Here is a 57,671-nt window from a genome sequence, read left to right on the forward strand (position 1 = left end):
GCTGCGCGTCACGACCGGCCCGTCCGGCGGCGGCACCTACGGCCGCCCCAGCCGTGCCAACTCGATCGGTGACGGGGCACGTGGCCTGTGGGTCTACCGATACCCCGAGCCGGTGACCGCATGATCACCACCGACCAGCCCGATGAGGAACTGGCACGCCGTGTGCGATCAGCAGCCGCGCAGAGCCGCCGGGTCCGCGCCCTGCTCAAGACCGCGGGCGTCGACCTGACCGGGCTGAAAGCGCGCACGCACGTCGCCCGGTCGGGGCCCGCCGGCGTCGAGTACATGACGACCGTCACCGGGTTCACGAGGCCGATGAACGGCGACGACACCGTGACCGAGCAGGTCGACCAGGTGCGCTCGGCGATCGTGGAGACGCTGAGCGAGTCGTTCACCGACGTGAAGTCGGACTACGGCTGGGTGTCGGTCACGACCAGGCTGATGACGATCGAGGAGGCGCTGGCCTGGGCGCAACGCCGGGAAGACCTCCTGTACGGCAACCGGTACCCGATGTTCGTGTGCTGCCCGGACGAGGCATGGAACGACCCGGAAGACCCGTGGCAGACGCCCGAAGTCCAGTTCCACGGCACCCACCGGTGGTGCCTGACGTGCATGTCCGGATGCCACTGCCTCAACTTCGTGCAGGTGCTCGGCACCGAGGAGCAGGGCCACGACGACCACATGCGCTGCGTGTGGTGCCGGGCCACCGGCCGCGCGCCCTATGAGGCCCGGCTCGCCGGGGCGATGATCGGCGAGGGGATCGACCTGTGACGTGCGGCAAACCGAAAAGCCGAGCCGATCGCGGCCGACCGGCGACAATCGCCCTGTGCCCGTAGCGGAGGAGCCGGCATCCGATCGTGCCCGCCACACCCAGTGGCAGGATGTCGCACGCCAAGCCGCCCGGCACAGCTCCGCCACTGCCGAGCAGGTAGCGCTGCCGATCCTGGTGCCAGCCCGCATGGTGAAGCTCGTCCGCCGGCTGCGCCGCGCCGAACCCGGCTGTCCACCGGTGCGGCTCCTGGCCGACAGGCGTCACAACTACGCAGCCTCTGCACCGGGGCCGTGGACGGACTTTCAGGTTCTGTCTACTTGGGTGAGATCGCGTTGTTGCGTCGGCACAACGTTGGTCTCCGGTGTCTGGGCGAGTCGGTTACCGCTCACGCGAGATCCGACAAGGTCAGGGCTCGCACCGGCCGCAGCGAGGCGGAGTCATGCATCGAGGCACAGCATGCTCATCCTGTGTCGCGCAGACGACCCCGCAGGGCCCGCGCCGCGGCCACGTCGAACAGACCTACGTGCGGCGCCGAACCTGCTGGTACAACAACGTTCTCGGCCAACCGTGCAGCCGCCCACCTGTGAACCGCCTGGACGTCCACCCGTGCTCCGAGCCCAAATCCCCGAGCAGGCGCAAAACCTCCTAACCGAGCTGTGGTGCGCGGGTGATCGCTGCGCCCGTAGCTGGTTGGCCCCCGACTGGATCGTCGACGAGGTTCCGAGAAGGAAGTGGGGCCACCGAGCGCCCGGCCGACCGCCGCAGCGCCTGGTTCTACGCAGTCGCTCGCCAGACCACCGGAGACGCAGTCGCGGAACTGACCACTGCGGCGACGAAGGTGCTGCTGAGCCCGAGTTGCACCTCAACGGCACATAAGCCGGGCACGCGTCCACTGCCCGCCGTACCGAGGAAGAACGCAGACAATTAGGAGGGACTCATGTTGCCCAAGCACTTCAACTGGTTGCGCGACCTGTGCAAGTACATGATCGGTAGCTTGGAGCCCGACGCGCTCGAGGAGTTCAAGAAGTTCTGGAATTCCTGCACGACTGCAGAGCGCGAGTACTACCGCACGGTGGACCTCTCGACCGCACTGCCCTGCCAGGGCAAGAACTGCACAGCCGAACACCTCGTCATGTACTAGGAGTGAGTGACAGCTCCGGGCCGAGCTTGCGCTGACGTCCTCACTGAGCCGCGGCGCGTGCCCTTCCCTCCGGCACAGCAGCCCGCTCACCTCGGCTGGCACGGTCCGCGCCTCCAGGTTGTGCCAGCCGAGGCCTGCCACAACCTCTGTGAGCTTCACCGCGCACACCGCGTAGAACGAGGAACCCGACCACGGCCGCTACGACGCGGCGGAGGCCGACTGCTGCGAACGGCAGGCGCAGTCGGCGCACCAGCAGCCGCAGGAAGCGCTCGCCGCGCTGCCCAGGTCACACGAGCGGCCTGACCCGTTCTGACATCCGGGCCATCGGCGTGGTGTACAGGTGCGTCCGCGATGGCGATCAGGCACTGCGAGAGCGTGGCGGCGCAAGACACAGCACCACAGCCTCTCCATTCTCGCACCGAGCCTGCCCACAACAGGACCCGTGCACAACACCGCATCACATATGAGGAGACCCTCAAGCATGAAACTCACGTCGGCCCGCCGCGAAGGAATGCCAAAGACGATGGACAAGCTCGCGCAGGCAGAACTGTCCATGAAGCAGCTGCGAGAGCAGCGGGCAGATCTGAATGCACATGTCCTCTACTTGTGGGACAAACTCATCCGGACCGACACCGAGCATCCGCTGCACGTCAAGGAAAGCGACCCGCACTGGCACATCAGCACGAGCGTCACGGATCGCCCCGACAGCTCCGCCAAATCGGTCCTCGACGTGCTGTACGCCGCGGATCTTGAGCTGCACTTCGTCTGGCAGGAACTCGAGGATCGGGCAGTCGCGCTGGAGAACGAGCGCGACCTCATGCCAGCACTTGACGACGCTTCAACGGGCGACCTCGACGGTCCCGCACTGCGCACCGCACTGGACCGGGTGAGGCTGAGCGTCAGCGATGCAGCCCGCGCACGGGAGTTGGCCAACAAGGTCTCCCAGCTGTGGAGCGAAGCAAAGATGATCTCAGACTTGGGTCGTGTGCCGGCATCGATGCGGTCCAACATCCGCGTCTCCGAGCAGTTCTGCGACGACCGCCGGCTTCTCGACCGTGCTCACGAAATCATCGTCGCGATCAACCGAATCGGTAAGCAGACCGAGGACGCTGGAGCCGGGGCGGTGGGCATCCGCAACTGCGCCATGACGGACTGTGAGGCTTCCGGGCTGTAAGGCCATAATGCCTTTCCTGCTCGGACACGCGGCCAGGCCCTTGCCGCGATCGGCCACCTGATGATCCAAGCCGTGCCACCGATGTGCGCCTGATCGGTCATGTCACGGCGAACAGGCGGTAGATCACCGAGTCCTTGACGGCCAACGGCACTGAACGTCCGGAGCTAGTCGACCCCGACAACCAGGCCGCGGTTCTACAGCGCACGCACCTAGGGCCGCCCCGACCAGCGCCGTGTGCAAACAGCCGCCCGCGCTGGACAGTCCTCGTACGCCGACATCGACTCGCTCCGTCGCTGGCTCGGCCCTCCCGTGTCGCATCCGCCGGTCGACCCCGTACTCGGCGCGAGCCAGCCGCCAGCCCCCGCTACCAACAACCGACCACGAACAGGGGACACCGCGTTGGACAAGCAGTCTGCCCACCACGCCTCGACTATCGCCGACGCCTTGGAGGCCATCGCGGACGACCTGGAGGCCAAGGCCATGGACAGGCCGAAGCCGTGGCCGCTCGCTGTGGCCGAGACAGTCGAGCTGCTCCGCGACAATGCCGACCAGGCCCGCCGGCACCCCAACACGCCGATCAGCGTCATCAACCGGCTCGACGGGCTGCGCGCAATGCTGGCGAGCACGCGCTTGCTGCGCCTCAACGAGGGCGGCGACCGCAACGCAATCCGGGACCTGATCAGCGAGCTGGACACCTTCACCGCCGGCGAGAACTTCCACGTCGTCCTGATCAGCCACGGCACGCAGCACCACGAAATCGTCGTTCGGGCCCAAGACCGCCACACCGCCGCGCAGCGCGGCCTCGCCCTCGACCGCAGGTACCTGGTGTCCACCGAGGTGCCCGACGCCGAGATCCTCGACCTGTCCTCAACCGCCGCCGAGCCCGAGGTGGAGCGCTCATGATGGCGCCGTGCGTCTGCCGCAGTCGACGCGGAACCAGTGACTGAGGCCGAGATGCGGGTTTATCAGGCCTGATAAACCCGCCCCCTGCCCGCCCTCGACCAGGCGTTTCTGTGTCGGGTCCAGAACGACAAAGGTCGTGCCCGGCTGTGCCCGGCACGACCTTTGGTGTGTCCCTGCGGAAACCCCGGAGGGCTTACCGCCTCCCGTGAGGGGGACGGCCGTCGAAGACCGCAGACACACGTGGCACCGGATTCACACGGGCATCGGTATGGCCCTTGGTCGTCGGTGCGCGTATCAAGGATAGCAGCACACCACCCGTGGGCGGTGCGTGCGCCACTTCCGGCCCTCCAGGGCGAGGCGTATGCCGCGCAGAGCCGGCCGCCGTCGCTGGTTACGACCCCGATCAGTGGCGGCGGCTTTTCCCTTTCGCCGACTGTCTCGTGCCGCGAGTAAAGCAGTGTGCCCCGGCTACGAATTCGCGGGTAACCTTGCGAGACGCTCCGCGCTCACCGAAGCCCCCCCGGCCGCAATTGTATTATGCCGCCTACGACGCCTCAAGAAAAAGATAAAAAATCTTCCGAAAAGCGTGGAAGATTTTTTATCTTTTTCTTGACCCGCCTACGGCGTCACAAGTGCTGGCCTATATCGAGGGGGCGGGAGGGGAATGGGCGGCAGAGTGAAAAACAGATTCGCGGCCAAGTCGCTTTTGCGTGCGCAAAAACAAGGGACAATCCGCTCTGCCCAGAAAGCTGCGCACATCGTAACCGAGCGGTGACCAAACATATTGCAATGCAGCTCCTATTCTTGGTAAGATGAACCAGTAAGAGAAACCGGGAAGTCGAAGCCCGGTGATTCGCATCAAATCGGTAATGGGGTCAACATGCGTAACGCTCTCGCTTTGCTCATGGACATGGACGCGCAGATTTCCAAGGGGAATTACGAAGCGCGGGAAGCAGCTAAGGAAGCTGCCGCCGAATGGCTCGACACCTTCGGCACCGACAGCGCCGAATATCAGCTTCTGATTGACTGTCTCGCCGCTCTTAGCGAGCTGGACAAGTGCAGCGCCCGCAACGCAATTTCCGCCCGATACGGCGACGTCGACGCAAACGCCGTTCTTATCGACGGCATTTTCGATTTCATGACCCAGGTTGCCGAGTGCCCCGAACTCGAATACATCATGCCCGACGACCTCACCACCGGTGAAACCGCCAACGCAGACCACGACCCCATGCCACTGAACACTCCGGACGCAGAGGTAACCCCCGCACAGGGCTACGCCCCCACGCTGAACAACCACGGCCCCGCCCTGCTCATGCTCTCCGAGCCCCAGAACAAAGACCAGGCCGCCAACAACACCGACACCCGGAAGAACCGCACCAGGCCCTACGGACTCACCCAGGCCGAGCGGACGCCCGCAACCGCACGATGGGTCACCCCGTCCGACCTTCGCGACTGGACGCCCAGGGCCGCAATCGAAAAGCCGGAGAAGGAAACAATCCCCGCCAAGGTCAGGACCCCCCAGGAACTCGCCGACCGCGAACCAAACTGGCTGTGCGTCGTGAGCTACTTCGCTTACAGGCTCGGAATCGACGACGACCCGCGTATGACCGAGGGTGACACCGGCGAATACTTCGGTTACTCGTTCGCTGACGAGAACGACGACACGACCGCAGCCAAGCTGATGGCGCTTCCGTGCGTCGCGTGCAACCTTCCCCGAGCCCGTACCCAGACCGTCACCGCCAGCGCCGACAACGGACTGTGCCCCGAATGCGCCTCAGCCCAGCGCGCCGGATTCCCGCACATTCGCGGCTCACGACACGCGAAAGTGACGAAGCGTTGCGAGTGGATCGCGTCCCGCTACCCCAGCACGCTACACGCGAAGCTGACCGCCTTCGCGTCGCAGTCCGGACGCATTGACCGTGACATCATCCTCAAGTGGGCTGAAACCCACTTCGCGAACGAAATTCGCCAGCACGAAGCCGCCCAACTGGCCGCCGCCGACACCCGCCGCGCCGCCGACACCGCCAAGGCGCTACGACTGGCCGACGAGTTCCCGAACGCCATCGTGCCTATCTTCCGGGTGTGGTGGAACACCGAGCCCGGCAGTCGCGCCGTCATCGTGCGCGCCCTCACCGCGTTGTGCGACGCCGGACGGATTCGCAGCACCAACGGCAAGGCCACCCTGCACCCCGCCACGGTCGCCACCACCGCCGACGCCGCCACTGTGGCCGACGAGCGCGCCCGCCTGGTCGAACGATTCCCTGCCATGGCGGACCACATCCTGGCCGCGTGGATGGATGAGGTAGTTGACACCCAGGCCACCACCGGCACCTTTGCCGCCCTGATCGGTCAGATTGTGGCGTTCGCGCGGACCTACCCGCGTGCCGCCAACACCGTGATCACGGCATGGGACCGGCCCACGGCCCACCTTGTCGAGCGCGCGGCCGTCCGCCGCGCCCGTCAGCAGCTGATCAAGTCCGGCGAATTCGTCATGGTTGACGGCGAACTCACCGCCAACTCGGACCGCTGGACTCACAACGAGTCCGGCCACCTCACCCTCACGCCCGCCGAGCAGCTCTCCGCGCACTACGCGACCGCCGCATAGCAACCGGCCAGAGCCGGTGACGCGCACACGTTCCAACGGCGTGCGTCACCGGCCAGCGCCGCGCGCAGCCGGGGTGTGCCGGGCATCGAACCCGGCACACCCCGAGCGAGGGCTGCCGCCCTCGCGCACCCGCCGCCTGCGGCGCATCGGACCGCCTGCGGCGGCGCCCCTCCCCGCGATCTCCCTTGCCAACAGCGGACACCAGCGCCTCACCCACCACGGCAACAGACTATGGACACAACGCCGCCGCCTCACCCTCACGGCCGTCCCCAACGCGCCACGCGCGGCGCGACGTACCCCCGCCGCCGCACAACCACCCGCCGCCCGGGACGGACACACCACAACGCCCCACGCCGAACTCCGACAAGACGAAGAACACAGGGATCTCACACCCCTCAGCCCCAGACGACAAAGGCCCGCCGCGAGCCCGACACCCGCGCCGAACAGAGCTTCCAAGAGCACCGGCCCGCTGTTGGACGCCTCTTTCACCCCGGCCCCCGCCAACCGGTCAAGCGAAACAAGCTCGAACCCACCGACGTCGTCGCCTGATCCCTCACGCACAACCATCCTGACCAACGCCACGTCACCGAGCAGATCCCCGCATGCGCGTTCGAGGCCGACATGGTGTCGCCGTTGGCCACGCCCACAGACTTGCAGCCGACCGATGCAACCGCGCTGAAGAACCGCACCGCGCGGCCGGGGAAGCAGGTGCTCCAGCACACCAGCCCAGCCGCCTGCATCGAGGAGGTCATGGGGCAGGAAAAACCGCGCTCCACGAGCCGGAGACTGGCCTCATGCAGCCTGTCTCGCAATCCTGCACGACCCGACGGCCGACGAACGAGTCACGATCCCCGACCGAACCCAACAATTGCAACAGCTTCCGTTCAACCACGACGTCTTGGCAACCACGACGTCTGGGCCGCGATACCGCAGAGCCAGCAAAGGTTCCTTCCCCTCGACCGAACAGTCACCGCGGAGGTCACCGACGCACCAGGACCACGCGAGCCGACGTCATTCCTCATCCTCCGCATCCGACACTGGCAGGCCAGCCAGACTCGCGACGCTGTCCGTCCTCATCGGCCCTGAATCAGCGGTGCTTGTCGAAACGTCCGCCTCGACCACGACGACCCCGCGCACTGCCGCGACCAGGCCGACGTCGGCACGTCCGGCCACGTCGAAGGTAGGGGCCAGCCGGGCCCGCTCGACCACACCCACACCGACGTTCCAGGAAGCGGGCACGCTTGCACCCGATCATGCGAACGGCCAGCCCCAGTTCGGCAGCCTTGACGCGTCGACGGTCAGTCAGCATCGTTGCCGCCGTTCCTAGCCGGAGCGCGGAGCCGCGCCGGGAACGGCCCCGGACGGCAGGCCGGTCTTCACCTCGGCCAGGTGATCCCGCCGGCCTTCGGCATCGCCGACAACGTCGGTAGCGATCCCAGCAACCCGAACGGCTCGACCACCGGTACTGGAACGCTGTCCAGGACCGCGAAGTCGGGTGCGGCCATCACGCACCCGCCCAGCAGCACCTACTCGCCACCACCGTCGCTACGCAGCCGGACCTCGGTGCCAGCCACGCCGAGCACCCGACGTTCGTCGCCGCCGAAGCTGATCCGGTCGCCGACCCGCAACACCGGTTCGGGCGCGGCCACCACGCGGCCACCGCGCTGACAATCGCCTCAGGGCGCAGCACGACAGCCAGGTCAGCGCACCGCTCCCGCCGCCAGAGCAGGCGGTAGAAGCACCGCCAAGACCGCGATCCGACCAACGACCTGGCCGGCGCCGCCACACCACGCACACCGCGGACACGATGTCGCTCAAGCGGTGCCGCGGATGACCGAAGGCCGCCAGCCAGCGCACGTTGTCCCGCAACCGTTCCAGCGATACGCCCCACGACCTCCAGGCGCCACCCCACCAAGTCCCATCCCATCATCCCGTCCGGCCGGCGCCGAACGCGACCTCGTCGCGGAGCCCGACCCGGTCGAACGCACAGACTCCGAGCACCGAAACCATGCCGCCCGCCCACACGCGCGAAGCAGTCCAGAGCCTGCGACCGAGCCTCGCCTTCCGCGACGCCCACCCACCTCACGATCACCCGCAACACAACCCAACGCACCGTCAACCCCACCGATACGCGCTGAACCACAAGCTCGGCATGGCGCTGACCCGGACCGTGAGCCCGTGCGCGAATCCGTACTCCGCAGGCACATCCGGCCAGCACCCACGCCGCCAACCCCGGCCGCATCGCGCACGCAGGCACCGCAGCAGGCGCGGCCCTCATGACAACGCAACCGCACCAAGCACAAACACCTCGCCCAATCCCGAGAACACCACAGCGTCATCGCCGCGCACGGCCGGCACACAACCCGAACACGAGACGCCCCGTCACGCACCGACCCCGCCCAGACCACTGCGCCCCTAGCCCGCCGACGCCGCCGACCCGTCGCCGTGCAGCGCATCGCCCCGCACGTCATCCGACTCCCTCATGACGACAGCGAACCCCGCCGCCGGCGTCGTCGACATCGGCTCCGAGCCACCCCCGGCGCGCGTCGGCCCGACAGCCGACCCCGCCTCCGAAGACTCAGCCCGCCGGACCAACTGCACCCAGCGCCGCAAGTCCTCCACCCGCTGCCCGGTGAACTCCGCGAGCTGACCTTGCGTGATCCGCAACTCCGCCGCCGCGAGCACCGTCCTGCCCGCGGCCACCTCGGCCTCCAGCACCCGCCCGGTGTGCGCCAACGCCGCCTCGAAGGCCTCCCGCAGCTTGCGCACACGCCCATCCGCCGCCGACGTCCTCAACGCCGCCTCGAACACAGCCCGCAACGCCGCGTCATTGTCCGCGCGACGCTTCACCGCGGCGGCCGCGGCCACACCGACGGCAACAACCGCGTCCTCCCGCTTCTGTTGCTCAGCCTCCGCCTGCCTGCGCAGCCTGGACCGAATCTCGCGTGCCGTTGCCCTCACATCGACCTCCCCGAAGATCGATAGTCGCTCCCCGAACCCGGCCACGCTAGCCCAGCCGCACACTCCCGGGCACAAGCAAACCGCAGCTCACCACTCCACACCCAGCCGCCTGCAGCAAAAGCCACAAACCCTCATCGACGACGTCCCAGCCCGGTCCGGCCACGTCGCTCCCGCCGACGCATCTCCCAACTCCCAGCCCACACCGGCGCGCACAAACCCACGCCCCCGCCCCCAACACCGGACGATCTTCAACCGGACCGACTTCGGCCGGCTGCCCCATGCGCGGGCGCCGGAACAGACCCCGCGGACCAGCCGCGGCCGGACAAGACCAGCCGCCTCGCGCTCGGCCGACGCCAAGCCCTGCCTCGCCCACACGGCCGCCGCCGGCCCCGCCCCGCCACCCGCACTCCACGCTCGCAGCGCGAACACGCCAGCGGACGGCCTGACGGCCGCCTGACTCCCAGTCTCGGCGCGATGCGCCGAGACCCGCACTCGCGCCGCGAGTGCAGGTGGCCGCGATGCGGCCACCACCTCGCCGACGGCGAGGCGAAAGACAACCGACGGCCTGACGGCCGACAGCGCCATGCCCGCTACGCGGGCCTTGTGAGCGGCAAAGCCGCCCACAAGATCAACAACTTTGAGCTAAGGTATCGCTACGCGATACGAAGAACTTGATCTTCGTTCCCTCCCCGCGCGACACGCGAGGGGAGACGTGTGCGCAGGTGGCGTGGATAACGCCCATCGGATCGGATCCGGCTCAAGTCGACTACCGCCTCGGCCTGGCTCACGGCTGCCTGGGCGAGGGCATCAACGACGCGCAGCTCGACTACCACACCGACGCCCGCGAGCGACCGCTCATGTGGGTCGGCAGCGCGCTGGCCGACCTCGGAATCCAAGCCGGAAGCGAACTCACCCCAGACCAGTTCGACAGGGCCCGCGCCCTCGTCAACGGCTGCCACCCACTCACCGGCGAACAGCTCGTCACCCACAAGAAAGCCGTTCCGCGCGACGCGAAAGTCGCGCTCGCTCCGCTGGTCCGCATGATCGAAGGTGTCGCGAGAGAGGCCGACGTCCCGCTCGACGAGGTACTGACCAGCCAACGCGCCCGCACCATGTTCACCCGCGCGCAGAACGCCGTGAAACGCCAAGGCGAAGCCGCCCTGCTACGCGCCGACCACGCCGGACAACTCGCCGACGCCGCAGGCCTGACACCAGACGAAGTGTGGGGTGAGGAGACCTTCACCCACGCCGTCTCCCAGCTGACCAAGACCTTCGTCAACCCCGACGGCTCGCAGTACCAGATCGACAACCGCATCATCGCCGGCAACCTCGCCTACGACGCCACACTCACCCTCGACGGCGACCTCCACTCCATCTACGGCGCGATGCACGACGAAGGCCGCGCCGAACTCGAAACCATCTTCACCGACAAGGCCCTCGAAATCCTCGGTTGCCTCGAGGACATCGCCGCCTACGGCATGCGCGGCCATCACGGCGACGGCCAGACCGCACAGACCATCCGGGGCAACGGCTTCGCGGGCTGGGCGATGTTCCACCGCACCGCCCGGCCCGTCGACGGCGCGCCCTTCGGCGACCCCCACTGGCACGTACACCTGACGCTGGCCAACATGACCCGAGGCGAGGACGGCAAGTGGTCGACCATCGCCTCCGGCGGCCGAGACCTCATGCGCCACGCAGCACTGATCGACCGGCTGCTGCAGGCCTCCGTGCGGGACGTCCTGGTCCGCCGGTACGGGGTGCAGTACCGCTGGGACGACGACACCGGCCGCTGGCGGATCGCCGCAGTTCCCGACGAGGCGATCCGGCTGTTCTCCAAACGCGGCGCCGGCATCGACAAGGCACTGGTCGCCATGGGACTCAGCCCCGACGAGGCCAACGCCGCGGTGCGCCGCGTGGCCGCGTCGATGACCCGCGAGGGCAAGGGCGAGAGCACCACCGCCTCCAACCAGACCCTGGGCGAGCACTGGCGCCGCGAACTGCTCGACGCCCACCTCGACCCCGACCAGATGACTCGCGAGTTCCGCAGCGACCCCGACGATCAGCAGCCCCATGCCATCCCCGCGCCCAGTCTCGACGAACTCGCCCTCAAGCTGCAGGACATCGAGTCCGGGCTCACCGCACACATGCGCCGCTTCTCCACACTCGACGCCATGGTCGCGGTAACCGACCTCCTTCCTCCCGACGGCAGCGTCATGAGCGCCGCAGATCGAGCGGCCAAGGTCGCGCGGCTGACCGACCAACTGCTGCGCCGGCGCGGCTTCGTCAAGCTCCCCACGAAGACGCCCGGCGACGGCCCTGTTCCCACCAACGGCGAGCGCCGCCAACTCGGCGCCAGCCACATGGCCAACACCGAGCTCTACACCACACAAGACGTCGTCGACGCCGAGACCATCATCGTCGCCGCCGCGCGGGCCAGCCATCCCGACCAGACCCACATCCGCGTCCCCGCGGCGACCGCGCAGATGGCCGCCAGCACCGTGGAAGCCACCGGCGGCTTCACGCTCTCCGCCGAGCAACGCCGCGAACTGCTGCGCATCACCACCTCCGGCCGCGCACTCGACACACTGCTCGGCCCGCCCGGATCCGGGAAGACCACGCTCATGGACGCCGTCCGTGTCGCCTACGAATCCGAAGGCCTGGTCATCGCCGGCACCACCACCCAAGGCGTCACCGTCCAGACCCTGCACGCCGAATCCGGCATCCCCAGCCGCACCATCAAACAGTGGCTCTGGCGCATCGACAACGGCACCGGCCTGCACGGCGTCGACGTCCTCGTACTCGACGAAGCAGGCATGATCGACGACCGCGACCGAGCCCGCCTCTACACCGCCGCCGCCCACACCGGCACGAAAATCCTCGAGATCGGCGACCCCAAGCAACTGCGCGGTGTCGGCGTCGGCTCCAGCTTCGCGGTCGTGCACTCCCTCGTCGGCGGAGGCGAACTGCGGGAGAACCGCCGCCAAGCCGACATCGACGAGCGCGCCGCCATCGCGGCATGGCGTCGCGGCGACTACAGCGAAGCCCTCCAATCCTGGGCCGAACGCGACCGTGTCGTGGCCACCGAAACCAGCCAGGAAGCCACCGCCGCCATGCTCGCCACCTGGCTCGACCAACGCCAAGGCGCCCCCGACGCGTTCACCGAGCAACGCGGCCTGCTGATGATCGCCGCGACCAACGAGATCGTCAACAGACTCAACGACGCCGCCCAAGCCCTGCGCGCCCAGGCCGGCGAACTCGGCCACCACCACACCTACGCCGTCGCCGGTGCACAGGACATCACCCTCTACGAAGGCGACTACGTCACCATCCGCGTCACCGAACGCAGCACAGACCCGAACGAACCCCCCGTCCTCAACGGCTACCGCGGCGTCATCGACACCATCGCCGAAGACGGCACCCTCACCGTCCGGTGGCAACGCGCCACCCGCGGCGGACGCGTCGTCCAGACACGGGCGCTGAGCCCCGCGTTCGTCGCCAAAGGCGGAATCCGCAAGGGCTACGCACTCACCGGCCACACAGCCCAGGGCCTCACCGTCGGCAGCGACGGCGCGACCTGGCCCGGACCCGACGGCAACCGCCGCGGCGGTGCCGTGCTGTACGACCCCACCGGAGCCGACAACCCAGGAGCCCTCGTCGCCACCACCCGCCACAAACTCTCGGTGACGATGTTCCTCGGACGCACGAGCGTCGAGACCAACCAAGACCAATACCTGCACGGCGTGCCCACCACCAAGTGGGAACGCACCCGGCGCGTGATCACCAAACTCGTCGACCGCGCCACCGCCACCGAGACCAACCGCAACGACATCCCGGTCCTCGTTGACCTCGGCAAGCTCGACGACCCGTCCCCGCGGCCCGCACCAGCGCCCAAGGCCGGCGAACGATTCATGACACCGGACGACATCGCACGCAAGAAGACGCTCCGCGCGAAGAACCACGCCGCCGACATCGTGCGCCGCGCCAAAGCCCAAGCCCTGCTGCAGCAGGAATGGGGCGAACATCCCGCCGTGCACCAAGTCGTCGCAGGCCCCGCGTTCCGCACCCTCGCCACCTGGCTCGACCGAGCCGACCGCGCGGGCCGCAACCCCGCGGACCTGGTCCGCGTCATCAACCCGGACACGATGACCGCGCCCGGTGTCCGTGACGCCAGCCGCCTTGCCGCCTCGCAGGTCAAACAGGCCGCTCTGGCCGACCCGGCGGTGATCGCCCGCCGTCCCAAGCCGGTGACCAAAGCACAGCGCAAGATCCGCGCCGCCATCGCCGAGCAGGCCCACCGCACCGCAGCCGAAGTGCTGCTGCGCGAACAGTGGGACCAGCACCCCGCCGTCGACCGGATCCTCACCGGAACCGCCTTCGGCGCCCTCGCCCGCAACCTCGCCACCGCCAGAGCAGCCGGACACGACCCGCGCACCCTCCTGCGTGACATCGACCCGGACACGGTCATCCGGCCCCGCATCGACAACCCCAGCGCCTACCTCGCCTCACGCATCCGCACAGCCAGCAACGCCGCCGACACCGGCCGAGCCCAGCCCCGGCTCCCGCAGGCACGCACAGGGCAGCCGCCGGCACCTCCGCAAGCGGCCGAGCAGCTCGACGTCCTGGTCCGCTCCTACGAGAACACCTACCACCACCTCACCGCACACAACCCGCCCGTGCCCGCCGGCCGGTCCGGACCCGGCGATCACCCGCAGCGCCCGCCGCGGCGCAACGCGTCATGGCCCAGCTGGCTGCCCGAGCCACCCACCGCCCAAGGACTGCAAGGCCGTGCCCGCTCACTGGCCGCCGCCACGCACACCGACGCCCAGCGCATCCGCGCACGCGTCATCGAACTCGGACAGCGCGCGATCCGCGACCGGCCCGCGTGGGTCGACCAACTCGGACCCGCACCCCACAGTGCCGCGACCCTCGCGCGCTACATCGCCGACATCACGACCATCGCCGCCTACCGGGAACAACACCACATCACCGGACCCGACCCGCTCGGTGCACCACCGGCACAACCGAGTCGCGCATACCGCGAAGCCACGCACGCCCGCGACCGGCTCGCCGCCGCGTCCAGTACCGCGCCGGCCGCCGCGACCGCGATACCGTCACCGACGCACGACGCCGCCGCGGCACGCAGCAGCGGCGACAATCACCCTGATCAGTCACACGCACCCGCAGACCACACCAGGCACGTCGCGGCACGCATCACCGAGCAGCAGCGCCTGTCCCAGGAAAACCAACAGCGAGAACGCGACGCCATCCGCCGCGGGCGGGAACAACAGCAAGGCCGACGTCCCGGTTTCTGAGCACAGCCGACTCAGGCTAAGTGATCAGTTCAGAATGAGTCGGCGTGTTGGCTTTGCCTGTGACGCAGGACGTTCGAAGATCGCGGCGTGCGTGAGGAGGTCCTGACCGACGAGCTGTGGGCTCGACCGGAACCGTTGATCCCCGTGCGCCCCAGGCGCTTTCGGTACCCGGGCCGCAAGCGTGCCGACGATCGGGCCGCCCTCGAGGGCATCCTGTACGCGGTGCGCACCGGCATCGGCTGGAACCGGCTGCCGACCGCCCTGTTCGGCGCCTCCGGGGCGACCTGCCGGCAGCGGTTGACCGAGTGGCACGAGGCCGGTGTGTGGCAGGAGCTGCACGAGCGGTTGCTCGCCGAGCTGCGCGCCGCCGGTCTGCTGGACCTGTCCGCGGCCCTGGTCGACTCCAGCCACCTGCGTGCCCTCAAAGGGGGGACCGCACGGGGCCGAGCCCGGTCGACCGGCGCAAGCCCGGCTCGAAGCACCACCTGATCACCGACGCCACCGGCATCCCGCTCGCCGTCACCCTGACCGGCGGCAACCGCAACGACGTCACCCAACTCGTCCCGCTGATCGCCGCCATCCCGTCGATCCGCGGCGTGGTCGGCAGACCACGCCGTCGACCACGCAGGGTCTACGCCGACCGCGGCTACGACTACGGCAAGTACCGGCGCCTGGTCCGCGCCCGCGGCATCACGCCCGTCATCGCCCGCCGCGGCGTCGACCACGGCTCCGGCCTGGGCACAGTCCGCTGGCCGGTCGAACGCACCTTCGCCTGGCTCACAGGCTTCCGACGGCTCCGCGTCCGCACCGAACGACGAGCCGACGTCCACCAGGCGATGCTCAGCCTGGCCTGCTCCGTCATCTGCCTACGAAGACTCATTCTGAACTGATCACTTAGGGTAAACACGCCCACATGCCAACCATGCACGAGGTCGTTAGCTGCACCAGTACAAACGGCTGGCGCATCCGCTGGAAACGACGAGCTGACATCCACCTCGGACTCGTGCGACCGGCCTGCGCGCTCATCTGCTACCGCAAACTAGCCATTTCATTATGAATCCAGTTGTTAGATCCAGCGGGGGGACCGCCGCCTCAACGACCGCCGCAGTTCGGGGCGAGCTGGCGGGCCCGCTTGTATCCCGGGTCGTCCGGGTCCGGGGCGCGCACCGAGAACGACACCAGTTCCAAATGGGCCAGCTGGAGCACAGCGGCGATCCCTTTGGGTGGGAACACGGCGGCCTCAGCGGCGTACTCGGTGATCTTCGCCTGCAACGGGTCGACCACGCCCCGATAGGCCGCCACCACCGCGTCCCCGCCGGTGAACGGCGCTGGCGTCAACTTACCCACTTGCTGCTGCACCGACCTGAGTTTGGTGTCGACGTCGGTCAGGAACGCGACGATCCTGTCCCGGTGGGCCGCCGGCGCGCTCGTCCAGCCGGGTTCCACCACCTTCACCGTCTGGGAAACCTCTAGCAGCGCTCGGTCGATCCCGCACACCGTGCCTGCCCACGCCGTCTGCTCGGCGTTCGGCGGAGGAGGTGTGCTGGACGAAGTGGTCGGTCGATTTTCGGGTGGCGCAACGGGTTCGGCCGAAGAGCAGCCGACGGTGACGACGAGGACTGCTGCGGCGACCACCGGGATCCAGCGTATCTGTGCGATCATCTCACGCAGCGTAACGGCGCGGTCGAGGGCGGGACGCCTGGTGACCTGAACCGGCCACCATGCAGCGGGAACCCCGCCTGGGCGGGCGCTGCCACGGCGGCGGGCGTTGAGATGACCAGTGCGGCGATGCCGCACGGAAGGGTCACGGCAGCTGAGGCCTGGTCTCGGACTGTGCCGGCGGTGCAGCCAGGTCGCGACGGGGCCAGGGTAGGTCTTCCGGGCGCTCCGCCGGTCGGCGGGACACCTCTTCCTGCACGTAGTGGTCAAAGCCGCCATCAGTCAGCTCCTGTCGGGCGGACGGCTCGACGTGCTGTCGGGAGCCCTTGCACTCTCGCCAGTCAGCATGCACCGAGAGCCGGTTCAGCATCGGCCATAGCCACCGGTCCCACCACGCCGCCATCGCGCTGGACGGACTGTTGCTACCGCAGAACGCCTCCCTCCAGGCGGCGTAGACCGCCGTGAGCTCATCAACGGCCAGCGGGTGCCGGTACCAGCACGGAGGTAGTGACACCTCCGCAGACAGCGGATAGCGGGTGGTGAATGCGTCGACGAACCAGCGGACTTCCTGCCAGAGTTGATCGGCCTCGGTGCGGTTGAGGAACTGCCACGCCCACCGCGAGGGACGCGCCATATCCGCCTGGTCGAGCAGATGGGCTTCGAGCAGCAGTAGTGTTTCGCGCAGGGCGCTGATGGACTCAGCGTGGGTGGCCGCTTGGCCGCCCATCTCAGAGGCCCAGGTGCCGAGCTCGTTCAATTGCCGTGTGTGGAGCTCACTGGTATCGGCGAGTTCCGCGACCACTTCCGGCAGCATCCCCGGATCCAGCAGGGGTGTCTCGTCATCCGGTGGCCGCGCGTGCGGAGGCCCGCTGGAATGCGCGTCACCGCGGGCCTCGGACGAGCCAGCGCGATCAGCGTCTCCGTGCGGTGGAACATCCGCGTCGGGACCCGATTCGGTCACAAGCTGGTCCTACGCACGTCGGGTGCGCTGCCGGTGCTCGCGGCGGTCGTGCCGGCAGACTCGCCCGGATTCGCCAGGTGTGCTCCTGCGAGGATGCGGCGGGCCTCGGTCCTGCTGTGGTTGACGAGATCCGCCAGGTCCGGTGTTTCCCACCAGCCCGGCAGTTCGACTCGTGCCGCGCGCAGGTTGCGGTAGAACAGCAGGCCCTCACCCTCTTTCAGTTCCCGGATTTCGTCGATGGTCAGGGCTCGCTGCATCCGCGGTGAGACTGTGACTTGATCACGAGCGGTCCCGGTGGACACGCTGGCCTGGTCGATGACGCGTTCGGGGAGCAACTCGGAGATGGCTTGCAGGTCTTTGGCGTTACTCAGGCCGCCGAGGACGAGCTTGATGCTCGCGTTGTCCCAGATCTCGGTGGCCTGCTCTGGTCCCCATCGCTGTCGCAGCTGGGACAGGCTCTGGACGTAGCAGTAGAGCTGGATCCCGCGGCCGCCCGAATCGGCAAGCCTCGCGGCGAGGTCATCGACAGGGGTGATGTTCGCCGCCTCGTCCATCACCACTCGGAACGGGGGATCGAGCCGCAGGTCGCCGTACGCCGGGCTGGTGAGCTGGTCGGCAGTGGGGTGTTGCGACAGGATGTCCGCGCGGTGCAGCACCTCCACCATCAGCGCGTTGACCATCGGTGCCGCCGAATTCTTGCGCCCGCGCGACACCATGTAGAGCGTGTCCATTCCGGACCGGATGAAGTCGTCGACATCGAACGGCTCATCGTCGTCGTGCGGCGTGAGAGCACGCATGATCGTGGGTGAGGTCAGTGGCCGCAGCAGGAGTTCGAGGGTGCTGTAAATTCCGCCGGCGCCGCTGGTGTCGCTAGTGGACTTCAAACTGTCGATCAGGTTGCGGAGCCCGCTGCCGATAGCGGGCGCGGCCCGGTCGTGGTTCTCGAGGATCTGCGCGGGCCTGATCGACTGGCTCGTGGTCCAGTACCACAGCGTGTCCAGTCCCGAGCCGCTCAGCGCGGCCGCGTGCAGCATGGCCGCGAGCACGCCCTCGGACTTGCCGGTGAAGTAGCCGCCGTTCTTCGTGTCCTCCAGTGGCCGGGCGGCGCAGATCGCGACGGCGCGGCGCAACGCGGTGTCATAGTCCTCACAGCCGCGAATGGGACTCCAACGCAGTTTCGACGGCCACGGAACCCGGTCTTCCGGGTCGAACACCCACACCCGGCCTCGCTTGGCGCGCTCCATGATCGTCAGCTCGACCAGGTCGAAGCGGGTGGAGGTGGCGAGCAGCGCGCCGGGCGCGCGGACGACGTCGGAGACGGCTTGGCGCTGGGTCTTGCCCATCCGGCTCGGCGCGACGACCAGCTTGGAATCCTCGTGGCTGCCGTAGATCCACTCGTCGGTGTGCGGCCAGCGCGCGAACAGCGCGCCCGCGTCGTCGGCGGTGACGTCGAGGAAGTTCGCGAGCGAGGGCCGCAGCCGGACCGCGCCCTTGGCCACCGCGGCCGCGCCCAGCCGGCCCTGCACCATCTTGTGGTCGGCCAGGCCGGAACGCTGCTCGGCCCTGCGGCGCAGGATCCGGCGACGCCGGCGCAGAACCCGGATCCACACCGCCGTCTCGGCCGCGATGACAAGCAGCATCAGCAGGTAGACGAGCACCGGCGGGCCCGGCCGGGGATCGGCGGGCCAGCCCACCGCCGGGTCGGCCGGATGCATGACCCAGCCGACGACCGCGACCGGCAGCGCGCGCAGCGGTGGCCAGGCCCAGCCGTGACCGGACAACCAGCCCGAGGCCGCGGCCGCGAGCAGCGCGGCACCCAGAAGCAACACGATGATCGCCGCCAGCATCGGGTAGAAGATCCCGAACAACGGCCGCGGCCGAGCCGGCATCCGGTACCGGTCGGTCTCGCCCGCGGTCATGGCCGCCACACCATCCCGGTGAGCGCGCCGTCGGTGTCGGTGAGCGCGATCTCGCGTGGCGAGCGTTCATGCCGCACCAGGATCGGGTCCAGCGAGCCGACCTGGAGCAGGCAGGTGCCCTGCTCCAGCCCCATGATCGTCTCCGCGGTGCCGGGCGGCAGGTTGTAAAGCTCGGCGCAGGCGAGGGCGTCGTCGTAGGAGCCCTGGCCGTAGATGAAGCGGGTCTCGGCTTCCCGCAGCAAGGCGCGGCCGGGGCTGCCCAGTGCCAGGTCGGGGACGTGGTGGACGCCCACCACGGTCGCCAGGCCCAGACCCCGGGAAAGTTTGGCGTTACGGCGCAGGACCTGGCCGATGGAGCCCTCGGCGACATGCCAGCCCTCTTCGATGATGTTGACGGTCTGCTCGGCGCGTTCGGAGCGCGCGGCGAGCATGTTGGTCTGCCAGGTGTTGATCAGCGCCATGACGACGCGCAGCGCCGGGCCTTCGGTGGGCAGCGCGCTGATGTCGATGTGCGTGAGTCCGCTGGGGTGGTCGAGGTTGACCTCGGGGCTGGTCTCCGCGTCGACGAGGCCGGCGAGGTCTTCCTGGATCATCCGTTCGAGCGCGAAGGCGGGGTCCAGGCCCCAGTCCTGCAGTTCGGTGACGGTGCGGTCGAGCGCGTCGGCGTCCTCGGCGGTGGGGTGCAGCAGGTGGTGCACGACGTCGCCGATGACCGGGACCCGGTCGTGTTCGCGGGCGTCGCGGGTGGCGGCCAGCAGTGCCAGCCGCAGTGCTTTGCCCTCGCGTTCGGTGACCTGGCGGCCCAGAGCCTCGCTGAGCACGGCGCGCAGCAGCATCATCTGCCCGGTGGGGCGTTCGGTGTTGTCGAGCGCGTGGCCGGCGTCGTCGATCTGGTCGCCGCCCAGTGCGATCACCGGGTCGAGCAGGTTGAGGCGGCTGCCGGTGCCGTCGAGGGCGAACCGGATGGACGGTGCGCCGAGGAACCGGGCGAGCGCGGTGTACTCGCCGCGCCCGCCCTGCAGCTTCTTGTCCAGTACGACGACGCGCCGGTTGCCCAGCAGCAGCTGCCGGGTGCAGGCCCAGGTTTTGAGCAGGCTGCTTTTGCCCTTGCCGACGTCGCCGATGACCGCGACGTTGACCGAGCTGATCAGCTTGTCCTCGTAGGCGATGAACGGGTCGTGCACGACCAGTTGCCCCGACAGCAGGTCGGTCCCGACGATCAGGCCCCGGCTGCTGGTCGGCGGCGAGCTCAACGCGAGGTTGAGCGCCTCGGCCTGCCGGGTGGTGGTCGACATGGGCTGCTCACGCGGCTCGTACCAGCCCCACCGGTCCAGCAGCCGCCGGCGGGGCGGCGGAGGCAGGAACACGTGCCGCGGCGCGGGTGCCTCCGGCTGAGGGGGCTGCCAGCCCAGCGTGGGCGGCGCGTCGCGGGTCCCGCCGCGACCGCGTGTGCCGGTGCCGGTGCGGCGGGCCATCAGCGTGTCTCTTTCACTGCGGCGCTGCCCGCCGGCGGCGGGCAGGCCGGATGGACGCGGTCGTTCCAGAGCTGTTGCAGCAGCTGGTAGTCCGGCTGGCACACGCCGCCCCAGGAGCCGTAGGCCTCGCCGCGCAGCAGCGCACCGGCCAGGCACTGGGCCCGGACCGGGCAGCCCCGGCACAGCTCGGCGACGCGGGCGCGTTCCGCGCGCATCGCCTGCTTGCCGGCGAAGCGGGAGCCCTCGCCGGGGAAGAACGCCTCCGGGTCGTTGCCGCGGCACCGCAGGCCCGGCGCGGCACTGATCTCGGCGTCGAGTTCCTGCCAGGTGCGGTCCGCGTGGCGGCGGGCCTCGGCGAGGCGGACGTAGTGAAAGACGGTGGGGGAGCGCATCACGCCACCGCCATTCCGCGGGCGAGCGGGTAGGTGGCGATGACGGCCGCGTCCTGGGCGCGGTCCTGCCAGTCCAGTTCGGTGAGCGCGGACTGGGCGGCCTCGTTGGCCACCCGCATGCACGCGCGGCGCAGCTCGGCGGCGTTGGCGGCGGTCACGGAGATCGCCATCGACCAGTCGACGCCCTGGTGCCCGGAACCGGGCGCGAGGTCGTGCAGGCGCCGCTGCGATGCCGAGAGCATGACCGAGTCAGTGCCGTCGTCGACGCGGCCCTTCTTCGCGTCGTCCAGCATCGACGCGCCGTCCTGGGCGACGTCCGCGCGTGCCCTGGCGCGGGCGAGTTTGTCCGGCACGAACTCCATGCGCACCGACAGCGTCCTGATCACCGAGGGCGTGACCGCGGTGAGCAGCGGCGCCAGCCAGCGCGGGCCCAGCGGCGCGGGGGCGATGCCGTCGCGGGGCAGGAACGCGGTGCGGGTGTGCCACTTGTCGTTGACCACGATGTAGCCGGACTCGGTGGTGTAGCTCTGCCAGCAGGTGTCCCACCGCACGCCCTCGTGCTGGTCGATCGGCCACCGCGGGTCCTGCAGCGACCGCAGCACCGCGCACGTGCGCTGCTCGCCCAGAACCTGCGGCCGGGTGAGCTCGGCGCGCACGGCCAGGTCCGCGAGCCGGGCGAGCTCGTCGCGGACCAAGCCCGCCCATCCCGCCGGGCCCTCTCCGTGGCTGCGGGCCTCTTCGTAGAACTCGCCGGTCAGCGGGAACCGGGCCACGAGGTAGTTGCGGTGCTGCTCGGCGGTGGCGGCGGTGAGGTCGACCAGTTCCTCGTAGGACTCGACCAGCGGTTCGAGACCGGGGCGGGTCGAGAGCCGCTGGGAGACGAACTCCCGGTGCGGTGCGGGATCGTGCGGCACGATCCGGTTGATCTGCTGCAGCCCGCGCAGGAACGAGCCCGCCTTGGCCAGCTGGGACAGCAGCACGCCGTAGCGCACCGAGGCGACCTCGTAGGCACGTTCGGCGCGCAGCCCGGTTGCCTGGCCCCGCACCTCCATGAGCACGCTCAGGTAGGACCGCTCACCCGGGTTGTGGTGCCACAGGATGAACATGTGCTCCCACGCGGTGCCCCGCAGGTCCAGCGGCTCGACCCGGCCCAGTGGTGTGGGCAGCGCCCACAGTGGACCGAACAGGTCGTCCGGATCGGACTCGCGGGCGATGTGCGGTGCGATGAACGTGGCCTCGCCGCGGATGCGGCGCCGCCGCCACCGCCACGACCACAGGACCTGCGCGGCGATCGAGCGACGCCCCCACGGCCGCACGACACCGTAGGTGCCGGCGAGCACGGCGAACCCGCTGATCGCACCGGCGAGATCGCCGACCGCCAACCACAGCACAAACGCGATCCCCCCGGCCAAGCCCAGCGCGACAGAGGCCGGTGCGCTCAGCGAGCCCAGCAGGCCCCGGCGGCTGATCTCGCCGCCCAGTACGGAAATCCTCACTTGTCGTCCCCCCTGACTGTCTCTTCGTCGGCCTTGACGGCACGGTGCGCGCCCTGGCGCATCTTGTTTCCGGCCGCGAGCGCGGCCTGCGCGGCGATCCCGATCGGCCCGAGCGCGCCCCCGGCCGCCGATCCCGCCTGCGACGCCTGCGCGGTGGTGCCCGCGGCCGCTTGGCCACCGGCACCGGCCGCCGCTCCCGGCTTGCCCGTTACCGCGCCGGGTGCCGCACCACCCGAGCCCGCGGAGGAAGCCGGGCCGGCCAGGCTGCCCTTCATCTGCGGGAAGCCCGAGGTGCCCGGCTTCGCGCCGGCCGGTGCTCCGGCCTTGCCGCCCGCCGTGCCGCCGGCCTGCGTACCGGACGCCCTCGGTGTCGATGCCGGCTGTTGCTGTCGCGACTGTGGTGTGCGGCCCGCGCTGTAGGTCTGCGCGATCGAATGGGCGCCGCCGCCCTGCCCCGAGCTGTCGTCGTTGTCCCGGCCCGCGGAGCGGCTGTGCTGGTGGCGTTCGACGGCGGCCATGCCCGCGCCGACCACCGCGGCGGTGCCGAACCCGGCCGAGGGCTGCGAGTCGTGGGAGTCCTCGGCGGTCGGCAGCAGCGGCGCGTACTTCAGCAGCGCGAACGGAGCGAAGCCGACCACGATCAGCGCGACGATCACGACGACGAGCTGGCCCAGCAGCGGCATCCCGCCGGTCTTCATCGCCGGGATCGAGAGGTTGCCGTCGATGAGCGCGAACACCGCGCCGAGAAGGAAGTACAGCAGCGGCTTGGACGCCAGCAGCCCGAGGTAGGTGTAGACCGGCCGGGCCGCCTTGGGCCGCCACTTCGGATGCACGCGCATGCCCCACGCGATGCCCGCCACCAGCCCGGACAACGGCAACGCGACCGACTGCAGGGCGAAACCCACGAAGACCGCGCCGGCGCCGAAGATCAGCAGCCCGAACACGATGCTGCCCACGCCGACGCCACCGGGCATCATCACCGCGGTCACGTGCGACAGCGCGGCGAGTTTGGTGATGGCGCTGCCGATGTAGTCGGACTGCCACGCGGCGATACCGCTGGTCATCTTGCGCACGGTCGTGTGCAGCACCGTGGCGATCGCCGGCGCGAACACCGAAAGGAACAGGCCCAGCGGCAGTTGTTTGAACAGCGCCTCGTGCAGATCCTCGCGGCCGCCGCCCCCGGAGGCGGTGCGGCTGATCATCAGGACCGACATCAGCGCCATGACCATCAGCCCGAGACCGGTCGAGGCACCGTAGGTGGCGAGGAACCAGGGCGAGCCGGGATCGAAGTTGCCGACGGTGGCCAAGCCCTCCAGCAGCACTCGGACCGTGAAGTCCACGGCCGAGGCGTGCAGGCTGTTGGCGAGCTCGTCGAGCGCGCTGGTCGGGTCGGTGACGAACTTCGCGATGTCGACGGCGACCGACAGGATCGAGGCGAACGCGTCGATGTGCATGCGCCCGGCGGCGAGGTTCGCCTCGCCGATGATCTTGAAGAACGCGCCGATCTTGTCGAGCCAGTGGGTGTTGTTCGAGATGAACTGCGAGAGCCCGTGGAAGAAGTTCGCGATCGACTCGTTCCACCGGATGCAGCGTTCCTTCTTGTCCGGCACCATGACCACCCGGCCGCAGTCGACGAAGAACGCCTTCTGGCAGTAGGACGACACGGCGGCGGAGCAGGGGTCGCTGAAGTTCTTGATCAGGTCGCCGTCGCCGGCGGCGTACGGCTTCATCCGCTCCAGCGACTCGGGATCCGGTTTGGCCGCCCACATCAGGCCCCATGTGTTGCGCACAGGGGCGGTCCACTCGCGGATCTCGTCGGCGCAGTAGCGGAACGCCACGTTGAACGCGTGGTCGGGGCCGAACACCGCCGGGAACGTCGCCGGTAGCTGCGGTGGTTCCCGGTTGACGTCGGCGGTGTTCTGGTCAGGCCAGAACTTCGCGCGCTCGCTGGGTGGCGTGGCCCAGTACAGCAGCCGTGACTCGACCTTCATGACCTCGTTGAGGTAGAGGCTGAGGTCGCCGCCTTTGTCCTTGCACTCCGGTGTGCCGAACCACGGTCCTTGGCGGAACTCGCTGGTGTCGCCGACGTACTTCACAAGGTCGGGAGGGAAACCTTGCGGGGTCTTGCCGTTCGCCGGTGGCTGTGCGAGCGCCGCGGGCGCGAGTGTGAGAAGTAGCGCCAGAACCGTTCCACACAGGACGGTCAAGCGTCGGAACATGCTCCCCCCATGGGTTTGCCGCTTACTCGATCGTGATGAAGAAGCTGTAGAAGGCGACCTGCTTGCGCTCGGGCGCCGGCGCGGCGTCGTCGGTGCCGGGCTGCGGGCCGTCGACGGTCTTGACCGCCGCGACCTTCCAGGTGTCGGCCTCCCAGACCAGCCGGTAGGTCACCGTCGACCACCGCTGCGCGCGGATGACGCCCCGGCCGCCCAGCCCCGGGCCGATGCCGACCGAGGACACCCACAGCTCGACGACCGCCTGGTCGCCGGTGAAGTCCTTCACCGCGAAGTCGGCCGGTGCCTTGGAGGTCCGGTCGTCGGCGCTGCTCGCCTTGGTCTGGGAGAACAGCTGACGCGTGGCCTGGTCGGCGCTGCCGGCGATCCACGTGGTCTTCACGACCTCGGGGTCGGCGTGGCCGTGCGCGACAGCGGGCTGCAGCTGCACGGCGATCATCGCCGCGCTCGCCGCGCCCTCACGGTCGCGGGTGAACCCGCTCGGCACCCCCTTGGTGATCGTCTTCGGTCCGTGCTCGCGCGCGCCCGCGCCGCTGGTCGCGTTACCCGACGGCGTCTGGCCGGGCTGCGCCTGCTCGCCGGACGCGGGCAGCGTGTAGCGGCCGACCAGCACGCCGGCGACGAGCGCGGCCACGACGGCGAGGGCCAGGACGAGCGGGCGAATGGCACCCCGGCGGGGGCCGGTCGGTGCGTTCGTGGGCGTGGTGTTGGACATCTGCGTCTCCGGTTGCTCAGACGAGGGCGATCAGTGCACCGAAGATCATGCCCACACCGGCCAGCGCGATCAGAGAGAATATGGACTTCTTCAAGGATTCGGTGTGTTCGTGCACGTCCGCGGAGTAGCCGCCCTTCTTGGCACGCTGCAGCTCGACCGTGGCGCGGATGAACCCGAACGCGATGACAACGAACCCAAGAGCCCACACACCACCGAGCGCTGTTTTCCAGGCCGCGTTGAAGGGATCGCCCCACACCCCGAGGTCCGGCTGGACGCCATCGAACGGGTTGGGCGAGCCGGTGGGCGCGCCCGGTGGGCCGGGATCGTTCTGCGCGAGGAACCTCACCTCCGGGTTCTTGCGGTAGAACATCACGTTGCCTTTCGCAGGTGCAGCTCGGTGACCGGCGCGTGTGCGGCGCCCGGTGGCGGCCGTCCGGTGTCGGCGGGCTGCTCGGATTTGTCGTGCTCCTGTGCGGGAGGGGCTGACTTGCCTGCCCGAAGCGGCATCGGCATCTGGTCCGGGCGCGGGGAGCGCTGGGCGGCGAGCCGGTCGGCGACCGCGGCCGCCGCGCCGACCCACGCACGCCGGGAGGCGTCGCTGATCCGGGCGTGCACGATCGGTCGGCCGCCCGCGAGCTGCGGGTCGAACGGCACCTCGACCACCAGGGCGGTGCGCGCGGCGAAGTAGGCGAGCATCTGCCGCCGCAGCGCCGGGGGCGCGGCCGCCGCGGCGGGACCGACGACCGTGACCGCGCCGGAGACGAGCTCCGGCCGCCGGGTGTCGAGGTGGTCGAGCATCCATGCCGCGCTCTGCGCGACGTCGGGCTCGAGCGTGATCGGCACGACCAGCTGGTCGGCCATGGCCGCGGCCCACTGCCAGTTGCCGGTGCGGACGTTGTTACCGGTGTCCATCACCGTCAGCCCGAAGTAGCGCGACAACAGCAACCAGATCCGGCCGCACTCACCGGGCCCGATCTGCTCTGCGCGGGCCGGGTCGGTGTCGCTGGCCAGGACCTCTGCACGCGAGGGCTGCGAGCGCAGGTAGTGAGTGAGATCGCCCGCCGTGCCGACCGCGGTGAGCTGCTCGGCCGCGCCGAGCAGGTGCCACACGTGCGTGTCCGGTGTCGTGACCTCCGCGCGCTGCGCGAGGGTGCCGCGGGCCTCGTGGTTGTCCCACGCGACCACCGGTCCGCCGCGCAGCGCGGCGAAGGTGTGGGTGAGCATCAACGTGGTGGTGCTGACCTGTGCGCCGCCTTTGGGGTTGGCGACCATCACCAGCCGGCCGCCCCCGAGGTGCTGGCGCACCGCGACCTCGGCCTGCCGGTGCCGTGCCTCCTCCCGGCCTGGGCCAGGCTTGATCAGCCCGCCGGTCATCTTCCGGAGCCGGGCGCGCCACCCCCACAGCGCTGGATCCGCCGTCACCGGCGGCAGCGGGGCGGCCAGCTGCTCCGGGCCTGGACGTTCGACGGGAACGTCATTGGATGGCGCGGCCGCGGCGGCCCGTGCCGGGGCGGCCGCGTTCAGGTCGATAGGGTCCTCGGCGTGGTAGCCGTTGCCGGTCACCACTGCGGCCCCCCACGTGAGAGCCCCTGCCCCGGTACCGCGACGTCGTGGTCGGGCGCGCGTTTCGGGTGCACGGCCGCGAGGATCCGTTTCGCGGCGTCGCGCAGCGACCCGTCCGTGCCGGGTGCCTCGCGTGCCGGTCCCGCACGGAACGCCTGGTTGTCCTCCAGGCCGGCGGACGGGTCTAGAGGTCGTACGGCTGGTCCGTCGACCGGGAGTGGGATGTCTGTGTCGGTGAAGAACCAATTCGTTCCGTGTAGATCCCAGCGCACCAAGTGGCGCTGATGGTCCTGTTCGACCGCGTCCTGTGCCATGGCCGCAGTCGGGGCCACGTGAACCGTCCATCCGCCGTCGCGGGCTTCGGCGTATCCGTACTGTTCGGCCTGGGTCAAAAGCTCTTCAAGCTCCCGCGCGGAATTGACCCTGAATGTGTAGACGCCACCGTTCTCTTGTACGATGGCCACCGGATTGTGCAGATCTCGCCCGTTGCCTACGTCGGGCTCGCCGGACGCGTAGTAAGCGTGAATGCTGCACGTCTGCTCAGGGGGCTCGTCGACCCCGACGAGCATCTCCAAAGTCCGGTCCAACTCCGGGTCATAAGCACTGATCGCAGGTTCCCAGCCCCATTCCCGCGGATCCCAGCCAGGCGGGAGACGAACAGGTGGCTCCTTGTCCCATTCCGCCTGAGGGATGTCTACTGGACGGAATTCCATTCCACATCTCCCTTCATTTTTGCCTCGTACTGCTCGACCTTTCCCTGCACCTTCATGCGCTCTCCTCTTATCGAATTGGGCTTGTCTGCTACGGAATTGGGCGGGCGCCGACATTCCGGAAATCTCCGCCTGTTCTGACCGTGGAGACCTTGACGACATCGCCGCTTTGCGGGGCTTCCAGCATCAGGTGCTGGCCGTTGATCTGCCCCAGGTACATGGCGACATGGTGTGTGCCCCAGAACAGCAGGTCACCGGACCTGGCCTGCATGAAAGGGACGACGAGTTTCGCGCGGGTGAGCTGCGCGTCCGAGGGCCGGATGATCTGCACTCCGGCTTGTGCGTACGCGTACAGCGTCAAGCCCGAACAATCGAAGCCGACTTTGTCGTAATCGCCGTACGAGTCGGCGACACCGCCGTCGCGCACGCCTTTCGTGGGGCCGTCGGCGTTGCCGCCGCCCCAGGAGTAGGTGATGCCCAGCCACGACAGTCCGGCCGCGATCGCGGTGGCGACCTGCGGGGACGCCGCGTGCACGACGCCGGCGACACCGGCTTCCGGCGGCAGGGTGACGTCCGAGCCGGTGACGGTGACCTGGATGCGGCCCTTGAACGAGCGGTCCGCGCAGTCCAGCGGCGGTCCGGAGCCGTCGTAGAGCGCGGCGACGACCGCTTCGGCGAAGGGCTGGTGGCGCTGGTAGCGCCAGCCCTCGCCGCTGCGCTCGACGTCCTCGGCGAGTTCGTGGTTCGGGCGGGCGTCGGTGTCGTAGCCCGGTGCGCGTGTGAGCAGCACGGTGAAGAAGCCCTTGGACGCGGCGGCGGCGTCGGTGCGGTCGTAGCCGAGGTAGGCGTTCGCGGGGCCCGGCGCGATCTGCTGGAACACGCCGACGGCGTTGCCGTTGCGCGCCAACGGGTTGAGCGTTGATTCCTGCATGCCGGCCTGCAACGCGATGACCGCGCCGCGGCGGGTGATGTTCATGGCTTTGGCGACCCCGAGGATCTGCCGCACCGTCGTGGTCTGCGTCGGTGAGAGCGTCACTCCGGCGAACGAGCCGCCGCCCTGCGGTGGCGCCGGGGTGCTGTGTCCGGTGCCGGGTACCTGGCAGGTCGCGGGCGGGATGATCGCCTCGGCGTCGGCGCGGCGGGGTTGCAGCAGCACCAGCACGAGCAGCATCGCGCCGGCGAGCGCGGCGAGCGGGATCAGGAGAAGTTTCGCCATCAGCCAGCCTCGACATGGACGTCGACGAGCCACCGGCCGTCGGGCTGGCGCAGTACCGCGCGGGTGGTGAGGACCTGCTCGGTCTGGACGGCGGCGTCGGCCGCGAGCAGGGTGCGGTGCGCTGTCGCCCGCACGTAGACCTGGCCCTCGCCGCGCGGGGCCTCGGGGATGATCTCGGCGGTGATCCGGTCGCAGCGGGTGGACAGTTGCTGCTCGACCACCGCGCGGTACGAAGCTTCGCTGTCACCGGCCCGCAGGTCCGCGGTCTTGCCCGCGGTGGTGGAGAACACCGTTGCCCGCTCGATGTTGTTGTTGCGGGGCTGGCGGTAGTCCGAGGCGCACCACTGCGTCATCCACGCCCGCGTCACCGCGACCGGGTCCGCGAAGTCGGTGGTCGCGGCGGTCGGCGCGGTCGGGGGCGGCGGCACCGTCGACGGGGCACCGGCGGGCGCGGACGGTGTGATCGGCGAGACGCTCGGCAGCCGCAGACCCGATCCGGGCGGCGGTGACGGACTGGTCGCCGGTGTCGACGCGCTCAGTTCCGGCCCGGTGGGTGCCGGGACGGTCCGGTCGGGTGTGGGGGAGGAGCAGCCCGCGCACACCAGCACGGCGAGTGCGGCGGCCAGGCCGGTCGAGGTCCAGGTGCGCATGGGCTTCTCCTTCCAGGGCAGGGCGGGTGATCGGTCAGGTCGGGTGCGCGCGGCGTGAGCCGGGTCGCGTGCGCTGTTCGCGCGGGCCGGTCACGGCGGGCCCGTCTTGCGGGGCCGGGTGTTGCCGGGGCCGCGGTTGACGGCACGGCGACCGCGCGGTTTGGAGGCCTGCCACTCCCGGAACGTCCGGTCGCCGATGAGGCGCTGGATGTGCGGGATGTGGTTCTGCCGCATGCCGACCGGTGACGGTCCCAGCACCGCGTCGAGATCTGAGCCGGCGTTGGTGTGCCACCCGGCCGCCGCGATCGCCTCCTCGGTCGGGAAGACATCGGCCACGCGGTGGCGTGTCGGGTCGATGAGGTGGTCCTCGCGGCCGCCGTAGCTGTAGACCCAGCGGAAGTTGTCCGGCGCGTTCGGCGCGGCGATGCGTTCGAACCGCGAGATTTCCTTGGTGTAGCTGTAGAACAGCGTCCGGGGTGTCGCCCGTGCGACGTGCAGCCAGGCGGACAGGTAGGAGTCGGAGAAGTAGTCGCCCGCGTCGTGCACCCGTAGCGCCGCCCCGTCGAACTTCGGCGCGCGCAGCTCGTCGAGGATGTCCGCGGTCCACTGGTCGAGGTCGTCGAGGATGCGCGCGAGGTTGCGCTCGTGTTTGGCCAGTACCTGCGGGAACCGGTACGTTCCCGTGCGGGCGTAGCAGGCTCGTGCGCATACGCCGGCCTGCTCGCACGTCACATACCGGCGGCCGTCCGGCAGTTTCCCTGCCAGCGCGGGGATCGAGAAGTTGTGGATTCCGTGAGGCCGCAGCCACCGGTTCTGGGTGATCATGCGTTCGGGCCGGGAAGTGTTGCGTGGCATCAGGTTTCACCCCGCACACGTGCGCTCCTGTGTGGATGGTGCGTGAACAGTGGGACGAGGGACGCGATCGACGGGCCCAGGGCGACGGCGAGCAGCACGCTCCCGGCCCCGAGCGACCCATTGGCGACCGCGACCGCGGGGTTGATCATCAGCACGCCGGCGAGCAGGCACCCCACGTCGGCGCCGATGCGGATGCGTGCCTGGCTCCAGTTCGTGCGGAGGGCGATCGCGGCCATCAGGCCGTCGCGGGGCAGCGCGCCGAGCTCGGCCGACAAGTACAGGGCGGTGCCGACGGCGAACATGGCGCCTCCGAGCAGCATCGCCGTCATCCGCAGCCACACCGCCTGCGGCGCGGGCAGCACCGTGAGGGTGAGGTCGGCGACGACCGCGGGGATCACGACCGAGGCGACCGTGCCGATGCCGGGCTTGACGCGCAGCGCGAGGTTGGCCACCAGCAGCGCCGACTGCACGGCGATGATCGCGCCGCCGATCGTCCACCCGCACCGCTCACCCACCGCCCGGTGGAACACATCCAGCGGCAACAGCCCCAGGGCGGCGGTGACGAGCATGCCCACGGCGACGCCCATGAGCGCGTTGCCGACGACGACCTGGCCCAGCCGGATGACGAACGGCCGGGAACCGATGCCGGCGGTCCCACCGGGCTGGTCGTGTGCGGGATCAGTGGGCATGACCGCTCACCCACTCGCGCTCCGGTGCCGGCACTCGACGGTCGAGCGCGGCGGCCCCGGCCTTCTCCATCAGCACCAGCAGCTCGTCGGCGACCTCCGGCGCGGCCGCGAAGATCGGGTCGCCCAGGTGCGCGGCCGGTCCGCCGGTGCCCGGCCAGCTCACGACCGCCCCGGCTTCCTCGCAGATCAGCAGGCCGGCGGCCCAGTCCCACTCGTTGAGGTAGTGCTCGAAGTAGCCGCCGAAGACCCCTTGCGCGACCCGGCACAGGTCGATGACGGCGCTGCCGACGCGGCGGATGTCCTCGACGTGCTCGATCATGCGCGCGACCACGGCGGCCTGCGGGCCGCGCTCGGCGGCCTGGTAGCTGAAGCCGGTGGCGAGCAACCGCTGCGACAGCGGCTTGTCCTTGCGGGCGTCCAGCGTGACCCACTGGTGACGCACGGCGGGGTCGTAGAAGCGGGCGCCGTTGCCGCGGCCGGCGGAGTACACACGGCCGCTGACCGGTTCGGCGACCGCACCGGCGAGCACGACGCCGTCGACCTCGATGGCGATCGACACCCCGTACTCGGGTGCTCCGGCGTGCAGATTGGCGGTGCCGTCGACGCCGTCGGCGATCAGCCGCAGCTCGCCCGGACGTGCCCGTGCCACACCGCTTTCCTCGCCGGTGAAGGAGTGCGGCGCCTCGCCCCAGATCTCGGCGGCTTCCTGGCGCATCGCGGCTTCGGAGGCCGGGTCGCAGTCGGTGACGTAGTCGGTCTCGCTGCTCTTGGTGGTCGCGTCAGTGGCTCCGGGCCGTGCCAGGCGCTCGCGCACGGTGCGGGCACCGGCGCCGGCGAGGTGCTCGGCGTGGATCTGCAGCTGACGTGTATCGAAATGCACTTGCTCTCCCTGACGGTGGTAGATCACGGACGGGGCGGGCCGGATCACCCGATGAGGCGGGGGCGGCGCGCCGAGGCGCAGCGGCGTGACATCTCGCTGGGGCCCGGTACGACCGGGCGCGTCAGGGAGGGGCGAGAACACGTCGCGCGGATCGGAACTCATGGCGCGGGCCCACAGTCGTGCGTGTGAGCCCTGGGGCACGAGCCGGACATCGGGGGCTGGTGGGCGGGGGTGCCGGACGTGGACGTGCCCAACCCCAGCCGGCACGTCCACGCCGGCACGTTCGTGGTCATCGGCTCCCTCCCGTCACGACCGGGCACACCGCGGTGATCAGCCCGTCGCGCGGTGCCGCGAACGCGAGCGCGGGGAACACCTTGCGCAGCAACCCGAGTCCGGCCGTGTTGGTGGCGCCGACCGACGCGGTGACGGCGAGCGCGCCGTCACGGGCGGCTTCCTCACCGAGGCGGGTCGCCAGCGCGGTGCCCGCGCCGCGGCGCTGCCAGGCGTCTTCGACGAGCACTGCGATCTCGATGCCGTCGGCGTCGAAGATCATGGACGCGACACCGACCATGCTCTGCTCGGTCCACGCGGCGACGGTGAGCTGGTCGGCGCGCGCGGGCAGCGCCTCCAGCAGCAGCCGCGCCGCGCCGGCCGTGCCGCCGTGGCAGCGCGATCGCAGCGCCGCGTCCGAGCAGCGGGCGAGCAGCCTGCGCAGTTCCCGCATGGTCACGTCGTCGTCGGCGTGGACGTCGAACATCTCGAAGGTGGTGGTCACGCTCCCCTCCTGCGGGAGAGCAGCGGTTGTGACTGCAGCAGCCGCAACGGCCGCACCACCGCGGGGCGGGGCCACCGCAACGCCTGAAGCAGGGCGGTCGCGCCTCGCGGGCCGCTGATGAAGAAGTGGCCGCCGGGGAACGTCGTGTGCGTCGCGTCGGCCGCGAGCTCCAGCCACCGGTGCGCGGCGCACGCCGGCGCGTACCAGTCCGCCGCGCCCGACCACGCGTGGAGCGGACAGTCCAAGACTGCGGGCTTGCCGGGCCAGTAGGTCTCGGCGGCGGTGAGATCGGCGCGCACGCGCGGCAGCCACCCCCGCAGGAACTGTTCGTGGCGCCGCAGCCGGGGTGGAAGGCCGCCCATGTCGGTGAGCTTCGCGAGCAGCTCCCGGTCGCCGAGCAGGTGCAGCGGGTGCGGCGGGCGCACCATCGGCGCGCGGCTGCCGGAGACGATGACCGCCTGCGGGCAGTGCCGGTGCTCCTGCAGGCGCACGGCGACGGCATGGGCGAGCAGTGCACCGAACGAGTGCCCGAACAACGCCACCGCGGTGTCGCTGTCGCCGATGTGTGCGAGCAGCGCCTCGGTGATGGTGTCGACGAGCTGCGGGGTCAGCTTGGTCACCGGGTCCTCGTCGCGGCGGTCGTCGCGGCCGGGCAGCGTCACGCTCACCAGGTCGATTCCCTGCGGCAGCAGCGGAATCCACGAGTGGTAGGCGCTGAGACCGGCGCCGGACCAGGGGAACGCGACCAGCGTGTGCCGGGCGGGACCGGGACCGGTGCGGTACCGCGTGAGCCACCCCGAAGTCGAGGGCGCGGGGTGGCGCGGGGGCGCCGGGATCGCCGGCTGCGGGGGCGTCAGCTGTATCGGCATGTTCGTGATCACCACACGGGCACGGAGGTCGGGACAGGACGGGGCAGCAGCACGCCGTGTTGCGGGGCGCGATCACGCAGCACCCGCCAGAACACGATTTCGTCCGCGAGAACCGCGGGCATGCCGCCGGGGTAGAGCGTGCCGCGCGACATGATCGCCGGGGCCTGCGGTTCGCGCGGGCCGTCGATCTCGATGGCGTAGTGGGTGCCGCGCGGCGCGTCGGGGATGAGCTCGCCGATGGGGACCGCGCCGTCGCGCAGCAGGACGAGCTGCTCGGGCGTCAAACCCAGGCGCGGCACGTGGATGAGCGACTTGATCGCCGCCAGGTGCGGGCCCTCGGCGTTGAGCGGGACGAAGACACCGTTGCGGCGCAACACTTCCGTCCCGGGCTCCAGGCCGAGCAGCATGCCCTCGTGCTCGTCGACCACGTCCAGCCGGTCCGCTTCGACGGGCACCCGCCGCAGCGGGTAGCCGGTCCACCAGCTCAGGATCGTGGAGAACTTCGGCGCCACCCGGATTCCGCGTGCGAGCCGGGCGACTCGGTCGGCGAGCTCGTCGGTGGCCGCGCGGGACTTGAGGGGAATCACCTGGTCCTCCTTCTGTGCGTCGCTTGTGGTGGGGCTGGTGCGCCCCACCCCCGGGGAAGTGGGGGTGGGACGCCGGACGTGGGGCGGTGAACCGGTCCTGGCCTGGGTCAGCCGGTGACCGGGTGGTGGCCGTCCTGCAGCTGCGGCGTCGGCGCGGGCTGCGGTGTGGTGTCGGGCTTGGGCGCCGGCTTCCGCGTGCCGGTCGGCGGCTGCCCCGTCGGCTTGCCCGTCGGCTGGCCCGTGGGCGGGTTCGTCGGCGGGTTCGTCGGCGGGTTGGTGGGGGGCTTGGTGGTAGGCACGGTGGCCTTGCCGCACGAGACCACCGCGACGGTGATCGTCTGCGCGACCTTGTCGCCGGCACCGAGGATCTGGATGGTCGCGCCCGCACCGCCGCCGAAGCCGACCTTGAGCTTCGGGTCGGCCGGTGCCGCGCCACCGTGGGCGTAGCTGATGGCGCCGTCTGCGCACTTGGCCGACACCGACCCGATCGTCTTGCCCGCGACCACCACGTTTGCGACGGTCGCCTCGGCGATCCCGTTGCCGGCTTTGACGGTGATGCCGCTGGCGGACCAGCCCATGCCGGACACCGAGCCCGACGCGGTCTTAACCTCGCCGTCGGAGGCCACCGAGGGCTGCGCGGCCTTGTTCTCGGTGCCGGAGGCGGACACGCCGTAGGCCGTCGACGTGCTCGCCTGGGCGCCGGCGAGCCCGTGGACCTGCGCGTTCGCCGGTGCCAGCACGGACGCCGAGCCCGCCGCCGCGAGCGCGCCGATGCCGGCCGCGGCGAGGAACAGGCGTGTGGAATGGGTGGTTGTGCGGACCACGTGGTCCCCCCTTGATGTGGTGTGGCCCTGGGGCCGGGTACAGGTATTCACTTGATCAACACCGGGGTGCCGAGCGGCAGGTCGCCGCGGGTCATCGCCTCGGTGAGGCTGGAGAGCGCGTCCGGTGGGATCCGGACGCAGCCGTCGGAGGAGGCCGTGCCGTAGACCTCGGGTGTGGGCCAGGTGTGCAGGCCGACGGTGCCGGGGCCGCCGCCGTAGGTCTGGTGGGTGTCGGAGTGCGTGCCCAGCGGCAGCACGACCGTGGAGAACGCGGAGGCGTTGTCGCGCAGCGCGGCGAGCAGGAACGTCCGTCCGGCCGGGGTGATCGCGCCGGGTTTGCCGATCCCGGCCTTCCAGCGGCCGGTGACGGCACCGCTGGTGGTGAGTGTGAGCTCGAACGCGGCCCGGTCCACGGTGATCACGCTGGGGCTCGTGGCGACGGTGACGTCGGGGGTGTCGGTGTGCATCCACGCCACGGAGTTGTTGGGGCGTGAGGGAAGCGCGACCAGCGCCCACCCCGGCCGGGTGTCCAGGATGGACAGCCACGTGTCGGTGCGGGTGATGTCCGGCTCGATGCCCAGCAGCTGGGTTGCCGGGACGACGGCGACCGGGTCACCGCCGGGCGCGGCGTACACGGGCACCGCCGAGGTGGGGTGGGCGACCAGCCCGCCCGGCACCTGCTCGGGCGCGGGGTCGCGTGGCGCGGCCGGGGTCGTGGTGAAGGTGGTGGCGTGCGGGAGCGCGGCGAGCTGCTCGGCGCTCACCGCCCGCGGTGCCACGACCGGCGCTGCCTCAACGCCGGTGGTGCCGGTGGTGTCGTTGCGGCCGAGCGGGTCGATGTGCTGCTCGCCGGCGGTGGGCCGGGTGAGCACGATGCCGAACACGGCGATGAACACGGCGACGGCGACCAGCCCGGCGCCGGCCAGCAGGGCGGGCCCGCGGCGCGCCTGCGTCGGCGGCCTGTGGTAGCGCCGCCCACCCGAGGGGGATGGCGGGCCGGGCGTCGGCCGTTGCTCGTCGTCCTGACCAGCCGGTCCGGGCCGGTCACCGTCGTGGATCATCACGACCTCCTTTCTGCTTCTCGGTGGGGGGTGGGTGCGGGTGCGGCGTGCCGGTCGCCCCCGAGCGGCGGTTCCGCCGCACCCACGACTGAGGGGACAAGGGTTCAGCGCAGGAGCACCGCGGTGCCGGCGGGCACCTCGCGCAGCGCGTCACGCACACCGGGGGGAGCGGGAACACAACCTGTGGCGTCGAGCTGGCCCAGCGGGGACGCCGCGGGCAGGCCCGGCACCGTGATCCCGCCGATCAGTCCGGTGCACAACCGGTCGGCGTCGAGACCGAACGGCCACAGCACCCGCAGCAGCCACGGCAGCGCGTCGGCCTGGCCGCCGGTGGCGACGAAGCTGCGACGGCCGGTGTGGGCCGCTGCCGCGACGGACGCCGGGGTGCCGGTGAGCGTCGATGCCGCGGCGCTACCGCGGCCGAGTTCGGCCAGGACCGTGACCCTGCCGGTGGCGGTGTCGATCTCGACGCGCCGGTCACCGTGCGCGAGTTCGACCTGCGGCCGCAGGTGGATCCAGCCGACCGCCGCCGCGCCGGTGGGATGCGGCTGCGAGGGCAGCATCACCAGCGCCCAGCCCGCACGCCGGTCGAGAACCGGGGTCCACGTCGGCGTGAGGACTTGGCGTGGCGGCAGCACGGCGAACGCGCACCCGCCGGGTTCGGCGTACACCGGCGTGTCGACGGTGGGGTGCAACACGACCGTGCCCGGATCGGCACCCGGTGCCGGATCGGCCGGCGCACCCACCAGAGCCACGCCCACCGCCGCGCGCGGCAACGCAGCCAGCTCCGCCTGCGTCATCTCACGTGGTGCGATCACGGCCGCGTCCAGCTGTGCGGCGGCGGGCATCCGGTCGCGCATCGGCGGTGCGGGTGTGGCCGTGACCGTCACGGTCTGCGGTGCGGGCGGCACTGCCGCTGTTGAGCCGATGGTGTCGTGCAGGCGCAGCAGCAGCGTCACGAGCACGATCAGGATCGCGGCCAGCAGCAACGTCACCAGCACGCTCGGCCGGCGCCACTGCACGAGGCGCAGCAGCACGGCGTGCCGCAGCAGCGCCGTCGTGGTCAGCGGCCGCAGCGGCTGGGTCTTCTCCGCGTCGGTCTCCGGCCCGGCGAGCATCGCAGCGGTGCTCGCGCCGATGACGCTCACCTGGCCGGACAGAGCGGTCACGGCGACGTCGTCGCCCAGTCGAGCGCTCACGGCGTCTTCCCGGCGATGACCTCACCGACGTGCTTGACCACCGAGCAGGTGTCGATGCCGAAGCGGCCGTTGGTGATTGCGATCGCGGCGGTGCCGTTGGCGAGCGGGATGATCCCGGTGCACAACGGTTCCTTGCTCGTCTTGTTGGTCCCGGAGATGATCAGTCCGGCCTTGCCGCCGAAGGTGTGGGGCTGCGAATTGGGCTGATCTGCCTGCGCGGTCTTCATCTCACCGGGCTTCGCCCAGACCACGAGCGCGAAGAAGTTCTTGATCTTCCCGTTCGGGTCCGTGTTCTTGGGCAGCTCGCCGTTGTCGTACCTGCACCCTGTGCGGAACACGTCGGTGGCGGACGGCGCACGCAACCGTGGCTTTTTGTCTGTCTCCGGGCGGACCTTGGCGGGGAACGCGCCCCAGCCCAGCGCGCACGGGTCGTACGGCGCGCCGACGGTCTTGGCGTCCACCCGCGGGTCGAGATCACCCAAGGTGATCTGCTTGGGCTTGTCCTGCGCGGCCACCGTGGCCGCGGCGTGCGCGGCGGGCAGGGCGGTGAGGCAGGCTGTCGCGGCGGCGAGCGTGAGCAGCCCGCGCGTCAGGCCCTTGACGGTCGTCATGATCTTGTCCCCCGACAAAGATGCGGTGAGGTTCATGGGAAGAGGACTTTCAGCAGCTCGTTGACCAGCGGGTCGCGCATGCTGTCCAAACGTGACCGGTCCACCGGGGCGTCGACCTTGCTGCCGCGAGGCGGGCGGAGGTTCTGCCGGATCCGCAGCGCCCCGGGCTGGTTCTTGTCGCCCAGCACCGCGACGGAGAGCTCCTCCTTGTCGCGGCCGCGGCCGTTGGCGTCCTCGGGATTGCCCACGCGCATCACCGGCTTGCCCGACAGAGACAGCTCGGTGACCATCGCCGCGGTGTCCGGCCGCGATCGCAGAATGGACAGGTCCCGGCCCAGGGATTCCCTGGCCGACAGGAAGATCTCGACTTCGAGGACGGGCTCGTACTTGTCGTCCGCGTTCTTCTTGTTGTCGTCGGAGCTGATCGTGCAGGTCGGGCTGTCTGCGCTGCCCGCGATGACCCGGTAGTGACCGGTGCCCAGGAACCGGTCCAGCACGTCGGCCGGCAGCGCCGAGCACAGCATCTGCGCGGCGGCGAGCGGGTCCTGCTCGGCGGTACGCAGCAGATCGTGACCGGTCTTGGGCGTGGTGGCCGACCACTCCTGACACATCCGCGGCTCGTTGCTGCGCGCGCACATCCCGGCCGGTTCGGCCGTGCCGGCGCTGGGCGCGGACTCCGGCTTGGCAGTGCCGGGAACCAGGCTGCTGCAGCCGCCCAGCGCCGTGGCGGCCAGCGTTGCCGCCAGCACGGAGGTGAGCAGGCGGGCGTTCATCGCTTGCCCACCTTCGACAGCACCTTCTCCGCCGCCTGCTGCGCGACGTCACAGGTCGCCGTGGACATGCGGATCTGCTGGTACAGCACGCCGCCGCCCTCCGGCGCACGGTTGTCCTGCACGATGGTGGTGTCCGGGTCGTAGACGATGTAGCTGGTGCAGCCCAACCGGCCCTGGAAGATCACCGTCTTGTAGCCGGCGATCGTGACCTCACGGGCGCTCGAGTCGCCGGGTTTCACCAGCGCCGACGGGTCGTCATCGACCATGAGCGTGACGACGACCTCGTTGCGGCCCGCTGCCTTGTCCCGCGGCGGCGGACCCGGCTTGAGCGGTTTCGCGGTGCACACGAACGGTCCCGAGGGCTGCAGCACCGCGTCCGCGCCGAACATCTCCAGCGCGCCCGACGCCACAGTGCACGGGTCGAGCTTGGCCAGCGTCAGCTCCGGCGTCGTGCGCCCGGAACCGCGCTTGGGCAGGTCCTTCCACAGCGGCGCGACCTTGGCCGCGTAATCCCTGGCCAGCTGGCAGCTGGACTTGGCCGGCTTGTCCTCTCCGGTGCCCGACGGGCTGGTGCGCAGCACGATCGCCCGGTCGGCGTCGAGCGGCTTGGCCAGCGTGCACGTCCGCTCGTCCTCGGAGATGAACATCTCCTGGCCGCCGATGCTCTCCGGTGCGGCGTCCTTGCGCTGGGAGGCGTCGAAGGTGTCGCCGACCTCCAGGTAGATCGTCCAGCTGGCCCGGAACTCACCTTTGTGGGTGCGCAGCAGGCATTCCTGCATGCCGTCCTGCGACGGGATGATCTCGTCGAGCTCGTCGCCGGTGACCTCCTTCGCGGCGTCCGGATCGTGCAGGCCGCACGCGTCGATCGCGCGGTAGCCCGCGGCGGCCTCGGCCAGCGCGCGGAACTCCTGCGGGATCGCGGCCTCGATCTTCGCCGGTTCCGGCTCGCCGCCGCCCTCGGCGGTGCCGGGGGCGTCCTTGGTGCACGCCGAAGCCAGCAGCGCCGAGCCGAGCAGCAGCGCGAGAGCGACACGGTGCCGTGTGAAATGTTGTCGTGGAGCCATGTTCGTGATCCCCCTGATCCGAACGGGATGTGCCCGATGGCACGAAAGACTGGTGGGAATGCGATGGAAGGCCGGGCGGTCAGCCCCGCCGCAGCCGCACGACGTGGGCCACCTGCCGGCCGGCGGTGCGCAGGCCACTGATCCATGCGGGCGCGGGCGGGCCGGGTGGCTGGTCGGTACCGGCGCGCGTGCGGACGGTGACATCAACGGCGCCGAATCCGGTCGAGCCCACTGCGGTGGCGGCGTGCGCGTCGACGCCGGCCGCACCCGGCGTCGGTGACCCCGCCGCGTCGGTGCGGGGGCAGAGCTGCGCGGAGGAGGTGCCGGACGGCACGGTCAGCGTCATCGCCGAAACGACGGTCGCGGTGGCCAGCAAGCGGGTGACGATCCTGCGAGTGATCAATGGTCCTGCTCCAGATCCGGGACGAGCCGGGTGTGATGGGGTGGGGTGGCCGCGTCGCCCGCACTTGCGGGTCCGCCCTGGGGGATGCGGAGGCGGGCGACGCGGCCCTGGGGGATCAGTCCTTTGCGGACTGACGCCGGTAGGTCACTTGGCGAAGGCGGTCAGGAAGCCCGCGGACGGGGTGCCGACCCCGGTGACGTTGTCCCAGCCTGTCGTGCTCTGCAGCGACTGCGGCTTGGTGTCGAACTCGGCCAGGTAGGAGCCCTGGGTGCCGGGGACGTCGACGTGGCCGTAGGTGACCATGTGCGGCGTCCAGACACCGGCCGCGACCGGCTTGACGTCGGTCATGCCCGCCTTGCCCGCCATCTGGTAGAGCGCGGTGTTGAGGAACCCGAACCGTTCGACGCCCTGCGCCTGCTGGGCGTCCGCGACGAGCGCGGCGATGATCGGCGCGGCCGCGGAGGTGCCGCCGGAGGGGTACTCCACGTAGCCGTTCGAGGTGGTGAGGCCGACGCCGATGCCGGTGTAGGCGTCCGCGAGCGCGGACACGTCCGGCAGCATGCGGCGGCCGGTGGCCGGCGCGACGCCCTTCTGGTAGTCGGGCTGCTCGTACAGCGAGCTCGCGCCGCCGCCCGCGCCGCCAGCGAACCTGCCGTCGGCGCCCTGCTGCGGCACCCAGCTCTGGCCGGACTGGGTGTATCCGGAGATCTCCCAGCCGGTCTGGAACTTGACCTTGTTGTTGCCGTCCACGGCGACCGACGTGCCGCCGACCGCGGTCACCCACGGGTGGCTGGCAGGGAAGTCGGTGGCGGCGCGGCGCACGTCCGGGTTGCCGGCGTTGTCGCCCGCGTCGCCGGAGGACACGGTGATGGCCTGGCCCTGGATCGCGGCCTGCAGGGCGATGCTGTCCATCTGCCGGCGCACCGCGGCGGGCTGGTTCTCACCCGAGGCGCCCCAGGAGTTCGACAACACCGACGCCTTGTTGTCCTGCACGGCCTTGTTCAGCGCGTCGTAGAGCGTCCGGCAGCTCGACGCCCCGTAGTAGATGATGCGCGCGCCGGGCGCGATGGTGTGGATCGCCTGCACGTCCAGCGCCTGCTCACTGGCCCACGACGCGGGGCTGCACTGCTCGATGTCGTCCCAGCGGCTCGCGAGCACCGCCGAGTACTGGCCGGGGCTCAGCTGCGGAGAGCCGAACGTCGCGGCCGCGCGGTTGGTGTCGGACACGATCGGCTCGTGGTTGTAGGCGCCGATGACCCCGATGCTCTGCCCGGCCCCGGTGTTGCCGCCGCCCAGGCCGTAGATGCCGCGCATCTGCGCGCTGTCGTAGCCGCACAACGCGTTGGACTGCAGGTCGCCGGCGAACCTGCGCGGCACCGCGGTGTTGACCGACTCGCCCCAGTACAGCGCGCAGCTGTTCGGGTCACCCGCGGCCTTGGCCTCGGCGCGCGGCCGGGCGGGCGCGCCGTTGGGCGTGCGCATCGCGACCTGCTTCGGGGTGATCGTGCGCTCGCTGTCGTCCAGGCCCAGTACCGCCTCCACCGCGTCGCGCAGCTCACGCGGCACCGACACGGCGGACTCCGGCGCGGCCAGCTCCAGCGCGCCGGCCTTCGTCGAGAGCGTGAACTTCGCGAGCTTGACCCGGAACGCCGACTCCAGGGCCGAGACCTTGCCCTCGACCGTCACGAAGTGCCGGTTGCCCGACACCTCCGACACCGTCAGGTTCTGGCCGCGCAGCCAGTCCGTCACCCGGTCCACTGTGGACTGTGTGGGCGCGAACCGGTCTACGAACTGCTGCGAGGACAGGAACTTGCGGTGCGACGGGCTGCCCGGAGTGGACACCGCCTTGGCCAGCGCCTCGGCACCGCGGCGATCCTTGAGCGTCAACGCGATCCGCACCCGGCGGACCTCGTCACCGCCGACGTCACCGACCTTCGCCGATGCGGTGGCCCAGCTCGGCGTGTTGCCCTCGATCGCCGCACGCTCACCGGTCTGGCCTGGGTCCGCCTGAGCGGCGGAGGTCCCGAGGATCCCGACCAGCACCGCGCAGCCGGCGAGAGCCGCCGCGCGGGATGGACGTACTGCCATGTGTAAAGCCCCCGAATTCATAGCGTCGCCCGGGCAATCCCCGGGCCTGACGGCAACAAAGCCATCCATGGAAGACATTCAGGAAAACGCGGCAGGGCAGAGGGTTTCTGCCCGTGAACGCGGCCCCTCGCGGCGAGAGAATCGCCCCCGCACGGGATCAACACCTACGGTGGAGCCCGTGACCTGCACGGACGTGCCGGTAGTTCCCAGACTGCAACGCGACCACCGCAAGTGTCAACTCGTTCGAACATATTCCCGCACAAATTCTTATCCGCCTTTTTCGGGCGCCACGAAACGCCCGGCACCTGACGGCAAACGGGTATCGGCAAAGGGTGAATCGGTTCTTTCTAGCTGTTCACGGCGGTCACCTGCTCCGCGACGAACGTGGGACCGAGATGGCACACCGAGGCGCCGCGCTCCGGCACGTACCCGGTCACGCGCACCCGCTGTGCCCGCGGCTGCTCACCCGTGCGCGCCCGGTGCTCGTTGTCCGACGCGACGCTTCCGGACAGCTGAAACCGCTGACCGGACACCGCGACCAGTGAGATACATCCGGGCCGGCCCGTCAGCCACGTCGCGTCACCTTCCACAGTGACTTCGGGCCCCCGGATCTCCGGCGGAGGGATCGGCACCGATGACACCACGCCGGATGCCGTAGCCGCCGGCGGCGCCGGTACCGGTGAGGCTGAGCAGCCGGCCACCGCCACCACGGCGATCCCCACGAGCGCGGGGAAGCCCGGCCTAGTCATCGGGCTCTCCGGCGTCGGGCACGCGTGTTTGCGTCCCCGCGGCTCCGGGGCGGCGCAGTGCGGCGCGATGACGTGTGCCGCGCAGGCTTCTCGCGGCGTGCACGACCCCCGCGGCCAGGATCAACGAGTTCGGTTCACGCATCCGCGGGAGTACACCGTCCAGAACGGTGTGAGCCTGCCGCGCACCGAACTCCCTGCCGAGCAGCCACACCTGCTGGGGCAGGTGCCCGCACCGCCGGGACGCGTAGATTTCCCCGGTTCGCGGGATGTACCCGAGCTGCCAGCTGCCGCTGTGCTCTGCCGGGCCGGCATGCGGGCCGTGGTCATCGCCGTCTCGGCGCCATTGCTCGCCGAACAGGTCCGCGTCGGCGATCGGATAGCCCCAGTCCGGACGGGTACGCCGGGAATCAGCCGCGAAGAACTCGTCTTCAGTGCCCATGACGACGACAGTCGGCGGCACCTCGGGCGAGCGCTTCCAGCCGTCGGCGACCTCACGCAGACGACCGGAGGGCGGATCAAGACTGATGACGTAGTCCCGCACGACTGCTTGGAGCGCCTGGGTCTCCTTCATCAGATCAGCGAGCTCGGAGTGCCGCTTGATCGTCGCACCGAGGATCGTGTCGGTCCTGCGTCGCTGTCGCGCCGAGCGCCATGCCCACCGGGGCCGCGGCAGCCGAGCGAGCTGGCGACGCTGCTCTGCCAGTGCGCGCTCGACGCTGGTCGCCTCCTGTGCGAGCTGCGCGGCAAGACCCCGCAGGCGCGCTTCGATCTCGATCAGGTCCGTTGCCGCGTCATCAGTCAGCTCGACAGCCCCGGCCCCACTGAGCCAGGCGACGACAGGGTCGGGCAGTGGATCGAGTCTGCCGCCCAGCTGGACCACCGGGCCGCGGGCGGTGTGTTTCCAGAGCGGTCGCTCATGCGGCGACATCGGCTTGCTCCCCCTAGTTCAGGGACGCAAACCGGCACACCGTCGTGGTCACGGATGCGTCCACGGGCCGTCACAGCACGGTGGGCCGGTCAGCGTCTCCTTCTCCGGTCAGCGCTGGAGCACTGACCGGTGGTAGCCGGGCGACGAATCCCTCCCAGGTTCGCCGCCCGGCCGCACCTCGCCCGCCACCGGCTGTGGCGGGCGAGGTAATGACGCACTGGAACGACCGCGTCGGCATGGCGTTGAGCGTTGTTCCGCCGGGCCGCGACGGTGAGTCCCAAGCCCGGACAATGAACGTGCTCCTCGGCGCCCAGTGCTCGTCAAATGTCACGCACGCATATCTCGGGCATGTCACCGCCTCATCAGCGGCGGTGACATCAGGCGCCCTCGAATCGCGTCATCGGAACCCGTCCCGCATGGTGCGGCAGGATCAGGATGCCGACGTCACCCACCATATGACAAGAACAGCATCTGTCAACCGAGAACAGTTGGTTGCGGCTAATTCCGTTCCATTTTTCTGTCGCCCTAAGGGGATATACGTATTGGAGACACCGAAAGCCCGTAGCGCCAGCTCGGCACTAAGTGATGACGCGAGCACCGAACACACGGAGTCCATGCGTCTCTGCGCCGGGACGAGCCGAGACAGCACGGCGAGACGATTTCCGACCCACCACGACGACCATTTCTTTCGTGCGCAAACGATAGTTCGATCTGCATTGGCGCACCCTTCGTGGAACCCCCTGCCTCTCATGAAGGGCGCGAAGAGACGACTACGTGGTCGGCTGATTCGCCTACGGGGTTTCCCGTAGTTGCGGCTCATCTCACACAGGCGGCTACGGGGTTGACCGGATAGCGCTGCGCTCGAATTCCATCGAAGCTTGATCCGCATGAGCTCGTCGGCGCATCGAGAGTCGCCTGACCGGGCGGCTCCGTCGAACACAACACAGGGGGATCGCCGTGCCCGTCGAACGGCTATTCAGCGAGGAGTACTGGGACAACGCGCTCGCCATCGGTGATGCCTTGCGTGAGCGGGCACCGGTGCATCAAGCCGTGCTGCCCAACGGTGTGCGAGCGTGGGTGATCACGCGATACGACGACGCACGCGCGGCTCTGGTCGATCCGCGGCTGCGCAAGGACGCGCCGAAGCTGAACGCGATTCAGCGACGTCAGCTTGAGGCCGCAGGCGTGTCAACCGATCTCAGCCATCTGTTCGACCCGCACATGCTGTTCCGCGACGGTCCGGAGCACGCCCGCTTGCGGGCACCTGTCGCGGCAGAGTTCACCGCACGCCGAGTGGAGGGGTTGCGGCCGCGGATTCGCGAGTTGGCCGCCGGGCTCGCGGACGCGTTGCCGACCGATCGTGCCGTCGACCTGGTGGATGCGTTCTCGTTTCCGCTTCCGCTCACCGTGATCTGCGAACTGCTGGGCGTGCCGGAGCTCGAGCGCCGGCCGCTGCGCGAGTGGACCACCGGCTTGATGCAGGACCACCCAGACCAGACCGGCCCTGCCTCGCGCGCCATGGCCGCCTTTCTCGAAAGCCTGATCGAAGACAAACGGCACACCCCTGGTGACGACCTGATCTCTTCGCTGGTCAGTCCTTCCGGCACCGCTGATCGACTCCAGCCCGAGGAGATACTGAGCACTGTGTTCCTCATGGTGGTGGCGGGACATGAGACCACCGCCAACCTCATCACCAACAGCGTGCGCTGGTTGCTCGACGACGCGCGGAGGTGGTCGTCACTGGCGCAGAACCTTGACGCGATCCCGGCCGCCATCAACGAGGTACTCCGGTTCGACTCGCCCGTGCGCATGGCCACCTACCGGTTCACCGCCGAGCCGGTCACAATCGGCGAGACGGTCATTCCTCAGGACGAGATCGTCTTCGTGTCGCTGCAGACCGCCAATCGCGATCATTGCCGGTTCGCAGAGGCCGGCACGTTCGATCCCGGCCGCGACGCCCGCGGCCACCTGTCCTTCGGCCGCGGCCCGCACTTCTGCCTGGGCAGGGGACTGGCCCTTGCCGAGGCGGAGGTCGCCCTGACCGAACTGATCACCCGATTTCCGCACGCCCGCCTCGCAGTGCCGGCCGGCGAGCTCCGTCGGCAGCACAGCGCCATCATGAACAGCTACCGCGCCCTTCCCGTCCGCCTGGCCTCGTAGCAGCCCTGTGAGGGCAGGGCCGTCCTGGCGACGGACCGGGTCCTCAGCGCACCGGGGGCCTCGCGCTGGAAACCCACGTCGCGATCTCAACGCGGGTTGCGAAATCGAGCTTGCTCAGGATCTTGCCCACGTGCACCTCGGCCGTGCGTTTCGAGATGTGCAGGACCTCTCCGATCTCGTGATTGGTCATGCCCTGCGCCACCAGCTGGGCTACATGCCACTGTCGTTCGGACAGACCTCCGGGCCGCTGTCGTCCTGTTTGTTTACGCGGCCGGGGCAGCGGTTCACGCTGGGCGAGATCGAGCGCCTCACAGATCGGCAGTGACTCACCGAGGGCGATCGGGAACTCGAGATCGTCGTCGCCGAGGTCCAGCCGGCATCGCCGTTGTGCCTGGTCTTGCACGCGCAACAACGAGGTCATCCCGAGGATGTTGGTCTGGGAGTGTCCCTGCAGGGTGTTGGCCGCACCGAACAGCTGGCCTGCGTGCTCGCTCTGCCCCACAGTCGCGGCAATGACGGCGATCAGCCAGACACTCCACACGGGGCCCCAGGTGTCGCCGATACGCCGTTGGATCTGCAGGGCCTCCTGCGCCGACCGGAACGCGGCGTGTGGGTCTCCGTGCAGCACGTCCGCAAGAGCGCCGGCCCACAACACCCATGACATCGACCATTCCGGGCTGCTGCCCTCGACCAGCTTCGCCAGCCGTGCGACCTCGTGGAAGGCCGCGGCACCCTCTCCCAGCAACGCCGTGGCCATCGTCAGGAAGAGTTGCGCCATGAAGACATCCCCCGAGCTGCCGGCCTCGTGGAACAACGCGACGGCTCGTTGAAGTACGCCGACGGCTTCGCTCGCGCGCTGCGCGTCTGGTTCGGCAAAAAACAGCCAGCTGCCTCGGGCGAGAAGGAGTGGCGGAAAACTGTCCGAGATGCCGAGTTCACGGGCGGCGTCCTCGGCCCGCACGAGCAGTGTCTTCGCCCGAGCCGGATTGCCCTGAGTCAGCGCGATCCACGCGGTCAGCGACAGTGCCGTAACCTGTTGCGCTGAAACAGCCTCGTCGGTGTCAGCGGGTGCGGCTACGAACATCCGGTCCGCGGTGTTGAGCAGGCCGGCGAAGTGCAGGAATCGGGTCCGTTTGGCGTTGATCGCCATCTGTCGTGCGCGGCCGGATTGGCCGGGGGCTCGCGCGAGATAGTCCTGTGCGGTAAGGATGTTCGCCAGATCAGCGCGCAGTGTGCGCATCCATTCGACTTCGGCATCGCTGAGCCACTCATCGGCGCCGCGCTGGAGCAGCGCCTCGAAGTAGTCGGCGTGCGACTGCAGCAGGCTCTGCCCGTGTTCGGACTCGTTGATCAACTCGCGGCCGTAGTGCCGGATGATCGGCAGCATGCGGTAGCGGGTACGGCCGTTGCGTTGTTCGGTCAGCAGCAGGGACTTGCGCACGAGCGTGGCCAGCCGTCCGAGGACGTCTGCCTGGTCGACGTCGTGGGCCGCCGCGACCGCGGTGGCGGCGTGCAGGTCGAATCCGCCGTCGAACACCGACGTCAGCATGAACATGTGCTTCTCGTCCGGTGTGAGCAGGTTGTAGGACCAGTCGAGAGTGGATCGCAGAGTGCGGTGGCGACGCTGTTCGGATGAGCCTCCGACCAGCACGTGCAGGAGGTTGTGCTGCTCCACCATCTCCTGCAGCGTCATGATGTCGAGTTTGCCGGCGGCGAGTTCGATCGCCAGCGGCAAACCGCCGAGCAGCTCGCACAGTGTGCTGACCAGGGCGTAGTGGTCGCGGGGGATCCGCACACCGATCTCTTGCGCCCGGTCGAGCAGCAGGCGCTGTGCCTCGTGGACGGTGCCGCGCTCGGCCGGATCACAGGACTCCTCGACGCCGGTGCACAGAGGCGGCACGGGCAGGAGATGTTCCCCGCGGACACCGAGCTTGGTCTGGCTGGTCACCACGATCCGCAGCGCCGGCGATGCCGAGAGCAGGGTCCGCAGCAGGTCGGGGAGCGGCCCGGTGCCGGGCTCGTCGCCGACGAGTTGCTCGCAGTTGTCAAGCAGGAGCAGCAGTTGCTTGTGGCGCAGGTGTTCGACCAGCCTCGTGCGGATCGGGCTCGACGCGTTGTGGAGGATGCCGAGCGCTTCGGCGATTGTGGTGTCGAGACGGTCGTCGGTACTTTTGATGTCGCCCAGCCGGGCCACGGCGACACCGTGCTTGAAATGCGGTGTGCCGGTCTGGTTCGCACACTCACGTGCCAAGCGGTCCAGCAGCCGTGTCTTGCCGACCCCGCCGGCTCCGATCAGTGTCACCAGCCGAGCCGAGGTCATCAGGGTCTTGGCGGTGCCGAGCAACTCCGAGCGACCGACGAACGACGTCATGTCGACCGTCTCCTGCATGACTGGCGGCGCGGCCGGAGCGGCCACGAGGTGATCGTGCCGTTCCACGCTGCGGATCATCTGTCCCCCCGGAAGACGTGCCGAACCCACCTGGACAGGTGCCATGCCCAGAAGAGGTTGTCGCTCGGGACTGCTGTCCCGGCCCTGCGGTTGTGCGCTGGCACGAGCGCGCAGGCGCAGCACGGCTCTCGTACGCGCGGCCCGCTCAACCCGCCGGACCGCATCTTCAGCTCAGTTTCCTTTGGGAGCGAAGCATCGTTGCTGGTCAACGTGGTCCCGTCCGCCTCCCCGCAAACTGAACTCAAGTTGCATTGCCCTCGGACGCACCATAGAGCAGGTGCAGGCCGAGTTTCCAGCCACCCGGAATACTCACTCGTTCGGAGTAGTAACAAGCGGTCGATGCCACCGAACCGCCTAACCGCAAGCGTCAAAAGTTGACTGCGCCGATGGCGTCTGAGTTAACCTCGACGCGGCTGGGGAACGGCGCAGAACGCCGTCGTGGTTCAACTGGGGTGTCGGTGGGGGACACATGAGCGAGGACGAGCGCGCGTCCAACGCGCAACCTCGAACGCTGCACGGTCAGATCACGTGGCTGTTCAAGACGATCAAGCCGACGGTCGAAGGAAAGCCGTACCGCGACACCAGGCCCTACTTCGCGAAGGACCTGGCTGTGCACCTGGGCGTCTCGGAAAGCTATGTCGGCCAGCTGAAGAAGGGCACGAGGCCCAACCCGACGAAGGACGTGCTGGAGGGGATCGCCTCCTTCTTCGGCGTTCCGGCGGCCTACTTCCTCAGCGACGCGGCTGAAGCGGCACGCATCGAGGCTTCGATCCGCTACGAGGTCGACCTCCGCCGATTCCGGGACGGCGAACTCACCGAACCTCCGGTGAATCCGTCGAGTCCGCACAGAGGTGAGATGCCGGACAGCTCCCGGCCAGTGTGCGAGCGGTTGAACTGGCTGTTCGAGCACGTGCACTCGACGCAGGAACAGCGCCCCTATACCGAGGAAGAGGTTGCGGAGGCGATCGGGGAGAAGACCTGGCGCGTGCGCGGGCTGCGCAGCGGCGAGATCACCGACAACGACGTCCCCGTTCCTGTGCTGCGCAACCTCGCGGCCTTCTTCGGCCAGAAGCTCAGCTACCTCTACGCCGACGACCAGGACGGTCCCGATCAGCGCGACGAAGAACTCCTCGATCTCGTGCGGCAGGCGAAGAACGAGAAGCGCGGCCTGCTCGGTGTCGCGCTGAGGACCTTGGAGTCCGACGGCGGCCACGCAGGTTTCACCAACCGGGCCAGTGCACGAGCGTTGGCCAAGCTGATCAAGACCCATCTCGAGTTGGACGACGACCTGCGCGAGAACTCCGGCTTCCACCCGGCGCCCGGCAAGGCAGGTCAGTGAAAAATGAGCCACGACCACACCGACGACGTGCTTGATCGCCGAGCAATCGAGAAGCGGGCTGCCGACTTCGCCACACGGGTCCCGATTCCGGTGCCGTGGGACTTGGACGAGTTCGCACGCTCGCTCAGCCAGGAGTTCGGCAAACCGGTGCGCTGTCGTCCTTTGAGCGAGGAAGTCGCACCACAAGACCTGTCCGACGCCGACTTCACCGGCGCGCTGATCGAGTCCGAGCATTCGATCACGATCTACTACGACAGCCGCGGCGGTCTGTCCCATCAGCAAGACGTCATCCTGCACGAGGTGGGCCACCGCTTCCTAGGCCACGTCGTCCTGGACCATGTCCTGTGCCGCAGCACCTTCGCCTCACCACGCGAAAACGAAGCCGAGCGATTCGCACGCGAGCTGCTGCATCGGTTCCGGGGCCGCGACACCCTGCAGCTCGCACCACACGCGGACGATCCGCACGGTGTCAAGTCGCTCGGGGGAGCGCTGGCCGACATCTAGCAGCACCACAACTCAACACACCCGGGGGGAGCGCGATGTGGTTTGTGCTGGTGACAGGCTTCGGCATGGTGTGGTCAGCGCTGGCGCTGGTCGCCCACCTACGCCGGGTCAGATCTCGACCCGATGACCCGTCCTTGCCCGCCAAACGGTCACTGCTGGGTGCCGCGGTGCTGGCTACGGTGTCCTACGCCTCGGCGATGCCGCCGTTCACCACTCTGCTGCACATCGACGGCATGTGGATCAACTGGCCGGTGGCCATGACGCTGGGCAACGCCACCGTGATCTGCGTGCACATGTTCTACCTGTTCTCCGTGGAGCGACGCGCTACCGCGATCCGCATCGCCCGGCGAGAATGGCTGATCTACGCGGCGTTGACCGCCGCCGTCATCACCTTGTTCGCGATGAACCCCTCCGCGAGCGACTACGACATCACGCCCGCCGGGCGGTACCAGGCCGGCGGACCGGGAGACCCGTTCGCCGCCGTCGCCTACATGTTGTCGATGGGCTTCTCCGGCACGATGAACGTGGTCGTGTGCCGTCTGGGATGGCGGTGGGTGAAAAGGTCCAAGGGTACCCGCTGGCTCGCGATGGGGCTCAACACCAACGCGCTGGGCCAGATCGGCGCCCTGTTGATGGTCCTGCACTCGGTCGGCTACAACATCGCGCTGCTGTTCGGCGTTGTCCCGGCCTGGACGCAGAACCTCGCGGAAACCCCGATCAAAGGTATCGCGGGCCTGCTGACCATGCTCGGCCTCAGCGCCACCGCGCTGAGCCTGTGGATCAGGAACAGCCGCCTCGTCGTGTGGGCACACGCCAACCAGGCGCGCCGCAGGCTGTACCCGCTGCACCGCCGCATGTACGCCATCTTTCCCGTCATCGCCGTCGATCCGCCGCCGTCCTCGGCGTGGAAAGACTTCCTGCACGTGCGCCGCGCCAAGCGCCAGGCCCTGGATCGCATCGTCGAGTTGTGGGAAGGCCGCCAACGACTGCGTATCCCGCACGGCACCCGCGCGCTGGCCCGCGAGCTGGGCCACGCGCAGGGCCTCAGCGGCCCCGTGCTCGACGCCGTCGTCGAGCGTGCCTGTCTGGAGGCCGGGTTCGAGGTCGCCCGCCTGGGCACGGATGTCCGCGTCGAGCTCGCGACCGCGGACGAGGCGTCACGCCTGGTGCGGGAGAAGGGCATCGCAGCGGAGCTGCGCTGGTGGGAAGAGGTTGGCCGCGCAGGTACATCGCCGATCGTGGCGGAGATCCGGGCCCGGACCCCTGAACTTGTCCGAGCATCAATCAGCAGCGGCGCAGCGACGAGCTGACGGCCCGCGAACGCACGGAGGAACAGCGTGAAGACGATCGTCATCGGCGGCACCGGCTACACCGGAAGGCACGTGGTCGACGCCTGCCTCCGCGAGGGCCACGAGGTCAGCGTCGTGGCACGCAGCCCTGCCGCAGACCTGCCCAGCGGGGTGGTCTTCCACCAGGGCGATGCGAGCGCTCTGTCGCACGAGGACTGGTTACCGATCCTCGACGGGCACGAAGCGCTCGTGTTCGCCGCCGGCGTCGACAGCCGGGCCGAGGTACCTCCGCCGAGCAACACCTACTTCCGGCACCACAACGTCGACGCCGTCGAGCGGATGATGCGCGCGGCTCGCAAAAGCGGGATCACCAGCGCCGTGATCCACGGCTCGTACAACATGACCCTGCACCGGCAATACCCCGAACTGAAGCTGCCCGAGCGGCACCCCTACATCGCCAGCCGCGCCGACCAAGCGATCCAGGCGCGGGCGGCAGCGGGCCCCGGCTGTTCCGTCGCGGTCCTGGAGATTCCGTACGTCTTCGGCCGTACTCCGAACCGACCCAACCAGTTCGAGTACATGATCCCGTGGCTCAACGGCACTAGCAACCTGCCCCTGATGGCACCTCCAGGCGGGACCGCCCTCGTCTCCGCCGCCGCGATCGGCACCGCGACATGCACTGCCTTGAACACCCAACTCGACGGGGACTACCCCGTGGCGCAGGCGAACATGACCTGGCACCAGCTCGTCTCTCGTCTGTCCCGATTCGCCGGCCACCCGGACCCCGACGCGATCCGCTCCCTGCCGGGACCGGTGTTCCGTCGGTTCATGCAGTTCAACGGCTACAGGGACAGGCTGCGCGGTGTCGATTCCGGGCTGGACTTCGCCCACTACGGGGAGCTGTACACGAGCAAGATGTTCATCCCGGAATGCGTGCCGGAACTCGGCATTGACGCTGCCGATCTCGACAGCGCGCTGCGTGAGACGGTCGCTGGATGAGCGCTAGCGCCACCCAGGGCCGGCACCACGTTCGCGTCTCTCGCGACCGGTACTGAACCAGTGCGATCGCCTGAAGCGGAGGCCCGCCTTGACGTGACGCAGGCGTCCGAACATCGCGTCGACGCTCGGGGCCGTGAGGTACGGCGTGTGCGGTGGCCGAGTGATCGGCCGCGGAGCCGATGCTCGGTTCGGTGAGAGCCGGCCAGGCCGCTCGTCGTGGAGAAACTCCAAGCGTGACGGCCTGGCCGACCGTTCTCCGACTACACACGGGTGATTTTGGAGGTGCGGCAGCGAACGAGTCGGTCACTCGTCGCAGGAGCGGTGCTGTTGGGCGCACTCGGTGATCATCTTGTGCTCCGTTCGCCCGTACCACACGGCGAAGTTCACGGTTGCGGCGTTTACCACTCCTCCTCGACTCACCCCTCTGACCAGTCCCATCGCGTCTGCGCGCGTGGCTACGATCCAGACGTGATCGACGGGACGCGCGGCGGCAGACCTGCCGATGTGAACATAGTCAGCTCGCTGCTCGCCACGCTCGACATCCCGTGCCAGCCGGTCGACGGGGACTGTCTGGTGTGGACTCCCGCGTGGTGACGGTCCTGCAGGCCGCCGGGTACGCCGCGGAGTCCACCGCCGTCGTCGGCTGGGCTGTGCGCCGCTCGCGGACCATAGTCTTCGTCCACCAAGCGGCGTTGACCCATGACGATGTCGTCATCGACGTGACCGCTCGTCAGTTCGACACGCGGCTGCCCTCACCATGGATTACCTCATCCGCGCAGTACTGCACGGCCCTGGCCGCGTCGGCACGAGTTGACGAGGTCACCATCGGGTCCTGGATGTAGGCAGGCAGTGCTCGCGGAGGCGTTCGTGGCGAGCCGGGCCATGGACGACCGGCCCTCGACGAGAAGGAGGCCGCCGCGACCAGCGTGACGGACTGTCGAAAGACGTGCTCGCGGCCGCGGACACGCACGAGGCGATGCTCGAGTTCATCGAGACGAACTTCCGCTCCACAATCGCACTCGACGCCACCACCAGCGAACCGAACTCGTCGGCGACCTGTTCTGGACGATGAAAGGCAGCATCCTGCTCGGCTACGTCGCCAGCGCCTACTGTCACCGGCGCGGCTATGCCCAAGCCGTCGCCTGGCTCACCGGCGCGCAGACCAAGGTGACGTTGCAGCTGAGCCCCGGCGCGGCGCACGACGAACTTCTCCAGCGCGCTTGAAGCGCCAGGAGGACGTGAAGGACAACGACAGGTGACACCCCCCGCTGTGGAGCGCACCGTCTCTTGACCGGGAGACGGCCGAGGCCCCTGGGTCCCGCTGCCTGCCGGTCACCGCTGATCAGGGCACGGTGAAGCGCGGTCGGCAGCTCATCCCGCCTTCAGCCGGTGTCGTGTCCAGGCGGTGCTGACTCAGACTGCCGGTCACGACGGAGATCAACGGCACGCCGGAGCCGGCCGGGCCGTCGACGCCACCGGACGCCGTGGCCGGCGGAGTGCCTGGATTCCAGCGGACGCCGTCTGAGCGGGTCAAGGGCCAGTCGGGCTGGCCGAGGCGATCGACATGAGCGCTTCGACGCTGCGCGGGTGGCTGGATGAGCAGCGGCTGATCAGCGAGAAGAACCTGCGAACTCTGCTGGAGGCGAAGGGCCTGGCGGAGGAGGGAATCCAGCGATGGGCTCGGCCCCGAGAGTTGGCCCAGCCGCAGCTGCGGCGCATCACCCCGGCCGACGTCGGCGGCACGCTCCCCGGCGCGGAGAACGTCTCCCGCAACGACGCCGGCCGCAGGAAGACGGCCGTTCGCCTCACACCCCCGCAGGGTGCGGCTGTAGCGCTAATTGCGGTGGGGTTGAGGAAGGGCTGGTTGATCGGGTTCTCGTCCCAGGCCGGCACCGGCGTGAACGCGGGCACGACCACGTCCGGCTCGTCCGCGTGGGGTTCGGCCGCTGTGCAGCCGACTGCGGGCGCGAAGTGTGGGGAAGTGGATGTGGACCTGCGGCCGGGGTCGGATGCGCAGGCGCATCGCTGACACCGGCGCCGGGGCGCTTCGAGCCCAAGTACGACGGCTGGCGCGGCCTGCTGTTCACCGGCGACGGTGTGCTGCAGCCACGGCACGGCACCGACCTCACCTCGCGGTTTCCCGAACTGCTCACCGCCGCGCGTGTGCTCGGCGATGTCGTGCTCGACGGCGAGATCGTCGCCCTGCGCGCGGGCCGGCTCGACTTCGGTGCCCTGACCAGCACGCCTCGCGGCCCCGCCGCCGCAGGCATCACCATCTACTTCGTGGGGTCGGTGCCCATGCTCCTCGTCGGCGCCGCCGGCACGGCGGCGACCACCTGATCGGTGAACCCGCCGGTAGGCCTGCCCGGCGTGCCGGACTCGGGTCAGTATTTCCAGGTCGTGCCGGTGCCGCGGTACTGCTCGACCGGGATCGGTTCGACGCCGTCGCGCATCCGGTCGGTGTACAGCAGGCCGTGCAGGTGGTCGACTTCGTGGCGGACGAGCCGGGCGACACCGCGATAGAAGACGGTGATCTTCGTGTCGCCGTCGATGGTGGTGTGCTCGACGTGGACGACGTGCGCGCAGGGGACCTGACCGCGGACGTCGAAGAACGACAGGCAGCCCTCGTACTGCTCGTCGACCTCGCCGGCGGACTCGATGATGGTCGGGTTGAACAGGGTGATCGTCTCGCCGTCAAGGGTGCGCACGATGGCGGCGGCCCTGTCGATGCCGATCTGGGGCGCGGCGATGCCCATGCCCTTGCCGAAGGTGTGTGCCTGGGCGACGCGCTCGGCGGCGGAGTGGAGCTCGGTCACCACGCGGCGGGCGTCCTCGGCCTCGGCCGGGAGGTCGAACCGGCGGGCGACATGGCGCAGCGCGGGGTCGCTGTCCTGCACGATGCCGAGCGCGGCCATGACGTCGCTGGGCGCGGCAGGAGCACCGCCTCGGGTGGCGCGTCCGCGGAAGTCCCATTCGAGCCGGTAGCGGGCATGTAGCGGCGGGTCCTCGCAGGACCAGGAGAAGGTGTGCCGGTCGCCGCTGTCGGCGCGGGTGATGGCGGTGGCGAACGGCATGGCCTGCGCGGTCATCGAGGTGTGCAGGCCCCAGACCGAGGCCGCGAGGTCGGCGGGAAAATCCAGGCACACCGACAGGGTGCGGGTGGGCAGCCGCACGGCGCGCTGGAACCAGTTGCCCCAGTGCGTCTCGCTCACGGTGTACTCGTACTCGATCCAGCACGCCTCGCCCGGATACAGCGGGAAGTGCCCGTGCTCGCCGGCGAAGAGCAACCAGACTTCCTTGAACGCGTCGCGGTCGTGGTGAGCGGTCCAGTCCATCGGGTTGGTGCGGCCGCGGCCGTGCCAGGCGTGCAGGTTGAGCTCGTCCCAGGTCAGCGGGTTCTCGCTGTAGAGCTGGTTGGATCGCTCCGGATCACCGGGATAGCGGTCGACGGAAATGCGGATCAGGTAGCGGCTGATCGGCTCGCTGCCGTGGTTGACCAGGCGGCGGCGCTGGGTGAGCCGGTAGACGCCGTCGTCGTAGCGCAGCGTCGCGTCATCGTGGTCGACCAGCAGGCCACCGGTCCCCGCCTGAAGATCGACCATCGGCGGTGCCGGTGGCCGGGTGCGGGCTGGGCGGTGGGACTCGAGGTCGCGGAACGCGGTGCGCAGAGCGCCGCCGGCCCGCAGCGCGGACTCCGCGTGCCCGGCGAACGCCTCGGAGGGCCGCTCGGCGCCGGAGAGCACCTTGGACACGTACGAGCGGTCGTAGCCCATGGCCTTGGCCAGGGCGGCGCGGGAGAAGCCGCGCACGTCGCGCCAGCGTTCGAGCTCGGCCGCGAACACGTTCACCGCACCGCCCGCATCCGCGTCCTCGGAACTATGCGTAACGGTGGGCTGCTCGGCCGGGGTGCCGGGTCCGGTCGTTCCCGTCGTCATCGCCGCCTCCAGCACAAACGAGATTGGTGGACCGTGAGTGTGCGTGAACGCACCGTGAGTCACCCCTCAGCCTAGAGGCACACCCGGCCGGCGCGGTGTTCTCGATCTCCCAGCACACCTGATCACGGGAGACGAGGACGCAATGTATCGCTCGACGTTCCCCACCACCCCGCACCGCGAGAGCTATCTGCGCACCGGCCGGATGATCTCCGACGACGAGACCGCGCAGGACATGGTGACCCGCATCGTCACCGCGCTCGAACAGGCCGACGCCCGGTTCGACCCGGCCGGAGCCGAGGCCTTCGGCGAGCGGCTCGGCTGGGCGATGGACACCGAACGGATCGTGTTCTCCACCCCGATCATGACCAACGCAGGCCGCCACCACGATCGGCCGCTGGCCGCGTGCGCGGTCCCGCCGGTCGACCTGCACGGCGACCTCGCCGAGGTCAAGACGATCGTGGACGGCTACCACCAGGCCGGGATGGGCACCGGGTTCACCCTCGACGGCCTCGACGACCCGGTCGGCGTGCTGCGTCACCTCAACGACATCGCCGTGGCTGGCGCGAAGTCCGGCGCCGAGGACCGGCCGGTCGGCAACATGGCGATCCTGTCGCTGGACCACCCGCGCGCCGCGGAGTTCATCGGCTGCAAGGTCGGCGCCGACACCCGCGGCGAGCAGTGGAAGTTCAACATCTCCCTGCACGTCACCGACGCCCAGATGCGCACCGCGCTCGCCAGGGCCGGACGGGAACGGGACCTGCTGATCGCCGCGGCCGAGGCCGC

General features: G+C 69.6%; 54 protein-coding genes (1 of these 54 running past the window's edge). 19 read left to right on the forward strand and 35 right to left on the reverse strand.

Features of this window, described 5'->3' with window-relative positions; all coding sequences use genetic code 11:
- Window positions 1-120: 120 nt before the first annotated feature.
- From ADL03_RS26675 to ADL03_RS26695, 5 genes are all read left to right on the forward strand, one after another.
- Window positions 121-771 (forward strand): hypothetical protein, encoded by a 651-nt coding sequence (locus tag ADL03_RS26675; RefSeq protein ID WP_053736300.1) that lies wholly within the window; start codon window positions 121-123, stop codon window positions 769-771.
- 938 nt (window positions 772-1,709) lie between these two features.
- On the forward strand, window positions 1,710-1,913 hold the full coding sequence (locus ADL03_RS26680) for a hypothetical protein (RefSeq protein ID WP_053736301.1): 204 nt from the start codon (window positions 1,710-1,712) through the stop codon (window positions 1,911-1,913).
- Window positions 1,914-2,394: 481 nt separating this feature from the next.
- On the forward strand, window positions 2,395-3,087 hold the full coding sequence (locus ADL03_RS26685; RefSeq protein ID WP_157529259.1) for a hypothetical protein: 693 nt from the start codon (window positions 2,395-2,397) through the stop codon (window positions 3,085-3,087).
- 399 nt (window positions 3,088-3,486) lie between these two features.
- Window positions 3,487-3,990 carry a hypothetical protein gene (locus tag ADL03_RS26690; protein ID WP_157529261.1) on the forward strand — a complete coding sequence of 168 codons (504 nt, stop codon included), beginning with the start codon at window positions 3,487-3,489 and terminating at the stop codon, window positions 3,988-3,990.
- A gap of 910 nt (window positions 3,991-4,900) precedes the next feature.
- Complete coding sequence (locus tag ADL03_RS26695; RefSeq protein ID WP_157529263.1) at window positions 4,901-6,595, forward strand: hypothetical protein; 1,695 nt, start codon at window positions 4,901-4,903, stop codon at window positions 6,593-6,595.
- Between the two features lie 1,011 nt (window positions 6,596-7,606).
- Here ADL03_RS26695 and ADL03_RS26705 read toward each other — a convergent pair.
- The 4 genes from ADL03_RS26705 to ADL03_RS26710 form a co-directional block, all read right to left on the reverse strand.
- A complete protein-coding gene (locus ADL03_RS26705; RefSeq protein ID WP_157529265.1) occupies window positions 7,607-7,834 on the reverse strand; it encodes a hypothetical protein in 228 nt (75 codons plus the stop codon).
- Window positions 7,835-7,971: 137 nt separating this feature from the next.
- The gene (locus tag ADL03_RS47400; protein ID WP_157529267.1) at window positions 7,972-8,121 is read right to left on the reverse strand and encodes a hypothetical protein; all 150 of its coding nucleotides are present in this window, start codon (window positions 8,119-8,121) and stop codon (window positions 7,972-7,974) included.
- On the reverse strand, window positions 8,122-8,247 hold the full coding sequence (locus ADL03_RS50275; protein WP_255353407.1) for a hypothetical protein: 126 nt from the start codon (window positions 8,245-8,247) through the stop codon (window positions 8,122-8,124).
- Window positions 8,248-9,010: 763 nt separating this feature from the next.
- Window positions 9,011-9,556 (reverse strand): hypothetical protein, encoded by a 546-nt coding sequence (locus ADL03_RS26710; RefSeq protein ID WP_157529269.1) that lies wholly within the window; start codon window positions 9,554-9,556, stop codon window positions 9,011-9,013.
- Between the two features lie 722 nt (window positions 9,557-10,278).
- Here ADL03_RS26710 and mobF point away from each other — a divergent pair.
- On the forward strand, window positions 10,279-14,868 hold the full coding sequence (mobF, locus tag ADL03_RS26715) for a MobF family relaxase (protein ID WP_053736308.1): 4,590 nt from the start codon (window positions 10,279-10,281) through the stop codon (window positions 14,866-14,868).
- An 87-nt stretch (window positions 14,869-14,955) separates the two neighbouring features.
- Window positions 14,956-15,758, forward strand: a protein-coding gene (locus ADL03_RS26720; protein ID WP_157529271.1) for an IS5 family transposase whose coding sequence is annotated in 2 segments (ribosomal slippage) — window positions 14,956-15,301 and window positions 15,301-15,758 — 804 coding nt in all. Because the reading frame shifts where the segments join, the coding sequence is not laid out codon by codon here.
- 202 nt (window positions 15,759-15,960) lie between these two features.
- Here ADL03_RS26720 and ADL03_RS26725 read toward each other — a convergent pair.
- The 29 genes from ADL03_RS26725 to ADL03_RS26865 all read right to left on the reverse strand — a co-directional run bounded on the left by ADL03_RS26725 (window position 15,961) and on the right by ADL03_RS26865 (window position 44,213).
- Window positions 15,961-16,530, reverse strand: a complete 570-nt coding sequence (locus ADL03_RS26725; RefSeq protein WP_231642285.1) for a hypothetical protein — start codon at window positions 16,528-16,530, stop codon at window positions 15,961-15,963.
- A 142-nt stretch (window positions 16,531-16,672) separates the two neighbouring features.
- Window positions 16,673-17,341, reverse strand: a complete 669-nt coding sequence (locus ADL03_RS26730; RefSeq protein ID WP_053736311.1) for a hypothetical protein — start codon at window positions 17,339-17,341, stop codon at window positions 16,673-16,675.
- Window positions 17,342-17,484: 143 nt separating this feature from the next.
- Window positions 17,485-19,335: a type IV secretory system conjugative DNA transfer family protein gene (locus ADL03_RS26735; RefSeq protein WP_197288678.1), complete on the reverse strand. Its 1,851-nt coding sequence runs from the start codon at window positions 19,333-19,335 to the stop codon at window positions 17,485-17,487.
- 68 nt (window positions 19,336-19,403) lie between these two features.
- Complete coding sequence (locus tag ADL03_RS26740) at window positions 19,404-20,882, reverse strand: ATP/GTP-binding protein (protein ID WP_197288679.1); 1,479 nt, start codon at window positions 20,880-20,882, stop codon at window positions 19,404-19,406.
- Window positions 20,882-21,274 carry a WhiB family transcriptional regulator gene (locus ADL03_RS44810; RefSeq protein ID WP_082373511.1) on the reverse strand — a complete coding sequence of 131 codons (393 nt, stop codon included), beginning with the start codon at window positions 21,272-21,274 and terminating at the stop codon, window positions 20,882-20,884. The genes ADL03_RS26740 and ADL03_RS44810 overlap by 1 nt, the downstream gene beginning before the upstream one ends.
- Window positions 21,274-22,770, reverse strand: a complete 1,497-nt coding sequence (locus ADL03_RS26750) for an SCO6880 family protein (RefSeq protein ID WP_053736313.1) — start codon at window positions 22,768-22,770, stop codon at window positions 21,274-21,276. Before ADL03_RS26750 ends, ADL03_RS44810 begins: the two co-directional genes overlap by 1 nt.
- The gene (locus ADL03_RS26755; protein ID WP_053736314.1) at window positions 22,767-24,866 is read right to left on the reverse strand and encodes a hypothetical protein; all 2,100 of its coding nucleotides are present in this window, start codon (window positions 24,864-24,866) and stop codon (window positions 22,767-22,769) included. The genes ADL03_RS26750 and ADL03_RS26755 overlap by 4 nt, the downstream gene beginning before the upstream one ends.
- 145 nt (window positions 24,867-25,011) lie before the next feature.
- On the reverse strand, window positions 25,012-25,719 hold the full coding sequence (locus ADL03_RS26760; protein WP_053736315.1) for a hypothetical protein: 708 nt from the start codon (window positions 25,717-25,719) through the stop codon (window positions 25,012-25,014).
- A gap of 16 nt (window positions 25,720-25,735) precedes the next feature.
- Window positions 25,736-26,089, reverse strand: coding sequence for a hypothetical protein (locus ADL03_RS26765; RefSeq protein ID WP_231642287.1), 354 nt, complete (start codon window positions 26,087-26,089; stop codon window positions 25,736-25,738).
- On the reverse strand, window positions 26,089-27,285 hold the full coding sequence (locus tag ADL03_RS26770) for a hypothetical protein (RefSeq protein ID WP_053736316.1): 1,197 nt from the start codon (window positions 27,283-27,285) through the stop codon (window positions 26,089-26,091). Before ADL03_RS26770 ends, ADL03_RS26765 begins: the two co-directional genes overlap by 1 nt.
- On the reverse strand, window positions 27,279-27,995 hold the full coding sequence (locus ADL03_RS26775) for a hypothetical protein (protein ID WP_157529279.1): 717 nt from the start codon (window positions 27,993-27,995) through the stop codon (window positions 27,279-27,281). The genes ADL03_RS26770 and ADL03_RS26775 overlap by 7 nt, the downstream gene beginning before the upstream one ends.
- Window positions 27,996-28,083: 88 nt before the next feature.
- Window positions 28,084-29,208 carry a C40 family peptidase gene (locus tag ADL03_RS50870; RefSeq protein ID WP_053736318.1) on the reverse strand — a complete coding sequence of 375 codons (1,125 nt, stop codon included), beginning with the start codon at window positions 29,206-29,208 and terminating at the stop codon, window positions 28,084-28,086.
- Window positions 29,208-29,858, reverse strand: coding sequence for a hypothetical protein (locus ADL03_RS26785; RefSeq protein ID WP_053736319.1), 651 nt, complete (start codon window positions 29,856-29,858; stop codon window positions 29,208-29,210). The genes ADL03_RS50870 and ADL03_RS26785 overlap by 1 nt, the downstream gene beginning before the upstream one ends.
- Window positions 29,859-29,948: 90 nt before the next feature.
- Window positions 29,949-30,713, reverse strand: a complete 765-nt coding sequence (locus ADL03_RS26790; RefSeq protein ID WP_053736320.1) for a hypothetical protein — start codon at window positions 30,711-30,713, stop codon at window positions 29,949-29,951.
- Window positions 30,713-31,402: a YitT family protein gene (locus ADL03_RS26795; RefSeq protein ID WP_053736321.1), complete on the reverse strand. Its 690-nt coding sequence runs from the start codon at window positions 31,400-31,402 to the stop codon at window positions 30,713-30,715. Before ADL03_RS26795 ends, ADL03_RS26790 begins: the two co-directional genes overlap by 1 nt.
- Window positions 31,392-32,282 (reverse strand): inositol monophosphatase family protein, encoded by an 891-nt coding sequence (locus tag ADL03_RS26800; protein ID WP_053736322.1) that lies wholly within the window; start codon window positions 32,280-32,282, stop codon window positions 31,392-31,394. Before ADL03_RS26800 ends, ADL03_RS26795 begins: the two co-directional genes overlap by 11 nt.
- Window positions 32,283-32,571: 289 nt before the next feature.
- Complete coding sequence (locus tag ADL03_RS26805; RefSeq protein ID WP_053736323.1) at window positions 32,572-33,057, reverse strand: GNAT family N-acetyltransferase; 486 nt, start codon at window positions 33,055-33,057, stop codon at window positions 32,572-32,574.
- On the reverse strand, window positions 33,054-33,926 hold the full coding sequence (locus ADL03_RS26810) for a thioesterase II family protein (RefSeq protein WP_157529281.1): 873 nt from the start codon (window positions 33,924-33,926) through the stop codon (window positions 33,054-33,056). Before ADL03_RS26810 ends, ADL03_RS26805 begins: the two co-directional genes overlap by 4 nt.
- Before the next feature lie 8 nt (window positions 33,927-33,934).
- Entirely contained in the window at window positions 33,935-34,513 is a 579-nt protein-coding gene (locus ADL03_RS26815) for a hypothetical protein (protein ID WP_053736325.1), read from the reverse strand.
- 107 nt (window positions 34,514-34,620) lie between these two features.
- Complete coding sequence (locus ADL03_RS26820) at window positions 34,621-35,337, reverse strand: hypothetical protein (protein WP_053736326.1); 717 nt, start codon at window positions 35,335-35,337, stop codon at window positions 34,621-34,623.
- A gap of 47 nt (window positions 35,338-35,384) precedes the next feature.
- Complete coding sequence (locus tag ADL03_RS26825; RefSeq protein WP_082373503.1) at window positions 35,385-36,398, reverse strand: L,D-transpeptidase; 1,014 nt, start codon at window positions 36,396-36,398, stop codon at window positions 35,385-35,387.
- 104 nt (window positions 36,399-36,502) lie between these two features.
- Window positions 36,503-37,597, reverse strand: coding sequence for a hypothetical protein (locus tag ADL03_RS26830; protein ID WP_053736327.1), 1,095 nt, complete (start codon window positions 37,595-37,597; stop codon window positions 36,503-36,505).
- Window positions 37,594-38,208: a hypothetical protein gene (locus ADL03_RS26835; RefSeq protein WP_053736328.1), complete on the reverse strand. Its 615-nt coding sequence runs from the start codon at window positions 38,206-38,208 to the stop codon at window positions 37,594-37,596. The genes ADL03_RS26830 and ADL03_RS26835 overlap by 4 nt, the downstream gene beginning before the upstream one ends.
- 32 nt (window positions 38,209-38,240) lie before the next feature.
- Window positions 38,241-38,981: a hypothetical protein gene (locus tag ADL03_RS26840; RefSeq protein WP_053736329.1), complete on the reverse strand. Its 741-nt coding sequence runs from the start codon at window positions 38,979-38,981 to the stop codon at window positions 38,241-38,243.
- Window positions 38,978-40,045 carry a DUF3558 family protein gene (locus ADL03_RS26845; protein WP_053736330.1) on the reverse strand — a complete coding sequence of 356 codons (1,068 nt, stop codon included), beginning with the start codon at window positions 40,043-40,045 and terminating at the stop codon, window positions 38,978-38,980. Before ADL03_RS26845 ends, ADL03_RS26840 begins: the two co-directional genes overlap by 4 nt.
- Window positions 40,046-40,124: 79 nt before the next feature.
- Complete coding sequence (locus ADL03_RS48765; RefSeq protein WP_053736331.1) at window positions 40,125-40,448, reverse strand: hypothetical protein; 324 nt, start codon at window positions 40,446-40,448, stop codon at window positions 40,125-40,127.
- A 144-nt stretch (window positions 40,449-40,592) separates the two neighbouring features.
- Window positions 40,593-42,536, reverse strand: coding sequence for a protease pro-enzyme activation domain-containing protein (locus ADL03_RS26855; protein WP_082373505.1), 1,944 nt, complete (start codon window positions 42,534-42,536; stop codon window positions 40,593-40,595).
- A 347-nt stretch (window positions 42,537-42,883) separates the two neighbouring features.
- Entirely contained in the window at window positions 42,884-43,168 is a 285-nt protein-coding gene (locus ADL03_RS26860) for a hypothetical protein (protein WP_157529283.1), read from the reverse strand.
- A gap of 109 nt (window positions 43,169-43,277) precedes the next feature.
- Window positions 43,278-44,213, reverse strand: coding sequence for a hypothetical protein (locus tag ADL03_RS26865; protein WP_157529285.1), 936 nt, complete (start codon window positions 44,211-44,213; stop codon window positions 43,278-43,280).
- A 957-nt stretch (window positions 44,214-45,170) separates the two neighbouring features.
- On the opposite strand from ADL03_RS26865, the gene ADL03_RS26870 reads away from it, so the two are divergent.
- Window positions 45,171-46,373: a cytochrome P450 gene (locus ADL03_RS26870; protein WP_053736334.1), complete on the forward strand. Its 1,203-nt coding sequence runs from the start codon at window positions 45,171-45,173 to the stop codon at window positions 46,371-46,373.
- Window positions 46,374-46,416: 43 nt separating this feature from the next.
- On the opposite strand, the gene ADL03_RS26875 is transcribed toward ADL03_RS26870, so the two are convergent.
- The gene (locus ADL03_RS26875) at window positions 46,417-48,810 is read right to left on the reverse strand and encodes a LuxR C-terminal-related transcriptional regulator (protein ID WP_053736335.1); all 2,394 of its coding nucleotides are present in this window, start codon (window positions 48,808-48,810) and stop codon (window positions 46,417-46,419) included.
- Window positions 48,811-49,432: 622 nt separating this feature from the next.
- On the opposite strand from ADL03_RS26875, the gene ADL03_RS26880 reads away from it, so the two are divergent.
- The 10 genes from ADL03_RS26880 to ADL03_RS26910 all read left to right on the forward strand — a co-directional run bounded on the left by ADL03_RS26880 (window position 49,433) and on the right by ADL03_RS26910 (window position 55,293).
- Window positions 49,433-50,161 (forward strand): helix-turn-helix domain-containing protein, encoded by a 729-nt coding sequence (locus ADL03_RS26880; protein ID WP_197288680.1) that lies wholly within the window; start codon window positions 49,433-49,435, stop codon window positions 50,159-50,161.
- Window positions 50,162-50,164: 3 nt separating this feature from the next.
- Window positions 50,165-50,665, forward strand: a complete 501-nt coding sequence (locus ADL03_RS26885) for an ImmA/IrrE family metallo-endopeptidase (protein ID WP_053736337.1) — start codon at window positions 50,165-50,167, stop codon at window positions 50,663-50,665.
- A gap of 293 nt (window positions 50,666-50,958) precedes the next feature.
- Entirely contained in the window at window positions 50,959-51,975 is a 1,017-nt protein-coding gene (locus ADL03_RS26890) for a DUF6545 domain-containing protein (protein ID WP_157529288.1), read from the forward strand.
- Between the two features lie 27 nt (window positions 51,976-52,002).
- Window positions 52,003-52,953, forward strand: coding sequence for an NAD(P)-dependent oxidoreductase (locus ADL03_RS26895; protein ID WP_053736339.1), 951 nt, complete (start codon window positions 52,003-52,005; stop codon window positions 52,951-52,953).
- 468 nt (window positions 52,954-53,421) lie between these two features.
- Window positions 53,422-53,547, forward strand: coding sequence for a hypothetical protein (locus ADL03_RS50280; RefSeq protein WP_255353409.1), 126 nt, complete (start codon window positions 53,422-53,424; stop codon window positions 53,545-53,547).
- On the forward strand, window positions 53,541-53,795 hold the full coding sequence (locus ADL03_RS26900) for a hypothetical protein (RefSeq protein WP_157529290.1): 255 nt from the start codon (window positions 53,541-53,543) through the stop codon (window positions 53,793-53,795). Before ADL03_RS50280 ends, ADL03_RS26900 begins: the two co-directional genes overlap by 7 nt.
- A gap of 104 nt (window positions 53,796-53,899) precedes the next feature.
- Window positions 53,900-54,025 (forward strand): hypothetical protein, encoded by a 126-nt coding sequence (locus tag ADL03_RS50285; protein WP_255353410.1) that lies wholly within the window; start codon window positions 53,900-53,902, stop codon window positions 54,023-54,025.
- Window positions 54,022-54,177, forward strand: a complete 156-nt coding sequence (locus ADL03_RS47405; protein WP_157529292.1) for a hypothetical protein — start codon at window positions 54,022-54,024, stop codon at window positions 54,175-54,177. Before ADL03_RS50285 ends, ADL03_RS47405 begins: the two co-directional genes overlap by 4 nt.
- A 340-nt stretch (window positions 54,178-54,517) precedes the next feature.
- Window positions 54,518-54,982: a hypothetical protein gene (locus ADL03_RS26905; RefSeq protein WP_053736341.1), complete on the forward strand. Its 465-nt coding sequence runs from the start codon at window positions 54,518-54,520 to the stop codon at window positions 54,980-54,982.
- A 68-nt stretch (window positions 54,983-55,050) separates the two neighbouring features.
- On the forward strand, window positions 55,051-55,293 hold the full coding sequence (locus ADL03_RS26910) for a hypothetical protein (RefSeq protein ID WP_053736342.1): 243 nt from the start codon (window positions 55,051-55,053) through the stop codon (window positions 55,291-55,293).
- 44 nt (window positions 55,294-55,337) lie between these two features.
- On the opposite strand, the gene ADL03_RS26915 is transcribed toward ADL03_RS26910, so the two are convergent.
- A complete protein-coding gene (locus ADL03_RS26915; protein ID WP_197288681.1) occupies window positions 55,338-56,888 on the reverse strand; it encodes a peptide deformylase in 1,551 nt (516 codons plus the stop codon).
- Window positions 56,889-57,030: 142 nt separating this feature from the next.
- On the opposite strand from ADL03_RS26915, the gene ADL03_RS26920 reads away from it, so the two are divergent.
- Window positions 57,031-57,671, forward strand: the beginning of a protein-coding gene (locus tag ADL03_RS26920) for a hypothetical protein (protein WP_053736344.1). 1,066 nt of this gene lie beyond the right edge of the window; the window shows 641 of its 1,707 coding nt (coding positions 1-641); it begins with the start codon at window positions 57,031-57,033; its stop codon lies off the right edge, out of view.

The sequence above is a fragment of the Nocardia sp. NRRL S-836 genome (genome assembly GCF_001279525.1).
GTDB lineage: Bacteria > Actinomycetota > Actinomycetes > Mycobacteriales > Pseudonocardiaceae > Lentzea.

What these genes read in the sequence shown, in the direction of transcription:
- ADL03_RS26675 (WP_053736300.1), top strand. Translation starts at nt 121, where the DNA reads ATGATCACCACCGACCAGCCCGATGAGGAACTGGCACGCCGTGTGCGA.
- ADL03_RS26680 (WP_053736301.1), top strand. Translation starts at nt 1,710, where the DNA reads ATGTTGCCCAAGCACTTCAACTGGTTGCGCGACCTGTGCAAGTACATG.
- ADL03_RS26685 (WP_157529259.1), top strand. Translation starts at nt 2,395, where the DNA reads ATGAAACTCACGTCGGCCCGCCGCGAAGGAATGCCAAAGACGATGGAC.
- ADL03_RS26695 (WP_157529263.1), top strand. Translation starts at nt 4,901, where the DNA reads ATGGACGCGCAGATTTCCAAGGGGAATTACGAAGCGCGGGAAGCAGCT.
- ADL03_RS26725 (WP_231642285.1), bottom strand. Translation starts at nt 16,530, where the DNA reads ATGATCGCACAGATACGCTGGATCCCGGTGGTCGCCGCAGCAGTCCTC.
- ADL03_RS26730 (WP_053736311.1), bottom strand. Translation starts at nt 17,341, where the DNA reads ATGCTGCCGGAAGTGGTCGCGGAACTCGCCGATACCAGTGAGCTCCAC.
- ADL03_RS26735 (WP_197288678.1), bottom strand. Translation starts at nt 19,335, where the DNA reads ATGCTGGCGGCGATCATCGTGTTGCTTCTGGGTGCCGCGCTGCTCGCG.
- ADL03_RS26740 (WP_197288679.1), bottom strand. Translation starts at nt 20,882, where the DNA reads ATGGCCCGCCGCACCGGCACCGGCACACGCGGTCGCGGCGGGACCCGC.
- ADL03_RS44810 (WP_082373511.1), bottom strand. Translation starts at nt 21,274, where the DNA reads ATGCGCTCCCCCACCGTCTTTCACTACGTCCGCCTCGCCGAGGCCCGC.
- ADL03_RS26760 (WP_053736315.1), bottom strand. Translation starts at nt 25,719, where the DNA reads ATGTCCAACACCACGCCCACGAACGCACCGACCGGCCCCCGCCGGGGT.
- ADL03_RS26765 (WP_231642287.1), bottom strand. Translation starts at nt 26,089, where the DNA reads ATGTTCTACCGCAAGAACCCGGAGGTGAGGTTCCTCGCGCAGAACGAT.
- ADL03_RS26775 (WP_157529279.1), bottom strand. Translation starts at nt 27,995, where the DNA reads ATGGAATTCCGTCCAGTAGACATCCCTCAGGCGGAATGGGACAAGGAG.
- ADL03_RS50870 (WP_053736318.1), bottom strand. Translation starts at nt 29,208, where the DNA reads ATGGCGAAACTTCTCCTGATCCCGCTCGCCGCGCTCGCCGGCGCGATG.
- ADL03_RS26785 (WP_053736319.1), bottom strand. Translation starts at nt 29,858, where the DNA reads ATGCGCACCTGGACCTCGACCGGCCTGGCCGCCGCACTCGCCGTGCTG.
- ADL03_RS26790 (WP_053736320.1), bottom strand. Translation starts at nt 30,713, where the DNA reads ATGCCACGCAACACTTCCCGGCCCGAACGCATGATCACCCAGAACCGG.
- ADL03_RS26795 (WP_053736321.1), bottom strand. Translation starts at nt 31,402, where the DNA reads ATGCCCACTGATCCCGCACACGACCAGCCCGGTGGGACCGCCGGCATC.
- ADL03_RS26810 (WP_157529281.1), bottom strand. Translation starts at nt 33,926, where the DNA reads ATGCCGATACAGCTGACGCCCCCGCAGCCGGCGATCCCGGCGCCCCCG.
- ADL03_RS26825 (WP_082373503.1), bottom strand. Translation starts at nt 36,398, where the DNA reads ATGATCCACGACGGTGACCGGCCCGGACCGGCTGGTCAGGACGACGAG.
- ADL03_RS26835 (WP_053736328.1), bottom strand. Translation starts at nt 38,208, where the DNA reads ATGACGACCGTCAAGGGCCTGACGCGCGGGCTGCTCACGCTCGCCGCC.
- ADL03_RS26840 (WP_053736329.1), bottom strand. Translation starts at nt 38,981, where the DNA reads ATGAACGCCCGCCTGCTCACCTCCGTGCTGGCGGCAACGCTGGCCGCC.
- ADL03_RS26845 (WP_053736330.1), bottom strand. Translation starts at nt 40,045, where the DNA reads ATGGCTCCACGACAACATTTCACACGGCACCGTGTCGCTCTCGCGCTG.
- ADL03_RS26855 (WP_082373505.1), bottom strand. Translation starts at nt 42,536, where the DNA reads ATGGCAGTACGTCCATCCCGCGCGGCGGCTCTCGCCGGCTGCGCGGTG.
- ADL03_RS26865 (WP_157529285.1), bottom strand. Translation starts at nt 44,213, where the DNA reads ATGTCGCCGCATGAGCGACCGCTCTGGAAACACACCGCCCGCGGCCCG.
- ADL03_RS26885 (WP_053736337.1), top strand. Translation starts at nt 50,165, where the DNA reads ATGAGCCACGACCACACCGACGACGTGCTTGATCGCCGAGCAATCGAG.
- ADL03_RS26890 (WP_157529288.1), top strand. Translation starts at nt 50,959, where the DNA reads ATGTTCTACCTGTTCTCCGTGGAGCGACGCGCTACCGCGATCCGCATC.
- ADL03_RS47405 (WP_157529292.1), top strand. Translation starts at nt 54,022, where the DNA reads ATGAAAGGCAGCATCCTGCTCGGCTACGTCGCCAGCGCCTACTGTCAC.
- ADL03_RS26905 (WP_053736341.1), top strand. Translation starts at nt 54,518, where the DNA reads ATGAGCGCTTCGACGCTGCGCGGGTGGCTGGATGAGCAGCGGCTGATC.
- ADL03_RS26915 (WP_197288681.1), bottom strand. Translation starts at nt 56,888, where the DNA reads ATGACGACGGGAACGACCGGACCCGGCACCCCGGCCGAGCAGCCCACC.